The following is a 57,671-nucleotide window of genomic DNA, read 5'->3' as shown; positions in this document are numbered from 1 at the left end:
GTTATTTACAGAATGCCTTACATTTAAAAGATCCTGATGAAGTTAAAGCTTCTGAACATCTTTCATTCGAACTGAGTCTGGAAGATGCGCTGCTGTACCTATCAACGCTAAAACACGTAAAATATTCTTCCATACTTAAAGTTCACGAAATTCTTTTCGGTGACTTCTATCACTGGGCAGGAAAAGACCGAAACGAGTTAGTTCCTCACCTATCGATCTTTAAAGGCGCGCGTGAAGACGAACACTTTACGGTATTTGAATATCCACATCTTATTCAGCGTGCAGTGGAGTATGCGCTTAAGCTTGCCAGTGACAGGGACAAATTTCGACAAAAGCCAGGAGAAGTGATGGGGCAGCTGGCTTTTGCTCACCCTTTTCTTGATGGTAACGGACGTACAATTTTGCTAACTTTCATGGAATTAAGTTTTCGTGCAGGTTTTTCTGTCGACTGGTCTAAAACAAATAAAGACGATTACCTTCGCACATTGAGTAGAGAAATTCGTGAACCTGGAAAAGGACATCTGGATCGTTATCTCCAACCGTTCATTATCGAGATTCATAGCAGGGACGAATGGCCTTTAACCATCGGTAGTATTAAAGGCCTGGATGGATTGGATAAAGGGCAAATAATTATAGCGACATTGACGATCCGTTAGTCAGGAAACATTATAAAAGCTACCAGTCACAACATTTAGATAATAAATCTTAATGGCTGTTATTCATCCCCCAAACCAGTGCCTGTCTTGCATGGGCAATACGCGGTTGGCGCAGAGCGCTGGGTAACCAGATAAGGTGATAACGAATTTCCGTATCCCCCACCGGCGCGTCCAGCATCACCAACTCCCCTTGCGCGATTTGCGCCTGACATAAAAATGCCGGTATCACCGACCAGCCAAATCCGCCGCAGAGTAAACTTCGCAAACCACGTAAATCCTGCCCAACTACCGCAGGTAACAGCGTCTGGTATTTAATACGATTTTTATCCAGCCAGTGATCAATCAAAGAGAGTTTCAGGTCATAAGCCAGCAGAGGTTCTTTAATCAAATCCGCGGAAAAATCTGCACTGTTGTGTAAGCGAGCCGCCACGGCCGGTGCAGCCACTGCAACCACACGGTCCTGAAAAATCACTTCCCCCTTTAAACGTGGATCGGTCACCGGATGTGCCGTCACGCCGAGATCACAGTGCCCTTCAATCACCATCTGCGCAACGAGCGGACCATCACCGCTGTGCATATGCACGCGAATGCCGCTTTCAAGCAGTGGCAGCAATTCAGCCGATAATTTCTCCGCCATAAAATCAGCATGTCCAATGATCTGCAACGTTCCACTCACATCCATCGATCGGGCACGCGCCGATGATAAAGCGGACTCTGCGGTATCCAGAGAGTTGCCTATATCAGCGGCCAAATCGTCGGCAGCGGCCGTTGGCATCACGCCATGGGCCTGACGCTCAAACAGCGGTCGACCCACTGCGACTTCCAGGCCGCTAATGTGTTGCGAAACTGCAGGCTGCGTCAGATTCAGTGCGCGCGCTGCACCGGAAATTGAGCGCTGGCGATACACTTCCATAAACGTTCGTAAGCGAACCAGTGACATATTGATCCATAAATTATTTTATACCCCTGCCAAAATAGCCTTGTTAGCCGCCAAACACCAGCGCGAGTAAGCTGCCCACATCTTGAAACGCACGGGAAAAAAATCATGTCACTTCAGCAAGAATTACTGCATGTGCTGCACACAATGAAACAGGCTCATCTGCAGAACCAACCTGCTAGCGCCGAACTTCGCCGCAATCGCTTATTACGCAGCGTGGCATTAATTCGCGAGAATCATGCCGCGTTTACTGCGGCTATCAGCGCCGATTTCGGTCATCGCAGTGCCTATCAAACCCAGGCGGCCGACCTGATGACCACCATCAATATGTTGCAGCACTCCGCCGAGCATCTGGAGCAGTGGATGCAGCCGGAGATTGCCGAAGTCCCGGTTGCGGGTATGCAGGCGCGTATCGAACCGCAACCTTTAGGTGTCGTTGGCATTATAAGCCCGTGGAATTTCCCGATTAACCTGGCATTTGGCCCATTGGCCGGTGTGTTTGCGGCGGGCAACACTGCGATGCTGAAACCCTCTGAGCTGACACCCCACACCTCAGCATTACTGGCGGAATTAGTGCCGCGTTACTTCGCCGCTGATGAGCTCAGCGTGGTTTTGGGTGACGCCAGCGTGGGACAAGCGTTTAGCGCTCTGCCATTCGACCATCTGGTCTTCACCGGCAGCACCGCCGTCGGAAAGCATGTGATGCGTGCAGCGGCAGAGAATCTGGTGCCTGTTACGCTGGAACTGGGTGGAAAGTCGCCGGTGGTGATCGACGCAGATGCGGATGTGGTAATGGCGGCAGCCCGAACCTTGACTATAAAAACCTTTAATGCCGGGCAAATTTGTATCTCACCGGACTACCTGTTACTTCCGTATGCCGCTGAAGCGGAATTTATCACCGCGTCACAGCAGTTCATACAGCAGACGTACCCAACGCTACAAAGCAACGTGGATTACACCGCCATAATCAGTGCTCGTCATTATCAGCGATTGATCGGTCTGATCGAAGATGCCCGAGCTAAAGGAGCCCGGATCGTTAGCCTGGCCCCTGCGGGTGAGCCGGACTTTGATGCGCAAAGCCGCAAAATCGCGCCGCATTTGATCCTCAATGTCACCGAAGAGATGACGGTCATGCAGGAAGAGATTTTTGGCCCGCTGCTGCCAGTCAAAAGCTATAGCGGAGAGGTAGAGGAAGCGATTCGTTATATCAATGCGCATCCACGTCCACTGGCCGCCTACTATTTTGGCCACGATGAACAGCGTCAAAAGCTGATGGCTCAGCACACCACTTCTGGCGCACTGGTGATAAATGATGTCATGACCCATGCTTCTCTCGACAGCCTGCCATTTGGTGGCGTGGGCGCATCCGGTATCGGCGCGTATCACGGGGTTCATGGATTCCGTCGTTTCAGCCACGCCAAGCCGATTGTGATCCAGGATGAGGCGGGCACCACAAATTTACGGCTGCGTGCGCCCTATCAGGACAAAAGCGCAGCATTGACTGCATTACTGAATAACCAACATTAATCGAGGACAGACAATGAAAATTTTGATGGTTCTGACATCACATGACGCGTTGGGCAACACCGGCAAAAAAACCGGGTTCTGGCTGGAAGAGTTCGCCGCACCCTACTTCGTGTTTAAAGATGCGGGCGCTGAGGTAGTGTTGGCTTCCCCGGCGGGTGGACAACCGCCGCTGGATCCAAAAAGTGATTTACCTGAATTTCAGACTGCTATGACCGAACGTTTCAAATCTGATGCGGCGGCACAGCAGGTGCTGGCCAATACCGTGAAGTTGGCAAGCATTGATCAGCAGGATTTCGATACGGTCTTTTATCCTGGCGGCCACGGTCCACTGTGGGATCTGGCGGAGTCAGCAGACTCCATCCAGTTGATCGAATCTTTCGATCGTGCGGGTAAGCCGATGGGTTTTGTCTGCCATGCACCTGGCGCGTTGCGCCATGTGAAAGCTGCGAGCGGCGCCCCGTTAATTCAGGGTAAGCAGGTCACCGGCTTTACCAATAGCGAAGAAGCAGCCGTTGAGCTGACCAACGTGGTGCCTTTCCTGATTGAGGATGAGTTCATCAAACTGGGCGCGCATTATCAAAAAGGCGCTGACTGGGCACCGTTTGTCGTACAAGATGGTCGTTTGATTACCGGGCAAAATCCGGCCAGCTCAGAAGATGTGGCGAAAGCGCTGCTGCTGCAACTGGCAGCACAACAGCCTTAATCGCGTTAAAGCGCATCACTGCTCTGGCGGTGATGTGCCCTCGTCTTATTAACCCTCTCATTAATGAATATTGCTCATAGGTGCTAGTAGACTGGCGCACCTAATCAATCCCTTCTGCCTTTGTTAAGCTACTCCACAACCCCTTTTCCATCACTGTAATTAAGCCCTGGCACCGCACAGGTCCTTTCCTTTGCTCATAAAAAGACACTATGGATATCAAAACTGCAACGCATCCTCCGGATATGAAAACCGGCATCGCTTTTATTGTCATTCTCAGCGCGTTGATGGCATTTACCTCGCTCTCAACCGACGTCTATCTACCGGCGATGCCCGCGATGTCAGCCGCGTTACACGGCGATTCGGAACTGACGGTCACCGGATTCCTGATTGGCTTTGCCATCGCACAGCTAATCTGGGGCCCGATTAGCGATCAACTCGGCCGCAAAACACCGCTATATATCGGGATGATTATCTTTGCTGTCGGCTCAGCGGGATGCGCACTCTCCAGCGACATGCCTCAGATTGTCTTCTGGCGTGTCATTCAGGCCGCTGGCGCCTGCACCGGCCCGATGCTGGCGCGTGCCATGATCCGGGACCTTTTCAGCCGCACGCGTGCTGCGCAAATGCTGTCGACGCTGATCATTGTCATGGCGATTGCCCCTATCGCGGGGCCATTAATGGGTGGGCAAATCATTCGTTACTCGCAATGGCCGGTGATTTTCTGGTTTCTGGCGGTAGTCGGCGCATTGATGTTCATATCACTGCTCTGGCTTCCTGAAACACTGCCGGCAGAAAAACGGGTACCGGCGTCACCTCGGCAAATAATGGGTAATTATCGCGCATTGTTGCAAAATAAAAACTTTATGCGTTTTACCTTGTGCGTGACTTTTTACTACGTTGCCGCTTACGCCTTTATTGTCGGATCGCCTGCGGTGTATATCAGCTATTTCGGTATCGATCCGCAACATTATGGTTGGCTGTTCGCCATTAATATCCTGGGCCTGGTGACGGTGAGCACCGTCAATAAACGTTTAGTGCAAAAGGTACGGCTTGAGACGCTGCTGAAATCCGCCTCTTTTATCGCCGCACTGATGACTTTCGTGATGTGTTTTGTACTGAAAACGCATCCGGCAGCGTTGGCGGGATTGGTCATCTGCATCTTCATTTTCTTCTCAATGAACGGAATTATTGCCGCCTCCGCTAACGCAGCCGCGCTGGATGCCGTGCCGAATGCCACCGGTTCAGCCTCTGCGCTAATAGGTTCATTGCAATACGGCAGTGGCATTGTCTCCTCACTGCTGCTGGCAGGGCTTAACAACGGTACGCCATGGATTATGGTGAGCATTATGACGGTATTCACCCTGCTCAGTTTTCTCAGCACGCTTGGCGGTGGAAAATCTCAGCCAAAAATGGCAGAAATTTAATGCTACGGTGAAACATTAAATATGACATTAAACATTTGGTGCGGTGCGTTCAGCATGCAATTGCTAAATCTAAAATAGTCGGTAACGTCGTGGCTTCATCTGCTAATAAAAATAAGCGAGCTTAATTAATGAGCAACATCCAGTCTTCATTCCTTTCTTACACCGTGGACAACGAGACATTTGAAGGTTATTTAGTTTATCAGGCTGATAATAACCCTGCTAAACCAGGCATTGTTATTGCGCCCAACTGGATGGGGGCTACCGCGGATGCTGCTGAACAAGCCAAAGCCATTGCTGCCCACGGCTATGTGGTGCTGGTGGCTGACCTGTACGGTCAGGGTCAACGCCCCACTAACGGCGAAGAAGCGGGTGCGATGATGATGGCAGTGAAAGACACCCCCGCCGAAGTGGCGCGCATGCAGGCGGCGCTCAGCGCATTGCGCACGCAAACTACGGCTCCCGTTAATGCGGATAAGGTAGCGGCTATCGGTTTCTGCTTCGGCGGCCACTGCGTGCTGGAGCTGGCACGCAGCGGCGCGGATATCAAAGCGGCCGCCTCTTTCCACGGTACGCTGGATACCCAGGGCGCTTATGACAGTCATACTATTCAGGCTTCACTGCTGGTACTGGACGGCGCGGCCGATCCCCTGGTGCCGCGCGAGCAGTTAGCCGCCTTCGCGAATGAGATGAACAGCAAGGGCGTTGACTGGCAGCTGGTGAGCTTTGCCGGTGCGGTGCACTCCTTCACCGATCCGAAAGCCGATAATGCTGGCGTATCGCAGTATCATCCGGAAGTGACGCAGCGTGCCTTCAAACGCCTGTATCAATTGCTGGATGAAGTGTTTTAATGACGCGGCGGGAGGATGACTAGCCTCCCGCTATTTCCCCCGTCTTTCAGCGCACGCGTAAAATCCCGCCATCAATATCCGCTACACCGGTTTTGCCGCAAAACGCCATCGACAGATCAAACTCGTTACGGATGATGCTTAGCGCTGTGGTCACCCCTTCTTCACCTAGCGCCCCCAATCCATACAGCATACTGCGCCCGATATAAGTGCCTTTGGCGCCTAACGCTATGGCTTTTAATACATCCTGCCCGGAACCAATGCCGCCATCAAAATGCACTTCTATTCGATCGCCGACCGCCGCCACAATTTCCGGCAGCAGTGTAATTGATGAAGACACGCCGTCCAGCTGACGCCCACCATGGTTGGAAACAATCAACGCATCGGCACCCGCTTCGATCGCCAGTTGCGCGTCAGTGGCATCCATTATGCCCTTCACAATCAACTTGCCGCCCCAGTGCCGTTTAATCCATTCGATATCTTTCCAGGAGAGTCGCGGGTCATACTGCTGTGCCGTCCACTCCACCATCGAGTCAATGTTATCCACACCGCTTACATGCCCGATGATATTGCCAAAATTACGATGTCTGGTATTCAACATCTGCCAGCACCAGCGCGGTTTAGTGGCAATATTGAGCACATTGCGCAGGGTCATTTTGGGCGGCGTGGAAAGGCCATTCTTAATATCTTTATGGCGCTGACCAAAGACCTGCAAGTCCATGGTCACCACCAACGCACTGCAGTTAGCCGCTTTAGCGCGATCGATCAGATTTGCCACAAACTGCCGGTCACGTAATACATACAGCTGAAACCAAAATGGATGTCCCTGCGTGGCCTGCGACACAGCTTCCAGCGAACAGATGCTCATGGAAGAGAGCGTGAAAGGAATGCCGAATTTTTTGGCTGCGCGTGCCGCATGAATTTCACCATCGGGATGGATCATGCCGGTCAGCCCGGTGGGGGCAATCGCCACCGGCATCGCGACCTCGTGCCCCATCATTCGGCTTGCCGTGCTGCGTTCCGCAATATCCACCGCGACACGCTGACGAAATTCGATGCGGCGTAGATCAGCTTCGTTGGCGCGATAGCTATATTCCGTCCAGGAACCTGCATCGACATAGTCGTAAAACATTTTTGGTACGCGTTTACGCGCCAGTTGCCGTAATTCTTCAATACAGGTAATGGTCACTTTTCCACCTGATAAAAAAGCGGCTAAACAAAATAACATTTAGCCGCCTGCGATCACGCAAATACACACACAGATAACTTACGATTTCTCGTAGTCGGTATAGGCATTCTGTAGCACGATATGATCGGCAATATATTTTGCATCATGCCACACGCCATAAATAAAGGAGGAGGCGCGATTCACCAGATTCGGTAAACCAAGGAAATAAATACCCCGCTCCGCAGAAATACCACGCTTATGGAAAGGCACGCCTTTCTCATCAAATGCATCCGCCTGCAACCAGCTAAAATCAAATTTAAACCCTGTCGCCCAGATAATAGAGGTGATACCGGCCTCGGCCAGGTTTAATTGTGTTAAAGGATTAATCAGGCATTCTGGATCGGATAATAACGCCCAGGCCTGTGGCTCCAGCGGCAGATCCAGACCATTACGCTCGATATAAGCATCGGCATCACGTAGTACGTCGAAATAAGCTTTATCACCTTCTGCAATATTCTCAGCCAGGCCATCAGCAAAGCTCAACACGCCGTTATCCCATTGCTGAGTAATACCCACCAGGGTAATGCCCATATGAGCCAGACGACGAAAATCAACCGTTTTACCGCCTTCATAGCCGCTCACGGCAAAGGCAACGTGCTGTTTTTTCGGCTTGATTTTCACTTCATCCCACAAGCCTAAAGCACCCAGCCACCAGCAGTAATCTCGGTCACGATAAGAGCGTGGTGGTCGATAATGTTCGCCGACCGACAGATAGACTTTGCGGCCCGTTTTACCCAGCTCTTCCGCGATTTGTGATCCTGACGCCCCCGCGCCCACCACCAGCACGCCGCCTTCTGGCAACTGCTGCGGGTTCTTATAGGAAGAGGAATGAATCTGATGCAGGTTGGCACTGTCCGGCACGATTTGCGGGAATGAAGGCTTCTGGAACGGCCCTGTTGCCGCCACCACATTATCTGCTTCAAATTCTCCAATAGAGGTCAGCACTTTGAAGCCGCTACGTCCCGGCAGACGTTCAACCTGATGCACTTCAACGCCAGTGCGCACCGGCGCATTGAGCATTTTGGCATAATCTTCGAAGTATTGAGCCATGCGCTCTTTAGGAGGAAAAGCTTCCTGAGAAATATTATCGAATTTCATTGAAGGAAAACGATCGTGCCAGGCGGGGCCATTGGCGACCAGTGAATCCCAACGCTCTGAACGCCAGCGCTCTGCAATGCGGTTACGCTCAAATACAATATGCGGGACACCCATCAATGAAAGATGTTCACTCATTGCAATGCCCGCCTGACCTGCACCGACAATTACGGTATTAATTTTTTCTACTGACATGTGGAATCCCTAAATAGATTTTAACGCGATGGGTTATTCATCATCGTAATCATTGTTCGTGTTAACGCTAAGCAAGCATTTTTAATTCAGCGCTTCGGTAAAACCAAAGCGCACAGGTTCATGATTAGTGGCGGGCTTCAACGTTTAATATCTTGCCAAGGCCCAAAAACTTATTCGCAATAATCAGCATGGCTGCCGTTACCGCAATATAAATCACTGACAGCGCGGCCAGCGTTGGGTCGGCAAATTCACGCACATAGTTGTACATGGCGACCGGCAAGGTCTGTGTTGCCTGGGTGGTAATAAACAGCGACGCGGTAAATTCATTAAAAGAGAGAATCGCAGCAAACATCCAGCCACCAAACAGGCCCGGTAAAATCAACGGCACCGTAATGGTCCACACCACCCGCAGTGGCGAAGCACCCAGACTGGCTGCCGCCATTTCAATACGCTGTTCGAGGTTCTTGAGCGAAACGTAGACGCTGCGCAATACAAATGGCAGCACCAGCACAATATGGCAGAAAATCACCAGCGGATAGCCGCGGCCAAGGCCCAGCTGTGAGACCAGCATCAGCAGTCCTAAACCGATAGTGAAATGCGGGATAAACAGTGGCGACAGTAAAATGCCTTCCAGCACGCGCTTACACGGAAAGGAATAGCGCTCAATGGCAATCGCCAGCGTTGCACCAATGATCACTGCCAGCGAAGATGCCCACGCGGTGACGATCAGTCCGGAATAAAAGCCGTGACGAAAATCATCGTAATTCACCGCACGCTCGAACCAGCGCAGCGACCAGCCTTTGGGCGGGAAAAACAGGACCGCAGTGCTGCTGAACGAAGAGATAAACACCACAATGGTGGGCAGCATGACAAAAATGAGGATGGCGGCCACCAGCAAACGTCCGGCCAGCGTCACCAGTTTATCGTTCATCGAACGGGTCATATTAATGTTCTCCCATAGCGTGCAGGAAGCGGGTCAGGCGTTTCAATGCCATCAGCAGCAGGATGGTCAGAATCAAGCCGGCAATACTCAGCGCGGCGGCAAACGGGAAGTTCATTGACGAGAAACCAAGCTGATACACCATGGTTGCCACGGTGCTTACGCGTCCGCCACCAATCAACTGCGGCGTGGCAAAAGCACTAAAGGTCCAGGCAAATGCCGTGGTCAGACTGGCCACGATACCGGGGATCGATAGTGGAATCGTCACCGTCAATAAGGTACGAACGGGTCCGGCACCGAGACTGGTTGCCGCTTTTTCATAGTCAGGGTTGATATGCGACAGCGCCGTGGCCAGCATCAGCACCATGATCGGCATGGTGACGTGCACCAGTGCTACCACCACGCCGCTCTGGGTGAACATAAACTGAATCGGTTTTGAGATGATGCCGAGTGCCAGCAGCAGGCTGTTCAGGAAGCCACTGTTTCCCAACACGATAATCCACGAGTAGGTGCGCACCACTTCACCGAGAAACAGCGGCGTAATCGCGATAATCAGAATCGTCGATTTGATCCAGGTGGTGCGCGTGCGCACCAGCGCATAGGCCAGTGGGTAACTCATCAGGAGGCCAAAGATGGCGGTTTTGGCACTTAACATCACCGTGTTAATAAAAGCATCGGCATAAATGCTTTTCAGCAGTCCGTTAAAGTTAGCCAGGGTAAATCCGCCCACGTCGAGCGAACCGGGAATATAAGCCCGCACGCTAAACTGCATCACCGCGAACATGGCCACAACCAGTCCGAGTGCTGTCAGTGTGGCGGGAATAATGAACCAGGGTAAGAATGTCGGTTTTCTCGTCATAGACGTTGCTGCCTGAATAAAGTGTTGCTTGTGGGCGGCCTGGTGGCCGCCCGTGATGAACCAATCAGTGAGACATGATGTTTTCAGAGAACCACTGGCGCCATTCGGCTGTTTTCTCGGCACGCAGTTGTGGATCGGTGTTGATGGTGGCATTCCACTGCGCTGGCGTGGTCAACATGCCAGGCAATTTCGCCAGTTCTGGATCGATATGCGCGTTGGTCACCGTTGGGCTGCCACGATAGATCTTCGCCACCTGCTCCTGAATTTCCGGTTTCAGCGCGATATTCATAAACTTGTAGGCCAGATCGGCGTGTTTGGTCCCTTTGTTGATGCCCACGGTGTCCACACCCAAAATGGCACCCTCTTTCGGTATCGCCAGTTTGATGTTCACCCCTTCGGCCATCATGCTGTAGGCATTCATCGACAGCATGACCTGCACAGGTGTTTCACCGGTGGAGATCAACTGCTGGCTGTTGGCGTCATCGGTATAGAAGGATTTGATGTTCGGGATCAGCGCTTTCATCTTCGCTTCGCCCTGCTGCCAGTGTGCGGCATCAGCCCCGGAGAGTTTGGCGGAAACGGCAATGATATGGCTTGGGTCCCAATCTGGCAGGGCCAGCGTGCCCTTCAGCTCTGGTTTCCACAGGTCATTCCAGCTGGTGAAGGTTTCACCTTTCGGTACCAGATCCGGGCGATAGCCGATGGTATAGACATAGCCCCACACGCCAAGGTGATACGGGCTAACCTTCGCCTGCTCAACCAGATTCACCGCGTTAGGAATTTTGCTCATATCGAGCTTTTCAAACAGGCCGCTGTTGGCATACAGATAGCCGACGTGCGCGGTGGTAAAGGTCACATCCGTCTCCGGAGTGCCACCCGCCAGCTTGGCTTTGTTCAAACGATCAATGGTGCCGCCGGTGACAAACTGCACCTCGACGCCGGTTTCTTTGGTGAACTCTTTGGCGATAGTTTCATCAATCAGGTCTTTAAAGCTGCCGCCCCAGGTGCTGACAATCAGCTTGTCGGCGGCCATTGCATTACCTGCAGTTAATACACTCGTCGTCAGCAACGTTAAGGCAAAAATCTTACGCAACATATTCTCGTCCCCAATGAATGAAATGGCTGTAACAGCAATGTGAAACGCGATGCACCAAAACAGTGCTATCGGACTCTTCTGGTGTTGCTGGGATAATGCCGTCGCGAGGTGATTCGGTAAAACAGCCTTTTCCTCGCCCTTGCATCAGAATTTCTGAGGCTAAAAAGGACGCTGCTTTACAACGGATTTTCTTAACCAGTGATGAGGCAGAAGCGAATGGGCGTGACAGAGCGGTCAGGCGATTATGCTGTTAACCGGCCTCTGGCATGATTAATGCAGGGTCATCGGGACTATTAGAATGACTGGCGCGACATGATCGCGTCGGCGATCCCAGGAGAATCTGCATGCTCAGTCGCATCACCCAGCGCCAGCTGGAATACTTTGTCGCGTCAGGTGAGGCCGGAAGCATTATTGGTGCCTCGGAACGTATTCACGTTTCATCACCGTCGATTTCCGCAGCTATTACACATATTGAATCTGAGCTGGGGGTGCAGCTGTTTGTCCGCCACCATGCTCAGGGCGTCTCCCTGACGGCTATTGGTCATCAAGTGTTAAAAGAGGCCAAGCTGATTCTGGATCAGATGAACAATCTCTATACCATCGCCTCTGAGTCACTCAACAACGTGCGTGGTCCTCTGCGTGTGGGCTGTCTGGATACGCTGGCACCGATGCTGACGCCGGAACTGGTGTTTGGCTTTGGTCGCGCATTTCCTGGCGTACGTATCACCCTCGTCGAAGGCAACCACGAGCAATTGCTGAAGCAATTACGCGCGGCAGATATCGACATCGCCCTCACTTATGATTTAGTGCCGGCCAATGACGTGGCGTTTAAATCCCTGGCGCAGTTGCCGCCGTATGTGATGGTGGGCGAACATCATCCATTGGCGACACAATCGGCGGTAACCATTCAGGACCTGGCAACGATGCCGATGGTGTTGCTGGATATGCCATGGAGCCGCGAATACTTCCTCGGCTTATTCAGTGAAGCGGGTGTGGCGCCAAATGTGGTGATGCGCTCGAGCAATATGGAAGTGGTACGCGCCATGGTGGCCAACGGCGTCGGATTTGGCATTGCCAACGTGCGCCCGAAAGCGCACCTGTCACAGGATGGCAAACGACTGATCCGGGTGCGCCTTGCGGGGGTGAACAAGCCGATGCAACTCGGCTATGCCACCATGGCTAACACCCAGCAATCCATGGTGGTGAACGCCTTTGCCGAACGTTGCCAGATGTTTATCTCCGATCAATACATTCCGGGCATGGCAGCCCCGAGCTATTTCGACCCGCAAGTGGTGCGCGTGGCCTGAACCCGCTTAGTATCCGCGTTCCGGGAACACCTGATTGGATACCGCTTCCCCGCGCGCGGCGCGCTGAATATTTTCAGCAACCTGTAACGCTGCGCTGGCGGGAATGGCGACCGAGGCCAGATGGGGGGTGATTAACACATTCTCCATACGCCACAGCGGATCTTCCGGCGGCAACGGTTCGCGGTCAAACACATCCAGCGTAGCTTCGGCAATATCTCCCAATTGTAGCGCGCAGGTCAGCGCAGCCTGATCTACAATCGCGCCGCGTGACACATTGATAAAGGCCGCCCCCTTTGGCAGTTGCGCCAGCCGTTGTTGGCTGAGCAAACCGGTGGTACTCGGCGTTAATGGCAACATCACGACCAAAATGTCGCTCTGACTGAGGAAATCATCCAGCGATGCCAGCCCGCTGCTGCATTCAATACCGGCAATGGTTTTTTGTGAGCGTGACCAGCCGCGCACAGCAAACCCCTGCCGTGCTAATTCCTGCGCCGCAAAAGCCCCCAACTCTCCCAAACCCATCACGCCAACCCGTACGCTTGATGGCACCCGAGGATGAAGATAGTGCCAGCGCCGCTCGCGTTGCGCCCGTTCAAATGCCGGGATGTCGCGCGCATAGCGCAGCACCGCGAATAACACGTAGCCAGCCATCATCCTGGCCATATCAGGATCGGACAGGCGGATAATCGGGATATCCGGCAGGTCATCGCGACCTACCAGCGAATCAACACCCGCACCGAGATTCACCAACAGCTTAAGATTGCGGTACGGGGCAAAAAAACCGTGCGGCGGTTTCCACGCCAGCGCGAAGTGCACATCGTTTGCGTCCGGAACCTCCTCTGCGCGGCAAATTGTGACACCGGGCAGATGTGGGGCCAGCAGGGCTGACCACTCGGAGAAACTGTCAAACTCGCTGTAAAACACCAGGGTTGTCATGCCACATCCGCCTTGATGAGGGTGACCACCGCATCAATGGCCAGTTCGTAGCCCAACACGCCGAGTCCAGCTATCACACCGGTTGCCGCTTTGGATACCATGGAGTGATGGCGGAACGGCTCACGCTTCCAGATGTTACTCATGTGCGCTTCGATGATCGGGCCATCAAACATCAGCAATGCATCCAGAATTGGCACTGAGCTGTAGGTCAAACCGGCGGCATTGATGATCAGCCCAGCGGCGTTTTGTCGCGCTTCCTGAATCCAGTCGACCAGGACGCCCTCATGGTTACTTTGACGAAAGTGCAATACCACGCCATGTGATGCTGCGCGGCGCTGGCAACGTTCGCCGATGCTGACAAAACTCTCGCTTCCGTAGGTGCCGTTTTTATCCAGGCCGTACAAATTGGCATTGGGTCCATTCAGAAAATAGATTTGCTGTGACATGAAAACTCCTGATTAAACGTGCGGACGCGTTGCGGCCATTGCCGGATGAGCATCAAAACGGGCGAACCATGCGGCAGTCAGCGGATAGCTATCACGCCAGTTAAGCGTTGCGAAACGAAAATCGAGATAGCCCAGTGCACAGCCAATTGCAATCAAACCAATATCATCAGGCTGCTGGCTGAATTGCGAAACCTGTCGTTCGATTTCTGCCAGAGCGGCGGTGACTTTTTTTAACTGCGCGTCGGCCCAGTTTTGCCACTGTTTCTCTTCCGGACGCGCGCTAAATTCATAGCGTGCCAATAAAGCGGCATCGATTAAGCCATCGCCTAATGCCTGTCGTGTCAGGCTTTGCCAGCGTGCATCCCCGGTTGCGGGGAACAGCGTGCCTTGTGACAGCGTGTTCAGATATTCACAAATGACGCGGCTGTCATAGAGACACAGCCCATGATGGGTTCGCAATGCGGGCACTTTCGCCAGAGGATTAAACGCCGCGATCCGTTCATCCCGTTCGACAGGATGTGCCGCCGAATCCAGCCACGCGATCGCGTCAGCTAACCCCAGCACCTGCGCACAGACCATGACTTTACGTACATACGCCGAGGTGCTGGCGTAGAAGAGTTGCATCATGACGCCACCTGCAGCAGAACTTTGCCAATGTTGGCGTTGGCTTCAAGAATGCGATGGGCGTCGGCGGCCTGTGCCAGCGGTAGTGTCGTATGAATGATCGGGGAAATCTTTCCGCTCGCCATCAGTGGCAACAGGTGTTTGCTGATGTTCTGCGCCAGCCGTGCTTTCTCTGCGGCGCTTTTGGGACGCAAGGTGGATGACGTCAGGCTTAACCCTTTGCGCATCACCAGTTGTAAATCGAGTTCAATTTTCGCCCCCTGCATAAACGACAAACTCACGTGGCGTCCGCCGGGTGCCAGAGCGCTGAGGTTGCGCGCCACGTAGTCGCCGCCCACGTTATCCAGTACCACATCCACACCGCGGCCCTGGGTTTCATCCTCAATAACGGAAACAAAGTCTTCGTGATGTCGGTCAATGGCACGACAAACACCGAGTTGCTGTAGCGCGGCGATTTTATCGGCACCGCCTGCGGTGGCGAATACCTTTGCTCCGCACGCCTGAGCGCATTGAATCGCAAAGGTCCCGACGCCGCTGGCAGCACCATGGATTAATACGGTTTCACCCGGCTGCAGACGGCCCAGCTCGAACAGGTTGTGCCAGACGGTAAACGCGGCTTCCGGCACGCCAGCGGCATGATCCAGCGGCAAGGTATGCGGGACGATCAGGCAGAGTTCGGCTCGCGCGACACAATAGTCGGCATATCCGCCACCGTTGAGTAACGCCATCACGGCGCACCCGATCGCCGGGTATTCGACCCCCGCGCCGAGTGCGACCACGGTGCCTGAGACTTCCAGCCCGAGAATATCGGTGGTGCCTGGCGGTAGCGGCATACCGTTACGCTGCATAATATCCGGGCGATTAATGCCGGCACAGCTGACGCGAATCAACACTTCTCCAGCCGCCGGTTGTGGCACAGGACGGCTGACTGATGCCAGTACTTCAGGACCGCCGGGCTGGCGTGCTATTACGGCATTCATCATTTCAGGTAACATCGATTATCCTTGCTTCGCCGCGCTAAACGCACAAACACCTTCATCATCAACGCTCACGCCCACCACACTGCCTACCGGCCAGCGCGTCAGGGAATCGAGTCCCGATTGGCGCGCAAATAACGCCGCGCTGCCCAATGCTGGTGCATCAAGATGCACATCCACATGATCGCCCTGGAATACATGGGTAATCACTGTGGCACTGAACAGGGAGTGTGGGCTTAGGGGGGCCAGTTGCAGGTTTTCTGGGCGCATGTAGACATCAAGGCGTTCACCCACATGGGCATTTACTCGCTCTGCCGGAAGACGCAGTTTATTGCCACCTAGCTCAATAACGGCGGTGCTGTCGCGGCCAGCGTAATGGCCTGGCAAGATATTCACATCGCCGACAAATCCCGCGACAAAAGGATCCTGCGGACGGCGATAGATGTCATCAGGGGTACCAATCTGGCGAACGTGTCCAGCAGACATCACCACTACCCGGTCACTCATGCTCAGCGCTTCGCCCTGATCGTGGGTGACAAATACCGTGGTGACGCCGAGTTTGCGCTGAATAGCTTTTAACTCGACCTGCATCGATAAACGCAGATTTTTATCGAGTGCGGAAAACGGCTCATCCAGCAGCAGCACTTTCGGGCGAATCACCAGAGCGCGCGCCAGGGCAACACGCTGCTGCTGCCCACCAGAAAGTTCACGCGGCTTACGCTGACCGTAGCCCGCCAGTTTAACCAGCGCTAATGCCTGTTCTACACGCTCAGCGATTTCCGCCTTGGGCACACCGCGCATACGCAAACCATAGCCAACATTCTTCTCCACGGTCATATGCGGGAACAGTGCGTAGTTCTGGAAGACGATACCGATTTCACGCTGGTAAGGAGGGATCTCGGTGACCAGATCGCCATCAATAAAGATCTCGCCGCCATCTGCTTCGGCAAAGCCTGCCATCAGGTTTAGCAGTGTGGTTTTGCCACAGCCTGATGGGCCGAGCAGCGTAATAAACTCACCCTCTTCGATGGTTAATGAAATTTTGTGTAGCGCTATGGCATCGCCAAAGCGTTTAAGTACGCCATCCAGTTGCACGGCAACGTTGGCTTTGTGGGCTACAGGATGCAGCACGTCGGGCTGCGGGAACGGGGTGACTTCTGCACTGACCATGGACTCTCCAGAAACGGGCTATCTTTGCTTACCACCAGCATACGGTGAATGCGTGCATCATGCGGTTAGTGCTTCCTGAAGCTGGTGTTTGGAAAAGTTAAAGCAGGCAAATTGGCTGGGCGCGGCCTGATAACCGCGCCCTTCAGCCTGATGTGTGATTGATGAAAACAGGGACGAGATAACTGAAGGGTGCGGCTCAATAAGCTTGCGCAATGAGTGACAGTGTCACTTTATAGACACATCCACTCCGCTAACCGCCGCAACATGGCATCGCAGGCGGTCAGCTGTTCCAGGCTGATAAACTCATCGGGTTTGTGCCCTTGCGCCATACTGCCAGGGCCGCAGATCACACTTGGGATACCAGCCTGATGGAACAAGCCGCCCTCGGTGCCAAAGGCCACCGTGCTAAAGCTGTCGGTACCGGTCAGGTGCGCAATCAAACGCGCTGCGGGACTCTCCGCGTCAGTATATAAACCGGGATAACCACTGATAGATGTGAAACGAATCGACGTGTCGCGATTGACGGCCTGCATAAGGGGCAACAGGTCGCGATGTGCGTAACGCTCCAGTTCGTCGGCAACCTGTTGCGCATCATCTTTGGGTAAGGTGCGAACTTCAAAATCAAAACTACATTCTGCAGGCACAATATTCAGCGCCCGCCCGCCCTGAATCACGCCGGTTTGCACGGTGGTATAAGGCGGATCAAAACGCGCATCCTGATTTTCCGCAGCAGCCAGTCGCTCACCCATCTCGGTTAGACGATGAATCAATTTCGCCGCGTACTCGATAGCATTCACGCCTTGTGGCGCATAAGCAGAGTGGCACGCCGCGCCCTGCACTTCACATCGCATGCCCAGTTTGCCTTTGTGGCCTAAAACCGGTTGCAGCTCGGTGGGTTCGCCGATGAGGCAAATGTCCGGCTTTTCCGGGCGCTGCGCTAACGCATCCAGCAAGGTTCTGACGCCGAGGCAACCTACTTCTTCGTCATAAGAGATCGCCAGATGCAGCGGCTGAGTGAGAGGTTGTGCCAGAAAATGCGGTACGGCCGACAGCATACAGGCGATAAATCCCTTCATATCCGCGGTGCCGCGCCCGTAGAGTTTGCCGTCACGCTCGGTCAGCGCAAAAGGCGGAACGCTCCACGCTTGCCCATCCACAGGTACCACATCGCTGTGCCCTGAGAGCATCACACCGCCCTTGCCAGCAGGACCGAGCCTGGCATAAAGATTGGCTTTACTGCGCTCAGCGTTATGAATCAGTTCGCAGTTCACACCCAGATCAGTCAGATAGCGCCAGACAAAATCGATCAGCGCCAGATTGGATTCGCGGCTGGTGGTATCAAAGGCTACCAACTGAGCCAGTAACGTACGGCTGGTCACCATAGAAGTTCCTTGCATCACTCGTCGCCCGGCACGCCATAGCTGGGGGCTTTTGTCGGATCCAACGCGCGGACCACGTAATCCTGCATTTGTGGCTGATATGCCTGCCACAGTGTGCTGAGTTCATCGATAGGATTGGCCTCCGTCCAGTCAATGCGCAGGTCAACGATTGGCCAGACAGGTTCAGCCACAATCGACAGTGCTGCTGAATGCACCGGCCCAGCTTCGCCTCCCGCCGTCATACCGGCCTGCATGGCACACAGAAGGCGATCGGCGAGGTGCCCCTCGCTCCGCTCAAAGGCGTTAACCATCGCGACAATCACCTCGGTATTGGCGAGTAAATTTCCTGCCGCCACACATTCCACGCCACTCAACGCATGGTTCACTCCCAAGGTTTTTTCTCCGCTGAAGCAGGCACTTTGCCCATCAGCCGCCAGCACGGTGACCTGGCGATATTGATGATATTCGTCAGACGCCAGCCCGGCGGCTAAGGCGGCCTGAGCAGATTTTCCCTGCTGCAACTGGTCAAGAATGCGCGGGCCCAGCGCCGGTAAGGTGATGTTCTGTGTGGAAACGGCGCCCACCTGGGTGCGTAACCAAGGGCAGCGCGCGCCGACGGCAATACTGGATGAGCTAATGGCGATACCCATCTGCCCGGTCTCAGCACAGCGTCCTACAATCGATAACGTCATGATCAGGCTCCTGCTTGTGGCTGCCAGTCGTCCGGGATAACCGCGATTACATCAATTTCCATCAGCCACTGCGGCTGACCCAGCCCTGAAATCACCAGTCCGGTTGAGATCGGATACACACCCTTCAGCCATTTACCCACGACCTGATAAACCGGCTCACGATAACGCGGGTCAATAATATAGGTGGTGGTTTTGACGATGTGTGACAGGTCGCTGCCCGCCTCTTCCAGCAGCTGCTTGACGTTTTTCATCGCCTGATCGGCCTGGGCAGCCGGATCGCCAAGCCCAATCAGATTGCCCTCGAAGTCAGTGCCAATCTGACCGCGAACGTAAACGGTATTGCCGGCACGCACAGCCTGGCAAAGATCGTTGTCGAGGTTTTGGTTAGGGTACGTTTCTTTGGTGTTGAATTTGCGGATGCGTGTATGTGTGCTCATGTCTGCCTGCGGAGATGAATGGATGTCCCGCAAGGTATACCGCGCGACGCGCAGCAGACAAAACAGCATTAACCGAGGTGTTGGTTTTGAAAATCCTAATCCAGTGAATCAATTGCTATCTGCCATGGATGGCAGATAGTTTTCGTTAGCTTTGCCACTTATTCATCAACAATGACACCAGCTCACCCGCAGGCATTTCACGTGCCAGCGCCGCTCCCTGCCCAGCCCACTGCGCGCCAAAGCCGTGGTGCTGTTTCGCCGTAGCGGCTGCGGCTAGCGCTTTGCCCAGCGAATAGGTCAACGGATAATCCGGTACATCACTGGTGGCGAAGTCACGACTAAAATCGCAGAAATCATTGCGTAAACAGCGCGCCTGACGTCCGGAAATCGCAGCGGTAAGTTCGGTGCCGGTTGCGCTGGCCTGTTTCATTGCCGCGCGATAAGCCGTGTTCGCTGCTGATTCCGGGCATAACACAAAGGCGGAGCCCAACTGCACACCGGTTGCGCCCAGTTGCAACATGGCAGCGATACCTGAACCCTCCATGATGCCCCCCGCCGCAATCACCGGATGCGAAGTTTGCTGACGGATCGCCTGCACCAGGGTGAAGGTCGACATTTGATGGTCGAAAGCCTGAGGATCAAAATGCCCGCGATGCCCGCCTGCTTCAATCCCCTGCGCCACGATGAAATCAATGCCGCTGCGCGCGATGGTCAATGCTTCTGCCACACTGGTCGCGGTGGCCAGCAACACGATCCCACGTTCCTTGAGTCGTTGAATCACTGCCGAAGAAGGGATGCCAAAATGAAAGCTCACTGCTGCCGGCGCCGCCTGCTCAATCACGTTGAGCATCGCGTCATTATTCAGGAAGGTTTGATAGATCTCCGAGAGAGTCGAAGGTAACTCGGCTTCATAACGCGCAAACAACGGCGCAAAGCGATTAATCCACGCCTGCTCGCGTTCAACGTCGCGTACCGCTGGCGCATGGCAAAAGAGGTTGACGTTGATGGGGCCTCGGGTGAGCGCCTGCGTTTGCGCGATCATCACCGCTGCCTGTTCGGGAGTGGAGGCCCCCACACCGATAGAACCTAGCGCACCGGCATTGGTGACGGCGGCGGCCATTTCAGGGGTGGAGACGCCCGCCATCGGTGCCTGAATAAGCGGGTATTCCAGCTGAAGCGCCTGACACAGGGCGTTCGTCATGTTGCTATTCCTTTGATTCTGCAGTTGGGCAAACCTAAACTCCCCTTCTGTGTCAGAGAAATCAACCCAAAATTTGGACCAGGAACCTCAACAGCACAGCGTGCAACGTAGAACGGTAAACCAAACGAAGGAAAGAGACTAAATCGCAGGAGGGAAAACAGAGAGGGCAAGTTGCGCCCTCTGGAGAGTTAATAATTGAATTTACGTTTCTCTTCATCTTTTGCATTGGGCGCGGCAATTAAATTCCACAGCGCTTTGCCGAGACGCAACAGGCTTTTACCCGGTTTGATGTAGGAATTTTCAATGATGCCATTACTTACCGCGCAGAATATCACATCAATTTTCTTCACACTTCCTTTGGCGCGATGCCTTCCATATGCCTTATGCGGGAGTGCCGTGCGCGCTATCAGATTACAGGTTGACCCTTTCATTTCAGCCTCACAGTATATCCGTGAATTCGTAAGGGAATAATTGCATCAGCACGCAATGTTGGTCAACCTGACAGCAGAGTGGAAACAATATAAAAATTCACATCAATATAATATTTATCACCCACCACCAGACAAACACCAATATTATCAACGATATAATTAATTAACAATTCATTCATATCCTTTTCTTATTTTTGTGAAATGGGACATGATTGATGTTTTTCTTTATACCGAATCTCACGCTTTGAAATTCAGATAAGCGGTGAAAATAATAAAGCCCACCCCGCATTGATAGCGTGTGGGCTTTACATCAAAAAAGTGAGGGTTATTGAATTAATCTCTCAACATCCCGCCGTCGTTTGCGATAATCGGCGGGCGTTTCACCATACTGTTTTCGGAACCAGGAAATAAGATGTGAAGCATCAGAAAAACCACATGATTTCGCGACACTGTTAATACTCACATTACTGCTGGTCATTAATTTTCGCGCATGCTCCAGCCGCATTTTGCGCCAGTGAACGGCTGCGGTATCACCGGTGCTGTGCAAAAATGCCTGGTTCAGCTGACGAAGGTTAATCTGCATGGCATGCGTCAGGGTTTGCAACGGTTCAGGCGAAGACAGATGCTGCTGCATGTACGCAACGGTGCGCTTCACCAGCTCATCATCATAGTTTTTTAGCTCCCCGCCCATGCTGGAGCGTGCTGTGGAGACTTGCCGCTTTTTACTCTCTTCCATCAACAGGTACTTCTGCACTTTCTTCGCCCGCAACTCACCACAATGCTGCAGGATGATATCCATGGCCAAATCGCGCGCGGTGCCAACCGGACAGGAAATGACCCCGCCGTCACTCAGGTAGGTTTGATCGATCACCGGCGTCACCGAAGGGAAGCGCTGACGAAATTCATCGCGCGTCGTAAAGTGAATCGCACACTTCTTGCCTTCCAGCAAGCCAGCCTGGGCCGCCATAAAGGTGGCACTGCAAAGGGTAATAATGGGGATACGTCGCGCCTGCAGTGACCGCATCGTCTCCAGCAGCCACGCAGGCGAATCGCGCGTCTCATCAAGCAGGCCACCGGCAAACACCACGTAATCCCACTGATCGTCCAGGTTAAAAGGCGCAGTTGGCGTAATCTGCAAGCCACAGCTGGACGTCACGGGCTGATTATCGCTGCTCATCCACTCCCACTGACAGAAAATCTGACGACTGAGGAAAGACACATCCGCCGCAAAGCGGATGGGTTCGATCAGTTCTGACACGCAGTGCAGCGTGAACTTGTTGATCAGCACAAAGCCGATGCGAATGTCAGGCCGCAGCGGCAATGCCGGTTCGTCAGTGGCTGGATTCGGATAATTGTCCATCTCCACTGCACCTTACCGTGAAAACACCACGGTGCGATTTTCATACAGGAACACTCTGCGCTCGGCATAACACGAGACCGCATGTGCCAGCGTTAAGCGCTCGATGTCGCGCCCTTTATCCACCAGATCGTCGGCGTAATCGGCGTGACTCACCACCTCGACTTTTTGGCTGATAATTGGCCCTTCATCGAGATCTTCATTGATGAAGTGCGCGGTGGCCCCCACCAGTTTTACCCCTTTGTCGTAGGCCTGGTGATAAGGCTTAGCGCCTTTGAATCCGGGTAACAAGGAGTGATGGATGTTGATGGCACGACCCGAGAGCTTCTGACACATCTCCGCCGACATCACCTGCATGTAACGCGCCAGCACCACCAGTTCCGCCCCCGTCTCCTGCACCACCTGCCAGATTTGTTGCTCCTGTTCCGCACGATTCGCCGCAGAGACCGGGAAATAGTGGTAAGGCAAACCATGCCAGGCCACGATGGGCTCCAGCAGGGGATGGTTAGAGATCACCGCTTTAATATCAATGGCAAGCTTACCGGCGCGATGGCGATATAACAGATCGTTGAGACAGTGATCGGTTTTCGACACCATGATCACCACCGGCACTTTATAGCCGGGTTCGGTGAGTTCGAATGACATGTCAAACTCAGCCGCGCGCGTGCTGAATTCATCACGAAATGCCGCCGCATCAAAGCTTTCGGTCTGCGGTTCAAATACGGTTCGGATGAAAAATCGCTGCGCGCATTTGTCATCAAAACTATGCTGCTCATTGATGTAACAACGCTGTTCTTTCAGAAAGCGCGTTACCACGTCCACGCTGCCCAGTTTACTCGGGCATTGGGCGGTCAAAATCCAGTTGGCATTACTACGACTCATAAAAGACCCTCACATCATTGGCAACTGAGCCGAATGGCGGTGACCTGCAGGCCACCGCGTAAATTGACGACGATGTCCTATCAGGACAGCACGCTAATGCCATATTCCGCGCCGGCATCCAGCAGCCAGCGATAGCTGTAGTCCGCAAAACTGCGGCGCACCACCAGTTCCCAACGATCTTCTGTTGGGCGACGCAGGATCACCGTGATGGTGGCAAAGCAGGTCATCACACCTTTACCTACCGGGAAATTCTGCGGATGAACGTCATACACCACCGATTTTTTCAGCAGATTGATTGCCTGTTCACCGCGCAACTCCAGCAAGGTTTGCCCGCCGCCAATGTTCACAATCGCGTAGTGCGCATCGCCGAGCGCAGCACGTAACTGCTGCTCAATCGCATACTCTTCACCCTGCGGCACAATCAGCAGCCACTCGTCCGGTGACATCCACTGCGCGCTGTATGCGCCAGCTTGCGTCAGGGATAAAGGCTGCGCGGGCAGAGAGAGCTGCAATACGGCGCGCAGCGCCTTATCCAGCTCGATAGCCGATCCGCGCAGCGTCAGATGACCGAGGTCAGCGCGCTCGCGCAGTGTGATATCAGAAGCGCCCGTTACTGTGGGAACACCCGTTTTGATATAGCTCCACACCAGCGGAGATTCGCCCACCAGCGGCGTCGCGGGATGTGCATTAAAGAGGTTGGCAGTGAGGGTCTCAGACATTCTGGCGCTCTCCTTTTGGATCGATAAACACGGAGCTAACAATTTTGGCTTCAGTGAATTGACCGTCTGAACTGGCGAGCCAGACGGTTTCGCCCATGCGGTGATGTCCGCGTGTCACCACGGCCATGGCAAAGCCGCTGTTCAGCGTCGGGCTGTAGTAACTGGAGGTGACGTGGCCATACATCGGCACAGGCACCGCGTGCTGCGGATCGAACACCACCTGCGCCCCCTCTTCCAGCACTACTTTAGGATCTTTCGGTAACAGCCCCACCAGCTGTTTACGATCCTCGCGCAGTACATCGGATCGGGTGTGCGATCGTTTGCCGATCCACGAGAACGGTTTGTCGTTACCCACGCACCACTCCATCCCGAGATCGTGCGGTGTCATTGATCCGTCGGTGTCCTGACCGCCAATGATGAACCCCTTCTCCGCACGCAATACGTGCATGGTTTCCGTCCCATAAGGGGTGAGGTTGTATTTCTTGCCGTGCGCGAACAGTACTTGCCAGACATGCAACGCATAGTTGGCTTGCACGTTGATTTCATACGCCAGTTCGCCGGTGAACGAGATGCGGAACACGCGGGCCGGAACATCCGCCACCTTGCCTTCACGCCAGTCCATAAATTTAAAACTGTCACGCGCCAAATCGATATCGCTGAACTCCGCCAGCAGATCGCGGGCTTTAGGCCCGGTGACAGTGATGGTGGCCCAGTGATCGGTGACCGAGTTGAAGTAAACCTGCAGTTCCGGCCACTCGGTTTGATGCCAGAGTTCCAGCCACTCCAGCACGGTGGCGGCATTGCCGGTGCTGGTGGTCATCAGGAAGTGATTCTGGCCAAGGCAGCTGGTGGTGCCGTCATCAAACACCATGCCATCGTCGCGACACATCAGGCCATAGCGCACACGGCCCACCGGCAGTTTGGCCCACTTGTTGGTGTAGACGCGTTCGAGGAATTCACGCGCATCCGGCCCCTGAATATCGATTTTGCCGAGGGTTGAGGCATCGAGCACGCCAACGCTTTCCCGCACTGCGCGACATTCACGTACCACCGCCTGATGCATCGTCTCCAGTTGCCCGTTGACGCGCTGCGGGAAATACCAGGGGCGCTTCCACTGCCCGACATCTTCAAACATCGCACCCTTTTCCACGTGCCACTGATGCAGCGCGGTATAGCGCTCCGGCTGGAACAGCTCGTTGCAGTGGCGTCCGGTCACTGCGCCAAAGGCCACAGGCGTATAGTTGGGGCGGAACATGGTGGTGCCAACGTCAGGAATGCTGCGGTTCAATACCCGCGCCGCAATCGCCAGGCCATTGATGTTGCCCAGTTTGCCCTGATCGGTACCGAAACCCATGACAGTGTAACGTTTGATATGTTCAATCGATTCAAAGCCTTCACGCGTAGCCAGCTCAATGGAAGCGGCCGTTACGTCGTTCTGCAAATCGACAAATTGTTTCGGTGCGCGCATGGTAGTTTTCATGTGCGGCACCTGATACAGCGCCAGCGCCGGACCATCGCGACGCGCCCGCGTTTGCGGCAGCGCCATTGGCTGAGGTGCGCCGCCAGTTTCTTCAGCGGCACGTTTTCCCGCCTCGAAACCGCTGCTGAGTACGTCAGGCAAGCTGTAGATACCTTGCGCGCCTCCTATAACCATCATCCCTTTTACCTGCGGCGCCACAAAACCGAGGATATCGTCACGCCACTGCGGGCGCCCACCAGTATGTGATGCGAGATGGATGACCGGACTGTAGCCCCCCGAGCTGGCGACGGTGTCGCACACCAGACGCGTGGCGCTACCCACCACCACAAAGCTCTCACTGTTGATGCGGGCGATATCGACACTGCGCACGCGCGTTGCGCCCTGCGCTTCAATCACCGCGCTGCCGGTCATGATGGTGATGCCTTTGAGACGCGCCTGTTTCACCAACTCGCCGTCCGGACTCGGACGCGCATCGGCAATTGCCACCACTTCACGCCCGCTATCCAGCCAGTCCAGCGCTGCACGGTAGCCGTCATCATTGCTGGTGGAGACCACCAGATTGTTGCCTGGCACGACGCCATAGCGATGGATATAGGTGGAAACGGCACCCGCCAGATAGTTACCGGGAATGTCGTTACCGCTGTACACCAATGGACGCTCATGCGCGCCGGTGGCCAGCACCACCCGTCCGGCACGTACCCGGTGCATACGTTGACGCGCCTGTTTGTGGCCCTTGATAACTGGCGCAGTGATCGACAGGTGATCGGTGCGACGCTCAAGTAGCGTGACAAAGTTGTGGTCGTGATAGCCGTTGGCGGTGGTTTTTGCCAGCAGCTGCACGTTGTCCAGCGCCTGCAAGGTTTGCAGCACATCGCGGGCCCACAGCGCAGCGCCTTTCTCATCAATGATTTCACGTCTGTCGAGCAGGCTGCCGCCCATCTCTTCCTGCTCATCCACCAGGATCACGCGCACCCCACTGCGCCCTGCGGCCAGCGCCGCAGCGAGCCCAGCTGGACCAGCGCCAATCACCAGCACATCGCAGTGCTGATTGAAGTGATCATAAATATCGGGATCGGCGACGGTTGGGCTACGGCCCAGACCGGCACCTTTACGAATATATTTTTCGTAGGTTTTCCACATCGACGCCGGCTGTTTGAAAGTTTTGTAGTAGAAACCTGGCGGCATAAAACGCCCACCGATTTTGCCTACCACGCCCATCAAATCGCGATCGACATTCGGCCAGCCGTTGGTGCTGGCGGCTTCCAGCCCCTGATAAAGCGCTTGCTGAGTGGCACGCACGTTGGGGATCTGTTCCTGCTCTGCGCCACCGAGTTGTACCACTGCATTAGGCTCTTCCGCGCCAGCCGCAACGATGCCGCGTGGTCGGGAGTATTTAAAGCTGCGATTGACCACATCAATGCCATTGGCGATCAGTGCTGATGCCAGGGTGTCACCAACGAAACCTTCCAGCGTTTTGCCATTGAAAGTGAAAGTGATTTTGCGGCTGCGATCGATGCGACCGCCCTGTTTGAGGCGATTGACCTGGCTCATGATGCGCCTCCGGCCTGCACTTTTACGTTCTCATTGGCCGCTTCTCGTGCTTCCTGGCGCACCGGTAAGGTCACCACCTCCGCCTGCACGTTTTTGCCTGGCTGCTCACCGATTTTGTAGGTTTCCAGGATCTCGTAGGTCACGGTATTGCGCGTGATATTAAAAAATTTTCGGCAACCCACCGCGTGCACCCAGAGTTCGTGATGCACGCCGCGTGGATTATCACGGAAGAACAAATAGTCGCCCCACTCTTCGTCACTGCAAGCTTCCGGATCCTTAGGGCGCGCCAGATGTGCCGGGCCTTTGGCATGAAACTCTTCTTCTTCGCGATGCTCCTGGCACCACGGACAATAAATATGAAACATGTTGTCTTTCTCCCGAACAATAATCAGTGCGCAACGGCTGCAGCGCCGTGCTCATCCACCAGAGCGCCGGTGTGGAAACGGTCAATAGAGAACGGTGCTGCCAGAGGGTGCATCTCACGTTTAGCCAGACTAGCGGCAAACACGTGCGCCGATCCCGGTGTCGCTTTAAAGCCGCCGGTGCCCCAGCCACAGTTGAAATAGAGGCCGTTCACCTTGGTTTTCGAGATGATCGGACTGGCATCTGGCGTGGTATCCACAATGCCGCCCCATTGGCGGTTCATGCGCACGCGCGAGAAGGCCGGGAACATCTCAACAATCGCCTGCAGGGTGTGTTCGATAATCGGATAGCTGCCGCGCTGGCCGTAACCGGTGTAACCATCAATGCCCGCACCAATCACCAGATCGCCTTTATCGGACTGGCTGATGTAACCGTGTACGTGGTTCGACATCACCACCGTGTTGACCACCGGTTTGAGCGGTTCGGAGACCAGCGCCTGCAAAGGATGTGATTCCAGAGGCAGTTTGATACCGGCCATATTGGCCAGCACGCCCGAGTTACCCGCCACCACGCAGCCCACCGTCTTCGCTTCGATATCACCGCGATTGGTGTGCACGCCGTAAATCTGGCCGTCACGGATCATCAGGCCGGTGACTTCGGTCTGTTGCAGGATATCCACGCCATGCGCATCTGCGCCGCGAGCAAAGCCCCACGCCACCGCATCATGACGCGCCACACCGCCGCGCGGTTGCCAGGAAGCGCCCATGATTGGGAAACGTGCGCGAGCAGAGCAATCCAGCAGCGGTTCAAGATCCTGTACGCCGCGAGTATCCAGGACTTCACCGTCAATGCCATTCAGGCGGTTGGCGTTGACACGTCGCTGGATATCACGCATGTCCTGCAGGGTGTGCCCCAGATTCAACACGCCACGTTGCGAGAACATCACGTTGTAGTTCAGCTCCTGAGTCAGCCCTTCCCACAATTTCACGGAGTGTTCGAACAGCGCGGCGGCTTCATCCCACAGATAGTTCGAGCGCACGATGGTGGTATTACGCGCGGTGTTACCGCCGCCCAGCCAACCTTTCTCGATCACCGCCACATTGCGGATACCAAACTCTTTCGCCAGGTAATAAGCCGTCCCTAAGCCATGTCCGCCCCCGCCGATGATGATCACGTCGTAGGACTTTTTCGGCGTGGGGTTGCGCCACATGCGCTGCCAGTTTTCGTGATAACTCAGTCCGTGGCTAATCAGCCCGAAACCAGAAAAACGTTGCATACTCGTCTCCTAAAACTCCCGGCCTGAGCCGGGAAAAATGGTCAGGCAATGGCTTTTTTGGCGATAGCCTGTGGTGAATGCTCGCCATACACCGGATGTCTGGCACACAGCTCTGATACGTTGAAACGCACCCAGGCTTCGATGTTGTCGCTGTTCTGTTTCAGCGCCAGCACATCAAGGATGTCGCAAATCCAGCCCGCCAGGGTCTCGCACTCCTTCTCGCCAAAGCCGCGCGTGGTCACCGCAGCCGTGCCGATGCGTAAACCGGAGGTCACAAACGGGCTTTGTGGATCGTTGGGCACGGAATTTTTATTCACGGTGATATGCGCGCGGCCCAGGGCAGCATCGGCTTCTTTGCCGGTGATCTCCTGACCAATCAGCGAGACCAGGAACAGATGGTTATCGGTACCACCTGACACCACGTCGTAACCGCGTTTGATGAACACTTTCGCCATGGTTTTGGCGTTATCGATCACCTTGGCCTGGTAGTGAATGAAGTCCTGCTCCATCGCTTCACGGAAGGCCATCGCTTTGGCAGCAATCACGTGCATCAACGGGCCGCCCTGCTGGCCAGGGAACACCGCAGAGTTGAGTTTTTTGTACAGCGCTTCATCACCGTTCGCTGAAAGAATCAGACCACCGCGCGGGCCGCGCAGGGTTTTGTGCGTGGTGGTGGTCACCACATGTGCATGCGGTAACGGGTTGGGATAACAGCGAGCAGCGACCAGACCCGCCACGTGCGCCATATCCACCATCAGCCAGGCGCCTACGCTATCGGCGATTTCGCGGAAGCGTTGCCAGTCAACGATGCGCGAATAAGCGGAGAAACCGGCCACAATCAGTTTCGGCTGGTGCTCCTTTGCCAGGCGCTCCACTTCCTGATAATCAATCTCACCGGTTTCGGCATTCAAACCGTATTGCACGGCGTTGTAGTGCTTACCGGAGACATTCGGTGCGGCGCCATGGGTTAAGTGACCGCCGTGCGCCAGGCTCATGCCGAGAATGGTGTCGCCGGGTTTGATCAACGCCATAAACACCGCGGCGTTCGCCTGAGCACCGGAATGGGGCTGCACGTTGGCGTAATCCGCACCAAACAGCAGGCAGGCGCGTTCAATGGCTAAACGTTCGATGGTGTCGACATGTTCGCAGCCGCCGTAGTAGCGTTTCCCCGGATAGCCTTCAGCATATTTGTTGGTGAGCTGGCTGCCCTGCAACGACATGACCTGGGAGCTGGCATAATTTTCCGAGGCGATTAATTCGATGTGTGTTTCCTGTCGCACCAGCTCACCCACTACGGCGGCAAACAGTTGTGGATCGGCACTGTTCAAATCATTTGCATTCATTGCTACACCCTCATCATCAGGATTAGTGGCCAAATTCAGTACGTTTTCACACTACTGAATATCGCCGGGTGCAAGCTTGAACGTTTGCGACATTTAATATGACAAAATCGCGACAACCCTTATTTATCAATGGTTTAATTTTTGAAGGTGATTTGTATTGTTTGAGGTGCATCACGATTGGATAAGAAAATGTGATGTCTGATTGGAAAGGCTTAAATCGGGTGGGAGGAAAAAATTAAGTAAATCAGTGGGTAATCATTTTGTGCAGCAACAATGAAATAACGAGAGCACTGAAATCAACGCCCTTCAATTGCACTATCAATATGAATAAAGAATGGATCGACATGCTGCTGATCGCGCAATGCGGCCTGCTTGCGTGCCAGGCTGGGAGGATAACCAAAGGCATCGCGGAAATGGCGGGAAAAATGCGCGGTATCGGAGAAGCCACAGCGCTCGCCAATTTCTGTCACTGTTTTCGCGCTGTACAGCAGTAGCCAGAGACCATAACGCAGTCGTAAGTCACGTGCGAAGCGTTGCGGACTGACACCCAGCTCATCTTTGAATTTACGCTCAATATTGCGTCGCGAGGTATTGAGGCGTTGCGCGAGTTGCTCAACCGAAATCACCTCGCCCATATGTTGGGAGATCACATCAACGGCACTGCGCACCATGCGATCTTTTATTTTTTCGAAGATCACCGGTTGCGGCTGCGGATGATGCGTGGTGCGCGCTTCATCAATCAGCATGATATGCAGACTTTTTATCGCCCATGCGCGCCCCAGATGGCGTTCAATCAGATGCGCGGCAACATCCGCCGCCGCCACGCCACCGGCACAGGTAATCAGCTTGCCTTCATCGACAAAGATGCGATCGGCTACCGGGGTGATATCGGGAAAACGCCGCTGTAAATCCCCATGGTGATACCAGCTGACACAACACTCTTTTCCCTTCATGACGCCAGCCTGAATCAATGCAAAGACACCGGTACATAAACCCACCAATGGCGTGCCAAACTGCGCGGCAAGGCGAATATAATCCAGCGCGCGATGATCGGTTTTGTCCTTCTCATCCTGCACCCCGCCAATCACCACGATGTAGTCAAAATGTTCCGGGTTCTTGAGGGCTTCACAGGGCGAGATCACCGCGCCACAGCTTGAAGTCGCTTCACTGCCAGAGCTGGACATGAACGTCCAGCTACAGCGCAGCTGACGGCTGCGATCGCCTTCATCGGCGGCGAGACGCAGGCAATCCACAAAAGCCGCAAACGGCAGCAGCGTAAAGCGGTTCAGCAGGACGAAACCGACCGACAGCGGCGTCGCCTGTTCATTGGGTTTGTTACGGGAAGTCATGGCAAGATCCTCGCTCCATCATTGCGATGCCGCCGCAAATGCACCCGGTGTAATGCCAAAATGGGCGCGGAATTTCTTGATGAAGTGGCTTTGGTCGAAAAAGCCCACTTCACTGGCGGTGTGCGCGGCATCGAAGCCCTGCGACAGCAGTCGTTTTGCCCGCATCAGGCGAATCTGCGTGAGGTATTGATGTACCGATAAGCCGGTCAGCTTCTGGAAGGTGCGCATAAAATGGTATTCGCTTAACCCGGCGACGGCGGCGATTTCACTGACCGCCAGCGGCTGATGGTAATCGCTATGCAGAAAATCGATCGCCTGCCGAATATCGGCGCGTAAAGCATGACGCTCACCGCCTTTTAACGTGCGTTCGCCGTGTTGACGGATTAACGCGCTCAGCACCTGAAACAGCGCACACTCTTTTTCCACTGCGTCCGGACTTTCTTGCATCACGGCGGAAGCCTGCAACATCTGCTGCGCCAGCAACGGATCATACCGCATCCCTTCCGCACCAAAATTGAGTTCACCTTTGCCGCCGATTTGTGACTCCGCGATTTCATTAATCAGTGCGGCGGAAGGATAAAACGCGCAGTAATCCCAGCCTTCCTCACGCTGGACCGCTTCACCGGTGTGCACTTCTCCCGGCAGAATCACCATCACCGTGCCAGCGGCGGCAATCCCCTGTTGACGGCAAATACGGGTACGTTGTGCCCCTCGGGCAAACGCCGCGATCACGAACTCGTCGTGGAAGTGTGGCGGATAACTGTGCTCGTAGCAGCGTGCGCGCAGGATTTCCATGCCGCCGTGCATACCACGGTCACGCCACAATTTGATGTCATCACGTTTTTCCTGCATCACAAATCCTTCGCTGATGTACTCCGGGAGCAGGATTTTACTATAGCCTTGCGCATCGTGGCTTAAAATTGGTGCATCTGTTGAGAAGGTTTTGGAAAATTGTCATGTCGTTGAATAGTCACACCCTGCCGAAACACAGCGATCCACTGAGTTTTCGCGCGGGTTTTATCGCCTGTTTACCTACCGTGCCCGGTTACCTGAGCATCGGTTTTGCTGCGGGTGCCATTGGCACGCTGGCCGGTTTCTCCGTATTGCAAACCGCGCTGCTGGCGACGCTGCTCTACACCGGTTCGGCGCAGTTCTTATTTTATTCGCTATGGGCAGCAGGCGCGGAAATGACCTCGGTGGTGCTTAGCGTGATGCTGGTTAATCTGCGCTATTTGCTGATGAGTTCAGCGATTAGCGTGTTCTTCCGTGGTCAAAGTGGCTGGCAGAAAGTCGTCAGCGGCCTGCTGCTCACCGATGAGACCTTCGGCGTCGCGGTACAGCACGGCAGCCAGCACGGCAAAATCGCCTTTGCCTGGATGTTTGGTCTTAACCTGCCCGCCTGGCTGAACTGGATTATTGCCTGTGTGATTGGCGCTTATGCCGCATCTGCCGTCCCTGAATCGCTGATGGCCGGATTGAGTTTTAGTCTGGTATCGATGTTTATCGGGCTGATTCTAATGACGTGGTTTGCCAGCCGCCGCAAATGGCTGGAGACGCTGGCGATTGTGGTTGCGGTGCTGGTGACCTATTTTTCTGCGGGACATCTGGATCTCAGCGTAGTGGTGATCATCGCCGCCTCGATGGCCGCCAGTCTGGCCACGCTGCTGTTACGCATGAAATACAAGGAGGGGAAATAACATGGAGCGTAATGTCCTGATGACCATTGTGGTTGCCGCGCTGATCACAGCGGTGATGCGCGTTGGCCCGATTCTGCTGCTTTCCCGATTCCGACTCGCCCCGCTGGCGCAACAGTGGCTGAGCTTTATCCCGGCGGGCATTATGGCGGCCATTGTCACGGCCGAGTTGATCGAAAAGCCGGCGTTGACCGCTTCAGGTTTGAGTTTATCGTTACTGGCAGCGCTGATTGCGGCGATCACCGGCATCGTCACGCGCGGTTTGTTTGCCACCGTGCTGGCTGGCATGGTGGCGTATACCGCGCTGCGCTATGGGTTTGGTTTGTAACCTGAAACATCGGGTGCGGGATTAACACCGCACCCCTTTCATCACCCCACTTCTGGTGCCGGTGTCCGTTTTCCCTTCAACATATTTCTCAACGCTGGTTCGAGATATTTGGTGATAAACCAGGCCAAATAATAGAGCCCTGCGGCGACCACAATCGGCATGAGCAGCATGACTGTTTCACTTTTGATCTGCACATTCATTTTTATCAGTATGGCAATCATGAGGTTTTCATGTATCAGATAGTAGGCGTAACTGGCAAAACCTATCGCAGTGAAAAATCGAACGGATAACAAACGTTCCAGTTGTTTTGAATAAAAACTGGCAATAAAGAAAAGCATGACCAGCAGTAAGGGAATGACCGTTAGGGCACCCGCATTTTTAACGTAGTAGCTGAAGTTAATGAGCATCGCGACAACCACAACCGCATAATGAAAGCCTTTGTCACGGCCATGCATTCTTTCATACACCAGGCAGCCGATCATAAACCACGCGTAGTGAATAAAACCAAACTTAGCAATAATATCAATGAAAATGGGATGACCTAAAGATTTTAATACCGAGGAGGCGGACAGCATTAACATCGGCACCAGCAAGCCCGGCAAGCAATATTTCCGTCCCAGGGTAAAATAGATGGCACCAATAATCAGATAGAATACCGCTTCAACGTACAGCGACCAAAATGAGCCCGCCATCGATTTAAATTCAATACCGGTTATTTGTGTCAACGTTTCAGGATTAGTGAAGATCAGCCCAGGTAGCAAATTCCTGACATAGGGTGTCATAGCCGACCATTCCGGGAAAAACCCACCCACAGCATAGAGTAACAAACTGGCAATCAGCATTGCCGGAAACAGTCGCAGCCAGCGTTTTTTCAGGAAACTGATGTAGCTATCAGACTTATCCAGCGTCATAAATATGACAAAGCCGGAGATCATGAAAAACAACTCAACACCAAGCCAGCCGAAAGAAAAAACTGGAATATGTTGTGTGAGGTTTACATAGGGCAAGAGTTCTGGCCAACGTGCATACGCGTGGTAACCAATCACCATTAAGATGGCAAGACCGCGCATTCCGTCAAGATGCTTGATGCGTGCGTGCATAATTCTCTCAGGAAAGATGTCCGGATGTGTAAATTCAACTTAGCACTGACAATTATTTACTCACAATAAGACTTATTCTGATTAAAACTTTTCTTAATGCACGTTTTTTAATGCTTGAAGGCATCAAGCATTAATTTCCACTGGACTTACCAATCCAGTATGGAGCAAATCCTAATCCTTTTATTACCCGGCACTTAAGACCATTCACCTTCTTAAAAAACCTTTGACTGGATATTGAACAAACCCTTTATAAGTAAAGCTTAAACGGGTTTGTTCATGATTCTCCAACAGTGGAGCTAATGAATTTAAAATGACATATTTAAAAAAGCACGATTTATTCCGGTGGCAACGCCTGTAAAATTCGCTGCGCGTCATTCGCCGTCAGCGAGTAGTCATAAAATTCAAGGTAGCGGTTATAAGCTTCTGCTCGCTTCGCCGCCTCGGGCGTACCCAGCACTTGCGCCGTCGTGATCAGTGAACGCTTCATCGAAGCAAAATCATCGAAGTTCATTGCCAGTACCGGAATACCCGCAAGTCGATACGATTCCGCATCAGGATCATTCGCTGGCACAAAGATAGCGTCAACATGGCGCACCACCAGTGCTTCACTGGCAAAGGTTTTCCCCTTCGCCTGCAGTGCCTGATTGAGGGATGGCTGAACCTTAAACATCCACGGACGATCGGCGGGATGATTCACCGTCGCCACGATGCGATCCCCCGCGCCCAACGTCATCAACAACGAGTGATGCGCAAACCAGGCGTCAGCAATATGCATCGCCGGTTGGCTGATTTCGACATGATGGCCAGTGTCATCGATCACCGTTTGGGCTGAAGCCAGTGTACTCACCATCAACATCGGTAATAACCGACGCCACATTTTGCTCATCATTCACTCCCTTAGAAGTTAAGTTGCATGGAGACCTGCACCATACGCGGCGCGCCGAGAGAAGCACTGGCATAGCCTGCACCGCTGTAACCGTTCAGACCACCGGGCACGATATTGGTCCAGTAATGGCGGTTGGTCAGGTTCGTGACATCAAGTCGGAAGGTGGTGGCGGTATCAAACAGCCGGGTCTTATAGGCTGCACCGGCATCCAGCGTGGTATAGCTGCCCACCCAACCGTCATTTTGATTGTCGGTAGTGCGACGACCAACATAGTGAATGCCGCCGTGAATATCGGTACCGCTGAACATCGGTAAATCGTAAGCGGCAAACAGGCTGGCGGTATAACGCGGCAAGCCAACAATCTGCTTGTCATCGGTTTGTGTGCTGGCGGTGTCCAGCAGACGCGGATCTAACCAGGTCATGCCGCCAAACAGATGCAGACGATCGGTGAGGTGACCATCCGCCATCAATTCCAGCCCACTGTTACGCTGTTCGCCATCGATAGCGTAATCGCCGCTGGCGTTGGTGTAGGCAAACGGGCGTTTTATCTGGAACAGCGCGGCGGTCAGCAGCAGTTTATTAACCGCCAGCTTGCTGCCCACTTCCACCTGACGGCTACGATACGGCGCCAATATCGCACCGGCATTGTTGGCCGTGGCCGGTGCGGTGTCCCCTTGTTGCAGACTATCAGCGTAAGTGACATAAAGCGTCAGGGGATCAATCGGCTTGTACACCAGGCTGGCGGAACCGCTGAATCCACTATTAGCAGAATCACTGCTGCGACTGCCCGTTTTGCTGTAGTTGGACGAACTCAGCAGGCTCTCACTGCCCGCCAGTAACAGGCTCCATTGCGGGGAAAACTGCAGATTATCGCTGAGCAGAAATGCATGCTGGCTGGCAGTGGCGGAATGATAGCGGTCGGTAAAATCAGGGTAGTCCGGTTCAGCGAAAGCCTGGGGATTATCCAGCGAAGCACTGCCCAGGGTCGAGGAAGCCCCGTTGCGGGGGTTGTAATTCTTCCAGACAAAACCGCGCAGCCCGGTTGAAATTTGATGATGAATCCAGCCGGTATCCACTTCCCCATTCACATTCGCCATGTAGCTATTAATCGTAAAGCAGCTGGCGGTGGCAGATGAAGTGGTGGTGGTGTAGTCGCCGTGGCTGTCGGTGAAGGTGTTGGTTACCGCCGTGGATTCGCGATCGGCAATCTGACGTAAAACGCCGATTTCACCCTGCCAGTTTCCGTCGAAGTCATGTTTGAGATGCAGGCCAGCAGTCAGCGTGTGATTATCATCACCCGCATAAGATTGTCCCAGGTGCGCCGTTTTCGGATCGGGCGCAGAGGGGAATGACAACCCCTTGCCAAGCGCAAATTTGCCCGGCAGGCCTTTGTCGTAGAAATGGTAATAGCTGAAGTTGGTTTCCAGCACCGTTTGATCGGTCAGATTCGCATCGAGCGCCAGGCTGAACAGCTGACGGCGAACTTTGCTGCCTTTCACATAGCCATCGCCTTCATCATCGAGGAAATTAAGGCGATAACGCAGACGGTCGTTGCTATCCAGCGGCCCACTAAAATCACCGGCCAGCTGATGGCTTAATCCGGTACCCGCGCCCACAGTAATGGAGTGCACAGGCGTGTCACTGGCGCGTTTGCTCACGAAATTGAACAGACCTGCCGGATTGGCCGGACCATACAAGGATCCGGCGAGACCATTCAGCACCTCAATGTGATCAAACTGTTCAGCGGCGTAGTCGGTGGTCGATACCACATTCAGCCCATCGATCATGCTGTTCTGCACCACACTGCCCTGCATACCCCGCGTTTGCGGGCGTGCCCCATCCCCCTGTACCGATGGCATGTAACGATACAAATCGCTGACGCTTTTCAACTGCTGGCGCTTCATCAACTCAGGTGACAGGGTTTGCACCGACCACGGCGTGTTGCGCACTTCCTGTTTGCCGAGATTGCCCAGCGTGGCTTTTTTATCGGTTTCTGCAGGAGGTTGATTCGGCGAGGCAGTCACTGCAATGGTCGGTTGCTCGGATGTGGCATACAGCGGAACGGCGGACAACAACATGGCACTGGTGAAACCTGTTTTCACCAGGGTGATACGCTTGATAAACATGACATTTCCAGGATGACTGACGAAAGGGGGTGAGCGCGTTAAGCTAGCGCTATATTTTCGATTATATATCGATAAGATTCGTCAACCTATTGTTTATAAGCGTTATATTACTGATCCGTCACTGTTTTTTATCAGGCGAAAGGTCCTGGGCCGACGGATTCTCGCATCATCACTTCACCCGAGAAGCGCTGGCGATTGCGCATTTCGCCCCCGTCGAGCATCGAAATCAGCCTTGCGAGCGTTTCCTGAATCATCTCCGTCACCGGCATTTTCACGCTAGAGAGCGATGGAACGGTGAAGGGGGCCAGCGGAATATCATCAAATCCCAGCACGGAGACCTGAGCCGGAACCGCAATGTTGTGCGATGCCAACGCTTTTAACGCTCCTACCGCCATATCATCATTACTGGCCACCAGTGCGCTAAACGGACTGCCCTGGTTTAACAAGGTTTCTACCGCCGCTACGCCGTTTTGCGCCTGCCACTTCCCTTCAATAATCAACGCTTGCTGAACCGGAATCTGGTGTTTTGCCAGCGCCGATTGGTAGCCCGCCAGGCGCTCACGGCCGGTGGGCGAATCGAGCGACCCGGTAATAAAGGCAATGTCACGATGCCCCAGTTTGATTAACGCTTCAACGGCGTCGGCGCTGGTGCGTTGTTGATCGGCGTAAATACAGTAGCTGTCGTGTTGCCGCAGACGACGGTTGATCACCAGAATCGGATGCGAGTGCTGATCGATGATAGCGTCCATTTCTTCAATGGTGAGAAAGCGCGGATAGATAATGATGCCGTCACAGCGCAAATCGAGCAAAAATTGAATCGCAGCACGCTCCTCTTCCGCGCTGTGTTTGCCATCCACCAATAGCAGTTGTCGCCCCTGCTGCTCCATCAGTCGGGCGGAATGCTGCATGAGCTCAGTAAAATAGCTGCCGGAATAGAGGGTGTTGGTGATCACCAGGCCAATAGTCTGGCTCGACTTGGTTGCCAGATTTCGCGCCAGTAAATTGGGGCGAAAGCCGGTTGCCGCGATGGCTTTAAATACCAATTCCCGCTTCTCTTCGCTGACATAACCGTTGCCGGACAGCACACGTGACACCGTGGCTTTCGATACGCCTGCGACCTTCGCCACCTCAACTATGGTTGCCATATTTCACTCTGATTTACGCTCGTATCGCTGAAGTGTACCTAAGTCACGAATAATGCGGAGAATTTTTTCACCGTAATGTTTGCCCGCTCCTCATCTCGTTATCGATCACTATCACACTTTTAAACATAAAATTTTAAACTCCTTGCCTGGTAATGATTTCATATTCATGATTTTGTGAAACCGGTTTCTCATGACTCGCAATAGATATGCGGGCAAACGTACCCCTACTCAAAAAAATCAGAGACCTACAATCCATGGCTAAAAATTATGCTGACGTTTCACGCGCCATCGTGGCTTCGCTCGGCGGCTTAACCAATATTGAAGCCGTCACGCACTGCATGACGCGCCTGCGTTTCGTGCTTCGCGACACTGCCCTGATCGATAACGCCACGCTAAAAGCGATTCCAGGCGTGATGGGCGTGGTGCATACCGATACGCAATGCCAGGTGATCATTGGCAATAACGTCAATCTCGCGTATCAGGAAGTGCTTAAACTCGGTACACCGAATAGCGATAATAGCGCCCCAGTGAAACGCAAAATCACCCTACGCAGCATTGGCGCGGGCATTCTTGATGCGCTGGTGGGCACCATGTCGCCGCTGATCCCGGCGATCATCGGGGGATCGATGGTGAAGCTGCTGGCAATGGTGCTGGAGATGAGCGGCGTACTGGAGAAAGGTTCGTCTACGCTGGTGATCCTGAATGTGATCGGTGACGGCGCCTTTTTCTTCCTGCCGGTAATGGTGGCGGCCTCGGCGGCACTGAAATTCAAAACCAATATGTCGTTGGCGATTGCGATTGCTGGCGTACTGGTGCATCCCAACTTTATTGATTTGATGGCCAAAGCGGCACAAGGCCAGGCCGTGGAGTTCGCCTATATCCCGGTGACGGCGGTGAAATACACCTACACCGTCATCCCGGCGCTGGTGATGACGTGGATCCTGTCGCACATCGAATACTGGGTGGATCGCTTTACCCCTGCGGTCACCAAAAACTTCCTTAAACCGATGTTGATTGTGTTGATCGCCGCACCGATTGCCATTGTGCTGATTGGTCCGCTAGGCATCTGGATTGGTAGCGGTATTTCAGCGCTGGTTTATACCATTCATGGCTATCTGGGATGGCTGTCCGTGGCGATCATGGGCGCGCTGTGGCCGCTGCTGGTGATGACGGGCATGCACCGCGTCTTCACCCCGACCATCATTCAGACCATCGCGGAAACGGGCAAAGAAGGCATGGTGATGCCCTCTGAAATCGGCGCCAATCTGTCACTCGGCGGCTCATCGCTGGCCGTAGCCTTCAAAACCAAGAATCCGGAATTGCGTCAGACCGCGTTTGCAGCAGCAGCTTCAGCGATTGTGGCTGGGATCTCGGAACCCGCTCTCTATGGTGTTGCGGTGCGACTCAAACGACCACTGATCGCCAGCCTGATCAGCGGATTTATCTGTGGCGCGGTAGCCGGCATCGGCGGGCTCGCCAGCCACTCCATGGCCTCACCCGGCTTGTTTACCAGCGTACAGTTTTTTGATCCGGCCAACCCGATGAGCATTGTGTGGGTGGGTGGCGTGATGGTGTTGTCGGTGGTGCTTTCATTTGTTCTGACCCTGATTCTTGGCTTTGAAGATATTCCGGTGAGTGAAACAGCGCAGCCTAAACCGGTTGTGGATCCTGCTAAAGCCGTCAATGTGAATTGATTAACTGAGGTTTTTTATGTCTGAAGTGACATTTCCAGAGGGATTTTTATGGGGCGGCGCGTTAGCCGCTAATCAGTCGGAGGGGAGCTATCTGGCGGGCGGTAAAGGCTTAACCACGGTGGATATGATCCCGCATGGCGAACACCGAATGCCGGTCAAACTCGGGCTGGAACCGCGCTTCACCTTGCGTGATGATGAATACTATCCGAGCCATGATGCCATCGATTTTTATCGTCGCTATAAAGATGACATCGCGTTGATGGCGGAAATGGGCTTCACGGTGTTTCGCACGTCCATCGCCTGGAGCCGCATCTACCCGAAAGGTGATGAGTTAACGCCAAATCCTGAAGGTATCGCTTTCTATCGCAGCCTGTTCGAAGAGTGCCAAAAATATGGCATCACGCCGCTGGTGACGTTATGCCATTTTGACGTACCGATGCATTTGGTTACCGAGTACGGTTCATGGCGCAACCGCAAGATGATTGAATTCTTCGCCCGCTATGCCCGCACCTGCTTTGACGCTTTCAACGGGCTGGTGAAATACTGGCTGACGTTTAACGAGATCAACATTCTGCTGCACAGCCCGTTCTCTGGCGCTGGCCTGGTCTTCGGACCAGAGGATAATCGAGATCAGGTTAAATACCAGGCGGCGCATCATGAACTGGTCGCCAGTGCGCTGGTGACGAAAATTGCACACGAGATTGACCCCGAAAATCAGGTCGGCTGCATGCTGGCGGGCGGCAATTTCTATCCGTGGTCATGTAACCCTGAAGATGTCTGGGCGGCGCTGGAAAAAGATCGCGAGAACCTGTTCTTTATCGATGTGCAGGCGCGCGGTGCTTATCCTTCCTACGCAGCACGCGTGTTCCGCGAGAAAGGCATTGAGATTGAGTGGCAGGACGGTGATGCAGAACTTCTGCGTCATACCGTGGATTTTGTCTCCTTCAGCTACTACGCGTCGCGCTGTGCCTCAGCCGATATGAACGAGAAAAACAGCAGTGCGGCGAACGTGGTGAAATCGCTGACCAACCCCCACATTCCCCGGAGCGCATGGGGCTGGGGCATCGATCCCTTAGGCCTGCGCATCACCATGAACATGATGTATGACCGCTATCAAAAGCCGCTATTTTTGGTGGAAAACGGCCTGGGGGCGCGCGATGAAATCGATGCCAACGGCGAGATTCATGACGATTACCGTATCAGCTACCTGAAGCAGCACATTCAGGCAATGGGCGAAGCGATAGCCGATGGCATCCCGGTGATAGGTTACACCACCTGGGGATGCATTGATCTGGTCGCAGCCTCAACGGGCGAGATGAGTAAACGCTACGGCTTTGTTTACGTCGATCGTGATGATCAAGGCAATGGCTCACTGGCGCGCACCCGCAAAAAATCTTTCTGGTGGTATAAAAAAGTGATTGCCAGCAATGGCCGCGATTTAAGTGAATAATCTTTGCGATTCACTGCCGGGCGATGTCAGTTCGCCCGGCATGTTTATATAAATACTGCATCAATTTCTCTATTAATGATTGGATCTGATTATCCTGCCAGAGTAAATAGTCCGCGTTTTCCGCTATTGAACACCTGTACTCTTTTATAAATGCCGATGGTACTATTTGCGGGTTGAACCCAGCGGAATAGCGTCATGTTACGTTTTGAACCTCGTCTTCACCCTCGTGAAGTTTTATTTCTGCTTTTGGCTCAGCTTAAAGCCGCACTGATCTGCATCGGTTCGCTGGCACTGTTGATATTGCCGCTATCCCTGCCTGCCGCTGCGGCGCAAAACCCCGCGACGAAAGATGACAAAGCCAACCGTATTGTCAGCGGCATCATTAGCTTCACCCGCTGGCCAGCGTTGCACGACGCCCCACAGTTGTGTGTGTTCAATTCTGCGCGCCACATCAATTTTCCTGCCAGTGCCACAGCGACATCGCTGCCCTTTAGCGTGGTCTATCTCAACAGTGAAACCGAGTTAGCCAGCAATCGCTGTGATGCCCTCTATTTCGGTGATCAGTCGCCGCAGCAACAGACCGAATTGCTCAGCCTGGAGAAAGGCCACGCCGTTCTCTCTCTGGCTGAAAATAATACCGATTGCGCCATTGGAGCCGCTTTCTGTCTTATTTTTAATGCCGATCATCCGATGTTTGCAGTAAACCTTGATTCACTGGCTCGCAGTGGCGTTCGCGTGAGTCCGGATGTGTTATTGCTGTCGCGCAAAGGAAGCCAATAAGATGAAATTTGAAAAAATTAAAAATGAAAAATCATCTATCCGCATCAGGCTGCGCAAGATCAGCATCATCAACTCCGCCGTTATCTTGTTGCTGTGCTGGTTGCTGCTGACCTCCACTTCGTTACTTTTCATCAAGCGTTATGAGAAGCGCAACCTGGAGCTGATTGCCGCAACGCTGAGCAACAGCCTGACCGCTGCCACCGTCTTTGAAGACAGTTATGACGCCCACAAAAAAATTGCCATGTTGGGCAACGAAGGCATGTTTGCTACGGCGAAACTGGTAACGGACGATCAAACCGTATTGGTTAACTGGCAAGATCAACAGCAGCAGGATGGCTGGTATGAGAACTTCTTACGCGAATGGATCTACGCGCGCCCGCTGAGCGTCAATATTAATCATGCGGAAAATGTCGTCGGGACGTTGACGCTGGCGGGTACGGTCAAAGGGGCGACGGATTTTATCCGTTACTCAGTGATGATTTTATCCAGCGGTATGCTGTGTGTGCTGATCGTCGCCTTTATGCTGAGCGCATTCTTGCATCGGGGCATTTTGCAGACACTGCGCAATATCACCAGCTCGATTCATTACGTCATCAGCTCGGGTGATTTTTCGCTGCGTATTCCCGAAAGCCCGACCAAAGAGTTTCAGCTGTTTTCGGACGATCTCAACTCGTTGCTCGCAGAGATGCAATCATTACAGGCTTCGTTACTGCGTGATAACCGGTCGTTAGCGGCGAAAGCGTTGGAAGATCCGCTCACCGGACTGGCCAACCGCGCCGCCTTTGTCACGCAGTTAACCCGATTGCTTGATGGCCAATTCGCTCATGAGCGCTTTGTGTTGCTGTTCCTGGATGGCGATCGATTCAAGAGCATCAATGATAACTGGGGACATGCGGCGGGCGATGAGGTGCTGAAAGCCATCGGTTCCCGCCTGCTTGCACTGGCCTACAAACAGGATATGGTCGCGCGCCTCGGCGGTGATGAGTTTGCGATGTTAATAACCAGCCGCGCGACTGAGAAACAGCTGCTGCAGCTGACAGAGGAGATCAGGGAAGCCATTGCACAGAAGATTATGATCGCGGAAGGCACACCGATCACCACCTCGGTCACTATTGGTTACGCCTGGTCGCAGCATGGCGATACGGTGCAATCAATTCTGGAACGTGCGGATATGCATATGTACAAAAACAAAGGGATAAGTAAGGTACGGGTATGAAAATCAAACTCTTTCTGCTGCTGTGTATTCTGGTTTGCGCGGGCTGTCAGTCAAAAGGTCGTTTCACCGCCGCACAGATTGCAGCGATGCAAAGCGCGGGCTTTACTGAAAACATGGAAGGCTGGGGATTAGGTTTATCGGACAAAATCCTGTTTGGGGTAAATGAGTCTGAACTCACCGCGACCAGTAAAGCCAACATCGCCAATATGGCGAAAAATCTCTCAGCGACGGGCATTCAGCATGTCCGCATTGACGGTCATACGGATAATTACGGCAAGGCGGATTATAACCAGCAGTTGTCACTGAAACGTGCCGATGCCGTGGCAACACAATGGGCGTTGGGCGCTGATGTCCCGCGCGCCAACATCATCACCCGCGGCATGGGCATGACCGCCCCGATTGCCAGCAATAACAGTGCACAAGGCCGCGCGCAGAATCGCCGTGTGGCGATTGTAATTACCTCGCCTTAATCTCACCCTGGTCGAGCGCATAACGGTATAAGCGCTCGACCGCCAGATTTTTCATTTTCACTTCGCACATAATGTCGAAGTCAGTAAATGATAACGCCCAGTCGTTTAAATCCTGATTAAAGTAGTAGTCAGAATGTGCACGCAGTTTGGTTTTTGCCACCGTTAAATCGCGCTGATCCGGGAAGCCATGTTCTGGGATTAAACCTTCCTGAGCAATCGAATAGTGTAATACCGGACGCACATCGCGCCACGATTCGATAATTAACGCAATACGCGCATCATCCGCTTGAATAAATTGATTCTCTTTTACCCAGTGATGGTGAATATCCAGCACCACCGGACAGAGATCGCGCGCCTGTAATACATCATCCAGCGAACAAGAGATTTCATCATTTTCAACCGTCAGCATATTGCGTGCTTCAGGAGAGAGGCGCTGAAACGCCGCGCGAAACCCCTCGATGCCTTTTTTGCCGTTCATATGGATATTGATTTTGAAATCCTGGAACTGGCGACCGTACCCCATTAACACGGCACACAGCGCATGGTACTCCACATCCTCAATCGCCCTATCCACCACGCCTTCATTATCCGAAGCGAGTACCGAGTATTGTCCGGGATGGAATGAGAGGCGGATGTTGTTGGCGCGGGCGATTTCGCCACACCTGGCAAACAGCTGTTGTAAGTCGGGCATTAATTCGCTGTAGATGGCGGTGGCTTCAGGCACGGTATACAGCGGTAACAGATCGCTGCCAATCCGCATCATGCGCATCGCCTCCGGCAGTTTTGCCAGTTGCTGCAGCGTGAGGAATTGGTTATCGAGGTTGTTGGTTGCCAACTGCGCCAGTAAACGCGCTTGTTCTTCGCGATCAAGACTCAGGAAACGCGTACGCGTGGTGATTTTAAACGGAAACGGCTGCTTAGCCTGTGCATCGAAGTACTTACACGCAAAACCCAATTTCATTTCAGTCTCCCTTAGAGCAGGCTGAAAGTGTAGCTTGCTCCAGGGAAAGTGCACGGACAGCGGCAGGGCTGCCGCTGTCCGTGGGCTTACACGCTTGGGAAAGTGATATTGCTGCCCGGTGCTTCGCGATGCAGATGGATAAAGTTCAGGTGACGTTCGTACTGATCGAGAATATCGATGATCACCTGCTCCTTGTTGTAGTCCATCAAATCGTTGCCCTGGCTGCCTTCCAGCAGGAACGTCTCCAGACGGTAATAGGTCGATTTACCGCTGCGCGCCCGATAGGTAAAACCTGGAACCGAGTACTGCTGCGGCCAGATCTGATACACGAAGTCCTGCTCTTCACCCAGCAGCACGCGCAAATCCAGATAACCTAACGGATGGCCCTCTTCCGGCTCCACGCGGTCCAGTGAAACCCGACCGCCGCGCAACTCCAGTTCTTTCGCCACATCCTGCATCGCCGGGAACAAGACGTTCTCCATCATTTGCTGGGTGTAGCGTGTGCCTGGATAGTTCATCAGACGCGACAGACGTTTCTTCCAGCTCAGGCGATCGTTGCTGGCCGGAATGTACGGTGCCGTTTCACGACTGGCGCTGGCGCGGCGATGGTCTTCCACTTTGAGTGACTTATACAAACCAGCCATCACAAAGAAGATCACAAAGCTGAACGGCAGTCCCATGATCACCGTGGCATTCTGCAGCGCAGAGATACCGTTGGTCATCAACATACCCATGGTCAGAACACCAATCGCCACTGACCAGAAGATACGCAGCCAGTTCGGTGCATCACTGTTGATGTCTTTCAGCTTCGAAGTGAAGTTACCCAACACCAGTGAACCGGAATCCGCTGAGGTGACGTAGAACAGCATGCCGGTAATGGTCGCGACCGAAGCGCTGAACTTAAACGCAGGATACTGCGCCAGCAGGCTGTAGAAGCCACGTTCTGCATGCGCCATCACTTCCTGAGCAAAGCCGGCATCACCGTGGATAATTTCATACAGCGCGGCGTTACCAAAGACCGACAGCCACAACAGCGTGAAGGTGAACGGGATAATCAGCGTACCGAGCACGAACTCACGGATAGTGCGACCACGTGAAATACGCGCCAGGAACAAGCCAACAAACGGGGACCAGGCGACCCACCATGCCCAGAAGAACAACGTCCAGCTGTTCATCCACTCTCTTGGCTGATCAAACGCAAAGGTGTTCAGCGTCATGCCCATAAAGCGGTTGATGTAATCACCGACATTGAGCACCAGCGCATTCAGCAGGAAGTCGGTTTTGCCCATGAACAGCACAAACAGAATCAGCCCCAATGCCAGCGCAACGTTGAGTTCCGACAAAATACGGATGCCTTTATCCACGCCGGAGGTCACGGAAATGGTGGCGATAATCACCGACAGCACAATCAACGCCGCCTGCGCGGTAAAGCCTTCCGGAATATCGAACAACACATTCAGGCCATAATTGAGCTGAACCACGCCGATCCCTAAGGTGGTGGCGATGCCGAAGATGGTCCCCACCACCGCTGCAATATCCACGGTATGGCCAATCGGCCCGTTAATACGTTTGCCAAAGATTGGATACAGCGCAGAACGGATGGTGAGCGGCAAATTGTAGCGGTAGCTAAAGTACCCCAGCGCAATCCCCATCAGCGCGTACATTGACCAGCCAGTTACGCCGTAGTGGAACAACGTCCACACCATGGCTTGTCGGGCGGCTTCCATGGTTTGTCCGGCGCCTTCAGGCGGTTGCATGTACTGCGTGACCGGTTCGGCCACTGAGAAGAACATCAGATCGATACCGATACCGGCCGCAAACAGCATCGCTGACCAGCTTAATAAGCTGAATTCTGGTTTGGATTGCTCTGGCCCGAGCTTGATGGCGCCGTAACGTGAACAGGCCATGTAGATAACGAAAACGATATACAGCGTCGCGGCCAGCATGTAGTACCAGCCAAACGTAGCGGTAACCCAGTTAACCGCAGTCTGAATCAAGCTGGCAGCCAGCTCGCTGTAAAAAATAGTGACAAGTGAAAATGTCAGAATCAGTCCGGCTGAGGTGTAGAAGACCACAGGATTGATTCTGTCTTTTTCACTGGCAGGTGGATTAATCATCGATGACCTCTGGTTAATTTCCTGTAATGACTCAATGGATTAGCGTGACCTGTCTGCCAGGCCTTGTTGTTATCAGTACCCCTGTTGTCCCTCCCTGTAGTGCTTTCTTCTGACGATGAGCCGCATAGCCCGGTTCACCGCTGTGCTTTTGTAACAATCGAAGCACAGTATCCTAACAAAATTCTTTTTTATATTGAACGTGCAATCAAAAAAAGTTTAAATAGTCCTCTGACATTGTGGTGGAGCTGGAGTCATGCCAAAGGTGGGAATGCAGCCGATTCGTCGTCGGCAGCTGATTGATGCAACCCTCGATACGATTAACGAGGTAGGAATTAATGACGCAACTATTGCGCAGATTGCCCGCCGTGCGGGGGTTTCGACCGGCATCATCAGCCACTACTTCAAGGACAAGAACGGTTTGCTGGAAGCCACCATGCGCGATATCACTCGTCAGTTACGTGATGCCGTGGCTGCCCGCCTGAAACCGTTGGCGGGCGCGAAGACCGAAGCACGCTTGCTGGCGATTGTCGAAGGTAACTTCGATGACACACAGGTGCACAGCGCGGCGATGAAAGCCTGGCTGGATTTCTGGGCCAGCAGCATGCATCAGCCGCAGTTGGGTCGTCTGGAACGGGTCAGTAGCCGACGCCTGTTTTCAACCCTCGCCGCCGAGTTTCACCGTGAATTGCCGCGTGAACAGGCGCGACTGGCGGCTCACGGATTGGCATCGCTAATCGATGGCCTTTGGCTGCGAGCTGCGCTAAGCGGTCTGCCCTTCAATATCGATGTCGCGAAAACGCTCACCACCCAATTTATCCGTCAGCAACTTGCTGGCGCACTGAATCACTGAGGAAGGAGAAATCATGTCCCGATTCACCGAACAGCAGCTGTATATCGATGGTCAGTTCATTGCGGCGAGCGCAGGTAATACATTCAAGACCATCAACCCGGCCAATGGCGAAGTACTGGCCGAAGTACATGAGGCGGAACAGGCCGATGTTGATCGTGCTGTCGCTGCCGCGCAAAAAGGCCAGAAAGTCTGGGCCGCGATGACCGCCATGGAGCGCTCACGCATTCTGCGCCGTGCCGTCGATATTCTGCGTGAGCGCAACGACGAGTTGGCCGCGCTGGAAACCCTCGACACCGGTAAGCCGCTGAGCGAAACCCAATATGTTGACATCGTGACCGGTGCTGACGTGCTGGAATATTACGCCGGTCTGATCCCGACGCTGGAAGGCCAGCAGATCCCACTGCGCGACACGGCGTTTGTTTATACCCGTCGTGAACCGCTCGGCGTGGTCGCTGGTATTGGTGCGTGGAACTACCCGATTCAGATCGCTTTGTGGAAATCTGCCCCTGCGCTGGCAGCAGGTAACGCGATGATCTTTAAACCGAGTGAAGTCACTCCACTGACAGCACTGAAGCTGGCAGAAATTTACACCGAAGCGGGCGTGCCTGCCGGCGTATTCAATGTGCTGAACGGTCGTGGCGCGGTCACTGGTCAACTGCTGACTGACCATCCGGGCATCGATAAAGTCTCCTTTACCGGCGGCGTGGCCAGCGGCAAAAAAGTGATGGCGAATGCCGCAGGTTCCACGCTGAAAGAAGTCACTATGGAATTGGGTGGCAAGTCACCGCTGATCATTTTTGATGACGCCGATCTCGATCTGGCCGCTGACATCGCCATGATGGCCAATTTCTACAGCTCGGGCCAGGTCTGCACCAACGGTACGCGCGTGTTTATCCCGGCTAAACTCCAGGCCACGTTTGAAGCGAAAATCGCTGAGCGTGTTGCACGCATTAAAGCGGGTGATCTCAACGATCCCGACACCAATTTCGGTCCGCTGGTGAGCTTCCCGCATCGTGACAACGTGATGCGCTATATCGAATCCGGTATCAACGAAGGTGCGCGTCTGCTGTGCGGCGGCAAACGCCTGAGCGGTGCCGGGTTTGATAACGGTGCCTGGGTTGAACCTACCGTATTCACCGACTGCCGTGATGAGATGACCATCGTGCGTGAAGAAATCTTCGGGCCGGTGATGTCGATTCTGACTTACGAAAGCGAAGAAGAAGTGGTACGTCGCGCCAATGCCACCGATTTCGGTCTGGCTGCGGGCGTGGTGACGCAAGACCTGAACCGCGCACACCGCGTGATCCATCAGATCGAAGCGGGTATCTGCTGGATCAATACCTGGGGTGAATCTGCCGCCGAAATGCCGGTGGGAGGCTACAAGCACTCCGGTATTGGCCGTGAAAATGGCCTGATGACCTTGCAAAACTACACCCAGGTGAAGTCGGTGCAGGTCGAGTTATCCCGTTTTCAGTCCGTATTTTAATTGAGCTTTAACCTGAGGAGCGACTAATGGAATTTGATTACATCATTATCGGAGCCGGATCCGCAGGGAACGTTTTGGCAACAAGACTGACCGAAGACAGCAGCGTGAATGTGCTGCTTTTAGAAGCGGGTGGCCCTGACTACCGCTTCGATTTCCGCACGCAGATGCCAGCTGCGCTGGCTTATCCGTTGCAGGGCAAACGCTATAACTGGGCGTATGAAACCGAGCCAGAACCGCATATGAATAACCGCCGCATGGAGTGCGGACGCGGTAAAGGTCTGGGCGGATCATCGCTGATCAATGGTATGTGTTATATCCGCGGCAACGCGATGGATCTCGATAACTGGGCGCAGCAGCCTGGGCTGGAAAGCTGGAGCTACCTGAACTGCCTGCCCTACTATCGCAAGTCAGAAACCCGCGATATCGGCGCCAATGATTATCACGGCGGCGAAGGCCCGGTAAGCATCACCACCTGTAAACCCGATAACAATCCGCTGTTTGCTGCGATGATCGAAGCCGGTGTTGAAGCAGGCTATCCGCGCACGGAAGATTTGAACGGCTATCAGCAGGAAGGCTTCGGACCGATGGATCGCTTCGTCACGCCGAAAGGTCGTCGATCCAGCACCGCGCGTGGCTATCTCGATACCGCCAAAGTGCGTCCAAACCTGAAGATCGTCACCCATGCCACCACCGATCGCATCCTGTTTGAAGGCAAGCGCGCGGTGGGCGTGGAATATTTGCAGGGATCGGGCAACACGCCACATCAGGTGCATGCGCGACGTGAAGTGTTGCTGTGCGCCGGTGCCATCGCCTCGCCGCAGATTCTGCAACGTTCTGGCGTGGGCGCTGCTGCGCTGCTGAACAAATTCGACATTCCGGTGGTACATGATCTGCCGGGCGTCGGCGAAAACCTGCAGGATCACCTCGAAATGTACCTGCAGTACGAGTGCAAAGAGCCGGTTTCCCTTTATCCGTCGTTGAAATGGTGGAACCAGCCGAAGATCGGTGCAGAGTGGCTGTTCAACGGGACCGGCATCGGTGCCAGCAACCACTTTGAAGGCGGTGGCTTTATCCGCAGCCGCGAAGAGTTCACCTGGCCGAACATTCAGTATCACTTCCTGCCCGTAGCGATTAACTACAACGGCTCTAACGCCGTTGAAGCGCACGGTTTCCAGTGTCACGTAGGTTCAATGCGTTCACCGAGCCGTGGGCATGTGCAGATTAAATCGCGCGATCCGCGTCGTGATCCGGCCATTTTGTTCAACTACATGGCGCATGAACAAGACTGGCAGGAATTTCGTGATGCGATTCGTATTACGCGCCAGATCATCAATCAGCCCGCGCTGGATAAGTATCGCGGCAAAGAAATCAGTCCGGGCCTCGATTGCCAGACCGATGAACAGCTGGATGAGTTTGTGCGTAACCATGCGGAAACCGCCTATCACCCCTGCGGCACCTGCAAAATGGGCAGCGATAGCATGGCGGTCGTTGATGGCGAAGGTCGTGTGCATGGATTGCAGGCGTTGCGCGTGGTAGATGCGTCAATTATGCCGCTGATCATCACTGGCAACCTGAATGCCACCACCATCATGATCGGTGAAAAGATTGCGGATAACATTCGTGGTCGTCAACCGTTGCCGCGTAGCGAAGCGGATTACTTCGTCGCTGGCAATCTGCCGGTACGTGGTGAGCCGAAGCGCGCCTAACCGTATATATCAGGGTGGCTCTCGTCACCCTGCTCTTCTTTGGCTAGCTTTGCAGATAAGCCATAATCAGCCGCTGTAACTCAAGCTTAATGTCATCTGAGCCCAGTTGATCACGTCTTGCGGCATCATGCACCCCCTTTTACAACTTAAAGCAGGGAGGTTCGTCATATTCTGCAGTGACTGACGCTCCCTTCTTTCCTGTAGACTGATGACGCACAATAGCCGGCATTTAGCGTATTGATGCAGCTTTAAAGTATGTTGTAACTAGTAACGTGTTCGTTTTACGCCTTGTTGTAAAACTCATTCCCACTCAATCGCCTGTAAAAATCGTTCAAGAATGGCATTATGGCTGCGCCCTTTGCGTGTCACCACGGCGATCTTACTGGTGAAGTGGAAACGTTCCGGTGCGATGGCGTGCATCATCTTTTTCTCCACCCACTGTGCGGCATAGTGGTCAGGCAAGAAACCGATAAAGCGGCCGGTGAGAATCAAAAAGGCAATGCCTTCGCGGTCGGTTGCCGTGGCATTGCAATTGAGTTTCTGGTGCATGGCAATCGCTTCTGCCGTCATGCGAAAAGCGGGTGCGATGGCATCACATCCCTTCAGTTGCGCTTCATCTGGCTCGAGGGAAAACAACGCATGGGTGTTGCTACAGTAAAGCTGCGAACGCTCATCATATAACGGCATGTAATCCAGGCCGGAAATCGGCGAAGTGACTGGCAGCGCACCGACGTGCAAGCGACCATCCATCAGCCCTCTTTCAATCTCTGCGGCCGTCATCATGCTGATATTCAGCCGAATATCGGGACCTATCTCATGCAGTTTCTCCAGCGCATGGGTAATTTTCATGCGTGGTTGCGTGACCAGATTATTGATAATCCCGATATTCAAATCGCCGCGCAGCTGCTTGTGCATCTGATTAACCTGCAGGCGAAACTGCTCGATAGCCGCCATCATACTTTCGCTGTGTCGCAGGATCTCACGCCCTTCTTCGGTCAAGGCAAAACCCGCCCGTCCGCGTTGACACAATCGCATGCCAAGTCGCTTTTCAAGATCGCTCATGTGCAGGCTAATGGCCGATCGCGTCATGCCCAACAAACTTTCTGCTGCAGAGAAGCTGCCGCTCTCATTCACAGTTTTAAACAGGCGCAATAATTTGAGATCAAAGTCGGTGACCTGCGCGAGCGATTTGCTTTTCATATAGGTGAGTAAATCAATAACTGAAGATGAATTAATAGGGATTTAACTTAACTAACCGTTAAATGCAAACTCTTCATACACCTGTCTGGAGAAACATCATGTCTGATGCTGTCAACACTACCGATCTCAATCTGCAAGCGCACTGGATGCCGTTTACTGCCAACCGGAATTTCCAGCGCGATCCCCGTATCATTGTCGGCGCTCAAGGCCGCTGGCTGACTGATGATAAAGGACGGCAGATTTTTGATAGCCTTTCCGGTTTATGGACCTGTGGCGCGGGCCACTGCCGCAGTGAAATCCAGCAGGCGGTGGCGAAACAACTGGGTACGCTCGATTATTCCCCCGGCTTCCAGTACGGCCATCCGCTGTCATTTCAGCTGGCAGACAAGATTGCCCAGCATATGCCGGGTGATCTAAACCATGTGTTCTTCACCGGATCGGGTTCGGAATCAGCAGACACGGCGGTGAAGATGGCGCGTGCTTACTGGCGCATCAAAGGCCAGCCTGCGAAAACCAAATTTATCGGACGTGCTCGCGGTTACCACGGCGTGAATATCGCCGGAACCAGCCTGGGCGGCATTGGCGGCAACCGCAAGATGTTCGGTCAGTTTATGGACGTTGACCATATTCCACACACGCTGCAAACCGATCTGCCCTTCACTGCTGGCCAGGCCGAAACCGGCGGTGTGGCGTTGGCTAATGAGATGCTGAAACTGATTGAGCTGCATGATGCTTCTAACATCGCCGCCCTGATTGTTGAGCCTCTTTCCGGCTCTGCGGGGGCGATTATCCCACCGGTAGGCTATCTGCAACGCTTGCGTGAAATCTGCACCCAGCACGATATTTTACTGATCTTCGATGAGGTCATTACCGGTTTTGGCCGCATGGGCCGCTGGAGCGGCGCTGAGTATTTTGGCATCACGCCCGATATCCTCAATTTCGCCAAGCAGATCACCAATGGCGCGGTGCCGCTGGGTGGCGTGGTCGCCAGCAGCGAAATCTACAACACCTTTATGGCGCAAAAACTGCCAGAACACGCGGTGGAATTTGCTCACGGCTACACCTACTCTGCCCATCCGGTGGCCTGTGCGGCGGGCCTGGCGACGCTGGAGTTACTGGAACATGACGCGCTGATTGCGCAATCCGCCGAGCTGGCACCGCATTTTGCCCATGCACTGCATGCGCTGCGTGATTGCCCGAACGTCATCGATATCCGCAACTGCGGTCTGGTGGGTGCCATCCAGCTTGCGCCTCGCGGCGGCGATGCCACTATTCGGCCGTTTGATGCGGGCATGGCACTGTGGAAAGCCGGTTTTTATGTGCGCTTTGGTGCCGATACACTGCAGTTTGGACCGATGTTCAATACACAGCCTGCCGAGTTGGATCGCTTGTTTGACGCTGTAGGTGAGACGTTGCATCACATAGCGTGAGGAAAATGAGTTGATTGGTCATACTTAACAACATCTTCTTCATACTCTCTGCCGATTCTTCTGATTCAATACCTTTTTGCATTCAGTCTGGATCGGCCATGCTCCGTCGCCACTTTCTTACCGGTTTACTGCTCTCCCCCTTTGCTGCGCGCAGCGGCTTTAGCCTGGCCGCTTCCGCGGCAAAACCCGCACAGGTATTGCCCTTGTGGCCAAAACAACCGCCTGGTGGCGGTGGACCTTTAGGGGCGATGACGTTTAGTGCCAAAGGCGCGCAGCGGAATATTGCCATGCCGACGCTCACCGTCTTCAAGCCTGTTCAGCCGAAGGGACGCGCTGTACTGATTGCGGCTGGCGGCGGCTATACGCGTATCGAAATGGGCAAAGAAGCCTGGCCCGCTGCCGCGTGGCTGGCGGCTCAAGGCTACACAGCGTATGTGCTGAGTTATCGCCTGCCGCAGGAAGGCTGGAAAGATGGCGCGTTAGTGTCACTTCAGGATGCACAGCGCGCACTGCGTATCGTGCGCCACCGTGAGAACAATGTCAGCGTATTGGGCTTTTCGGCTGGCGGACACCTGCTGGGAATGGCGGCGAACCGCGCGGACTTTCACGCTTATCAGGCCAGTGATGCAATGGACAATCTCCCCGCAACGGCCGACCGTGCCGCGCTGATCTATCCCATCATTACGCTTGAGCCACCTTATGAACACACCTCCACGCATAAAGTGTTGGTCGGGAAAGACGCATCACTCAGTGCGGATACCGCCTGGTCGGTTCAATCCTACGTTAATCCGCAATCACCGCCGTTTTTCCTGGTTCAGGCCGAAGACGATCCTGTTTCCGATCCGCACAATACTTTGATCATGGCTGCCGCGTGTAAGAAACAGCATGTGCCGGTTGAGATGCATCGCTATCCCAGCGGGGGGCATGGTTTTGGATTAGGTAAGCCCGGCACACAAACGACTGAGTGGCCGGGACATTATCTGCAATGGTTAAACGCTTAACGTGGCGCAAGGTTGAGCCAGGCCCGCCAGCAACGTCTCCGAACTGGCCACCGCACCAAAAATACCGCCCTGCATGTGAATCATGCTTAGTGCCGCTTCGTGGTGTTTTAGCTCGGTCGCGGCGCAGCAATCGGACAGTACCAGACATTCGAAGCCGCGATCGTTGGCTTCGCGCAGCGTGGTATGCACACAGACATCGGTGGTAATACCCGAGATGATAAGATTACGCATCCCCCGACTGCGCAGGATCAGTTCAAGATCGGTGGCATAAAAAGAGCCTTTGCCTGGCTTATCAATGATGGTTTCACCCGCCAGTGGCGCCAGCTCCGGGATAATTTCCCAGCCCGGCTCACCGCGCACCAGAATGCGACCACAGGGACCCGGCGCACCAATTTCCGCCTGCATCCGTTTTGAGCGCCAGCGTTTATTGGCCGGCAAATCACTCAGGTCAGGACGATGGCCTTCACGCGTATGGATGATCGGGAAGCCTAACTCCCGCATGCGTGCCAGCACGCGCTGCAAAGGCGCTATCGGAGCGCGGGTCAGTGCGATGTCATACCCCATGCTATCGACGTAGCCGCCCTTGCCACAAAAATCGGTCTGCATATCGATAATGATCAGTGCGGTATCCGCAGGCGTACACCGCCCATCAAAGGGCCAGGGATAAGGTGTTGAATCAATGGTGAACTCAGGCATTTTTCTGCTCCATCAGGCTCGCTGCGTTTTCACGTTTCAGTTTGACAATCAAAGTGTAACTGGCAGCAGCCGTCACCAGGCCAATCACCGCTTCACCAAACTGCGGAAATTCAATGTGGGCAATCACCGCACACAAGCTGCCAATCGCCCAGGCGGCAAAAGCGCTACCGCGCAGACGACGGGTTTTGCGCTGCTCGCTGATTTTTGCCATGAAGATCAGGTCAACAATCATGACCGCACCAAACGGCGGTACCACGATGCCGAGCAAACTCAGCCACTCGAGGAAGTAAGACCAGACGCCCGCCAGCGCCAGTGCCCCGCCGATGGCGCCGAGGATCAACGTCCAGACTCGCATCTTGCTGCTGAACAGATGGCTAAAGCCAACGGCACCGTTGTACAAACAATGGGTACAAACCGAGCCGAGGTTAATGAAAACAAACAGGAAAGCGATAATGGAGAGTAACGTGCCATGGTTCATCAGCATTGGCAGGAAATTACCGCCATTATTGACCGGATCAACCGCCGCGCCCACCGCTACAATCACCACACCGAACAGATATGAGATGACGTTCGCCATAGGAAAGGCGGAAAACGCGGCGATAACTGCTGATTTACCGTCTTTCGACCAGCGGGTAAAATCCGCGGTCATGGTGCCCGAATCGGCGAATCCTGCCACCACCATGGTCACCGCCATTCCCATGCTCATGGCGCCGACTGCACCAGAACTGCCTTTGAACTGAGTGATGGTGCTGAAATCGTGATCCTGCCCAATCAACCACAGTGCGACCAAACCGAGCACCACAAACAACGGTGCGGCAATCATGCCCAGGATCGACAACGCACGTACGCCGAGGAAGGTGACGCCGGTATACAGCACCATGGCGATAGCGGTCACCGCGAGTGCGTTCCAGCCAAAGGTTTGGTTAATGACTGTACCGGTTAAACCCGTTTGAAACGCATACCAGCCAATCACGACAGTCGAGAGAAAACCGGAAACGAGGATATAGCCTTTAGTGCCAAAGGTACGCTTTGCCTGCAGGGCGAAGTTCATCCCGGTGTTACCTGCAAACCAACTCAATGCGCCAACATAAGCGAACAGCACCAGATTGCCGAGCAGGATGGCAATCAGCGCGGGCCAGAAACCCAAATGCCAGGTAATAATGCCACCAAACAACGCGTTGGTAAGGATCATCGGGAAACCGAACCAGACAGCTGATACCGACCGCGTCGAGTGACGGTGACTTAAAGGAACCGGCTCGTGTTCAAATTCCTGCTCCAGCGCAGGGGAGGATTTGTTACTCATGGGCAACTCCGATTAAGTCAGGATAAAGGTGATTCCACGGTAGGATGCGCTCGAAAGCGGCACTTGCCGCCAGCACCAGGCCATCGTCCAGATGACGACCCACGATTTGCAGACCAATCGGCAAGCCACTGGCGGTGAAGCCCGCAGGGATTGAGGCCGCCGGTTGGCCAGTGAAATTGAAGGGATAACAGAACGACAACCAATGATCGCTGCGCACCATGCGCCCATCGATGATTTCCGGTCCCTGCATGTTGAGCGGGAACGGCGGCACTGCCAGCGTTGGCGTCAACAGCAAGTCGTAACGCTGCATAAATCGCCACAGCTGATTGCAGATCTTCTTGCGTGCGGTATTGGCGTCGGTAAAGTGTTCAGCGCGCCATTCGCGTTGCAGCATGGCGCTCAGATGAGGTGACATGCGTGAGCCCAGTTCGCTTTGCATCTGACGCATGCCTGTGAGATCGCTTTCAAAGGCCACCAGCGCGGCAAAGGTGGCGCCTTCATCGGCAATCTCTGGATCAACCTCTTCTAATTCCGCCCCCAGTTCACTGGCGAAATGTCGAGCGGCCTTAGTGACAACGTCACGCACCTCTTTATCGACGGCGACATA

Annotated in this window: 53 protein-coding genes (2 of these 53 cut by a window edge); 18 read left to right on the top strand and 35 right to left on the bottom strand. The window is 53.9% G+C overall.

Features of this window, described 5'->3' with window-relative positions; genetic code table 11:
* On the top strand, positions 1 to 656 hold the 3' portion of the coding sequence (locus F3J37_RS17055) for a Fic/DOC family protein (protein ID WP_369410678.1). The gene continues 37 nt to the left of window position 1, outside the view; 656 of the gene's 693 nt are visible here — the last part of the coding sequence; the start codon falls outside the window, past its left edge; it ends in the stop codon at positions 654 to 656.
* 49 nt (positions 657 to 705) lie between these two features.
* Here the strand turns inward: F3J37_RS17055 and F3J37_RS17050 are convergent, their stop codons facing one another.
* Positions 706 to 1,596, bottom strand: coding sequence for a LysR family transcriptional regulator (locus F3J37_RS17050; protein ID WP_166934665.1), 891 nt, complete (start codon positions 1,594 to 1,596; stop codon positions 706 to 708).
* Between the two features lie 105 nt (positions 1,597 to 1,701).
* On the opposite strand from F3J37_RS17050, the gene F3J37_RS17045 reads away from it, so the two are divergent.
* The 4 genes from F3J37_RS17045 to F3J37_RS17030 all read left to right on the top strand — a co-directional run bounded on the left by F3J37_RS17045 (position 1,702) and on the right by F3J37_RS17030 (position 6,095).
* A complete protein-coding gene (locus F3J37_RS17045; RefSeq protein ID WP_166934663.1) occupies positions 1,702 to 3,120 on the top strand; it encodes a coniferyl aldehyde dehydrogenase in 1,419 nt (472 codons plus the stop codon).
* Between the two features lie 13 nt (positions 3,121 to 3,133).
* Positions 3,134 to 3,823: a type 1 glutamine amidotransferase domain-containing protein gene (locus F3J37_RS17040; RefSeq protein ID WP_166934661.1), complete on the top strand. Its 690-nt coding sequence runs from the start codon at positions 3,134 to 3,136 to the stop codon at positions 3,821 to 3,823.
* 209 nt (positions 3,824 to 4,032) lie between these two features.
* Positions 4,033 to 5,247, top strand: a complete 1,215-nt coding sequence (locus F3J37_RS17035) for a multidrug effflux MFS transporter (protein ID WP_166934659.1) — start codon at positions 4,033 to 4,035, stop codon at positions 5,245 to 5,247.
* Positions 5,248 to 5,375: 128 nt separating this feature from the next.
* The gene (locus F3J37_RS17030; protein ID WP_166934657.1) at positions 5,376 to 6,095 is read left to right on the top strand and encodes a dienelactone hydrolase family protein; all 720 of its coding nucleotides are present in this window, start codon (positions 5,376 to 5,378) and stop codon (positions 6,093 to 6,095) included.
* Positions 6,096 to 6,141: 46 nt separating this feature from the next.
* Here F3J37_RS17030 and F3J37_RS17025 read toward each other — a convergent pair whose 3' ends face one another.
* From F3J37_RS17025 to F3J37_RS17005, 5 genes are all read right to left on the bottom strand, one after another.
* Positions 6,142 to 7,281, bottom strand: coding sequence for an alpha-hydroxy acid oxidase (locus F3J37_RS17025; protein ID WP_369410677.1), 1,140 nt, complete (start codon positions 7,279 to 7,281; stop codon positions 6,142 to 6,144).
* A gap of 78 nt (positions 7,282 to 7,359) precedes the next feature.
* Positions 7,360 to 8,610: a flavin-containing monooxygenase gene (locus F3J37_RS17020; RefSeq protein ID WP_166934653.1), complete on the bottom strand. Its 1,251-nt coding sequence runs from the start codon at positions 8,608 to 8,610 to the stop codon at positions 7,360 to 7,362.
* Positions 8,611 to 8,734: 124 nt separating this feature from the next.
* Positions 8,735 to 9,553 carry an ABC transporter permease gene (locus F3J37_RS17015; RefSeq protein ID WP_058961378.1) on the bottom strand — a complete coding sequence of 273 codons (819 nt, stop codon included), beginning with the start codon at positions 9,551 to 9,553 and terminating at the stop codon, positions 8,735 to 8,737.
* Position 9,554: 1 nt separating this feature from the next.
* Positions 9,555 to 10,409, bottom strand: a complete 855-nt coding sequence (locus F3J37_RS17010) for an ABC transporter permease (RefSeq protein WP_097119146.1) — start codon at positions 10,407 to 10,409, stop codon at positions 9,555 to 9,557.
* Between the two features lie 64 nt (positions 10,410 to 10,473).
* Positions 10,474 to 11,505, bottom strand: coding sequence for an ABC transporter substrate-binding protein (locus F3J37_RS17005; RefSeq protein ID WP_058961376.1), 1,032 nt, complete (start codon positions 11,503 to 11,505; stop codon positions 10,474 to 10,476).
* A gap of 344 nt (positions 11,506 to 11,849) precedes the next feature.
* On the opposite strand from F3J37_RS17005, the gene F3J37_RS17000 reads away from it, so the two are divergent.
* Positions 11,850 to 12,812 (top strand): LysR family transcriptional regulator, encoded by a 963-nt coding sequence (locus tag F3J37_RS17000; RefSeq protein ID WP_166934651.1) that lies wholly within the window; start codon positions 11,850 to 11,852, stop codon positions 12,810 to 12,812.
* Between the two features lie 6 nt (positions 12,813 to 12,818).
* Here the strand turns inward: F3J37_RS17000 and F3J37_RS16995 are convergent, their stop codons facing one another.
* The 19 genes from F3J37_RS16995 to F3J37_RS16905 all read right to left on the bottom strand — a co-directional run bounded on the left by F3J37_RS16995 (position 12,819) and on the right by F3J37_RS16905 (position 32,277).
* A complete protein-coding gene (locus F3J37_RS16995; protein WP_166934649.1) occupies positions 12,819 to 13,748 on the bottom strand; it encodes a 2-hydroxyacid dehydrogenase in 930 nt (309 codons plus the stop codon).
* A complete protein-coding gene (locus tag F3J37_RS16990; protein ID WP_045815582.1) occupies positions 13,745 to 14,194 on the bottom strand; it encodes a type II 3-dehydroquinate dehydratase in 450 nt (149 codons plus the stop codon). The genes F3J37_RS16995 and F3J37_RS16990 overlap by 4 nt, the downstream gene beginning before the upstream one ends.
* A 12-nt stretch (positions 14,195 to 14,206) precedes the next feature.
* The gene (locus F3J37_RS16985; RefSeq protein WP_166934647.1) at positions 14,207 to 14,821 is read right to left on the bottom strand and encodes a glutathione S-transferase; all 615 of its coding nucleotides are present in this window, start codon (positions 14,819 to 14,821) and stop codon (positions 14,207 to 14,209) included.
* Entirely contained in the window at positions 14,818 to 15,813 is a 996-nt protein-coding gene (locus F3J37_RS16980) for an NAD(P)H-quinone oxidoreductase (protein ID WP_166934644.1), read from the bottom strand. Before F3J37_RS16980 ends, F3J37_RS16985 begins: the two co-directional genes overlap by 4 nt.
* A gap of 3 nt (positions 15,814 to 15,816) precedes the next feature.
* On the bottom strand, positions 15,817 to 16,965 hold the full coding sequence (locus F3J37_RS16975) for an ABC transporter ATP-binding protein (RefSeq protein ID WP_166934642.1): 1,149 nt from the start codon (positions 16,963 to 16,965) through the stop codon (positions 15,817 to 15,819).
* A 230-nt stretch (positions 16,966 to 17,195) separates the two neighbouring features.
* Positions 17,196 to 18,347, bottom strand: coding sequence for an acetylornithine deacetylase (gene argE, locus F3J37_RS16970; protein WP_166934713.1), 1,152 nt, complete (start codon positions 18,345 to 18,347; stop codon positions 17,196 to 17,198).
* 14 nt (positions 18,348 to 18,361) lie between these two features.
* Complete coding sequence (locus F3J37_RS16965; protein ID WP_160867571.1) at positions 18,362 to 19,036, bottom strand: DUF1028 domain-containing protein; 675 nt, start codon at positions 19,034 to 19,036, stop codon at positions 18,362 to 18,364.
* 2 nt (positions 19,037 to 19,038) lie between these two features.
* Positions 19,039 to 19,473: a RidA family protein gene (locus F3J37_RS16960; protein ID WP_045815588.1), complete on the bottom strand. Its 435-nt coding sequence runs from the start codon at positions 19,471 to 19,473 to the stop codon at positions 19,039 to 19,041.
* Between the two features lie 145 nt (positions 19,474 to 19,618).
* A complete protein-coding gene (locus tag F3J37_RS16955) occupies positions 19,619 to 20,674 on the bottom strand; it encodes an NAD(P)H-dependent flavin oxidoreductase (RefSeq protein ID WP_166934640.1) in 1,056 nt (351 codons plus the stop codon).
* 188 nt (positions 20,675 to 20,862) lie between these two features.
* Positions 20,863 to 21,024, bottom strand: coding sequence for a hypothetical protein (locus F3J37_RS16950; protein ID WP_155287984.1), 162 nt, complete (start codon positions 21,022 to 21,024; stop codon positions 20,863 to 20,865).
* 406 nt (positions 21,025 to 21,430) lie between these two features.
* The gene (locus F3J37_RS16945) at positions 21,431 to 22,465 is read right to left on the bottom strand and encodes a GlxA family transcriptional regulator (RefSeq protein ID WP_058961363.1); all 1,035 of its coding nucleotides are present in this window, start codon (positions 22,463 to 22,465) and stop codon (positions 21,431 to 21,433) included.
* 12 nt (positions 22,466 to 22,477) lie between these two features.
* Positions 22,478 to 23,344 carry a formyltetrahydrofolate deformylase gene (gene purU, locus F3J37_RS16940; protein ID WP_166934638.1) on the bottom strand — a complete coding sequence of 289 codons (867 nt, stop codon included), beginning with the start codon at positions 23,342 to 23,344 and terminating at the stop codon, positions 22,478 to 22,480.
* A gap of 80 nt (positions 23,345 to 23,424) precedes the next feature.
* Entirely contained in the window at positions 23,425 to 24,063 is a 639-nt protein-coding gene (locus tag F3J37_RS16935; protein WP_166934636.1) for a sarcosine oxidase subunit gamma, read from the bottom strand.
* Positions 24,056 to 27,094, bottom strand: coding sequence for a sarcosine oxidase subunit alpha family protein (locus F3J37_RS16930; protein ID WP_166934634.1), 3,039 nt, complete (start codon positions 27,092 to 27,094; stop codon positions 24,056 to 24,058). Before F3J37_RS16930 ends, F3J37_RS16935 begins: the two co-directional genes overlap by 8 nt.
* Positions 27,091 to 27,459, bottom strand: coding sequence for a sarcosine oxidase subunit delta (locus F3J37_RS16925; protein ID WP_034824015.1), 369 nt, complete (start codon positions 27,457 to 27,459; stop codon positions 27,091 to 27,093). The genes F3J37_RS16930 and F3J37_RS16925 overlap by 4 nt, the downstream gene beginning before the upstream one ends.
* Before the next feature lie 23 nt (positions 27,460 to 27,482).
* Positions 27,483 to 28,733 carry a sarcosine oxidase subunit beta family protein gene (locus F3J37_RS16920; protein ID WP_034824016.1) on the bottom strand — a complete coding sequence of 417 codons (1,251 nt, stop codon included), beginning with the start codon at positions 28,731 to 28,733 and terminating at the stop codon, positions 27,483 to 27,485.
* Positions 28,734 to 28,774: 41 nt separating this feature from the next.
* Positions 28,775 to 30,076 (bottom strand): serine hydroxymethyltransferase, encoded by a 1,302-nt coding sequence (glyA, locus tag F3J37_RS16915; RefSeq protein WP_166934632.1) that lies wholly within the window; start codon positions 30,074 to 30,076, stop codon positions 28,775 to 28,777.
* A gap of 296 nt (positions 30,077 to 30,372) precedes the next feature.
* Positions 30,373 to 31,425, bottom strand: a complete 1,053-nt coding sequence (locus tag F3J37_RS16910) for a GlxA family transcriptional regulator (protein WP_034824021.1) — start codon at positions 31,423 to 31,425, stop codon at positions 30,373 to 30,375.
* A gap of 18 nt (positions 31,426 to 31,443) precedes the next feature.
* Positions 31,444 to 32,277: a helix-turn-helix transcriptional regulator gene (locus F3J37_RS16905; protein ID WP_166934630.1), complete on the bottom strand. Its 834-nt coding sequence runs from the start codon at positions 32,275 to 32,277 to the stop codon at positions 31,444 to 31,446.
* A gap of 104 nt (positions 32,278 to 32,381) precedes the next feature.
* Between F3J37_RS16905 and F3J37_RS16900 the strand changes: the two genes are divergently transcribed.
* Both F3J37_RS16900 and F3J37_RS16895 read left to right on the top strand, forming a co-directional pair.
* Complete coding sequence (locus tag F3J37_RS16900) at positions 32,382 to 33,122, top strand: AzlC family ABC transporter permease (protein ID WP_097119136.1); 741 nt, start codon at positions 32,382 to 32,384, stop codon at positions 33,120 to 33,122.
* A 1-nt stretch (position 33,123) separates the two neighbouring features.
* Positions 33,124 to 33,447, top strand: coding sequence for an AzlD domain-containing protein (locus F3J37_RS16895; RefSeq protein WP_034824025.1), 324 nt, complete (start codon positions 33,124 to 33,126; stop codon positions 33,445 to 33,447).
* Positions 33,448 to 33,488: 41 nt separating this feature from the next.
* Here F3J37_RS16895 and F3J37_RS16890 read toward each other — a convergent pair whose 3' ends face one another.
* The 4 genes from F3J37_RS16890 to F3J37_RS16875 all read right to left on the bottom strand — a co-directional run bounded on the left by F3J37_RS16890 (position 33,489) and on the right by F3J37_RS16875 (position 38,704).
* The gene (locus F3J37_RS16890; RefSeq protein ID WP_166934628.1) at positions 33,489 to 34,547 is read right to left on the bottom strand and encodes an acyltransferase family protein; all 1,059 of its coding nucleotides are present in this window, start codon (positions 34,545 to 34,547) and stop codon (positions 33,489 to 33,491) included.
* A 334-nt stretch (positions 34,548 to 34,881) separates the two neighbouring features.
* Positions 34,882 to 35,433 (bottom strand): TroA family protein, encoded by a 552-nt coding sequence (locus F3J37_RS16885; RefSeq protein ID WP_240154120.1) that lies wholly within the window; start codon positions 35,431 to 35,433, stop codon positions 34,882 to 34,884.
* 11 nt (positions 35,434 to 35,444) lie between these two features.
* A complete protein-coding gene (locus tag F3J37_RS16880) occupies positions 35,445 to 37,559 on the bottom strand; it encodes a TonB-dependent receptor (protein WP_240154119.1) in 2,115 nt (704 codons plus the stop codon).
* Positions 37,560 to 37,690: 131 nt separating this feature from the next.
* On the bottom strand, positions 37,691 to 38,704 hold the full coding sequence (locus F3J37_RS16875) for a LacI family DNA-binding transcriptional regulator (protein ID WP_166934626.1): 1,014 nt from the start codon (positions 38,702 to 38,704) through the stop codon (positions 37,691 to 37,693).
* Between the two features lie 254 nt (positions 38,705 to 38,958).
* On the opposite strand from F3J37_RS16875, the gene ascF reads away from it, so the two are divergent.
* The 5 genes from ascF to yfiB all read left to right on the top strand — a co-directional run bounded on the left by ascF (position 38,959) and on the right by yfiB (position 44,314).
* Positions 38,959 to 40,398: a PTS cellobiose/arbutin/salicin transporter subunit IIBC gene (gene ascF, locus F3J37_RS16870; RefSeq protein WP_166934624.1), complete on the top strand. Its 1,440-nt coding sequence runs from the start codon at positions 38,959 to 38,961 to the stop codon at positions 40,396 to 40,398.
* A 16-nt stretch (positions 40,399 to 40,414) separates the two neighbouring features.
* Positions 40,415 to 41,848 (top strand): 6-phospho-beta-glucosidase, encoded by a 1,434-nt coding sequence (locus F3J37_RS16865; protein WP_166934622.1) that lies wholly within the window; start codon positions 40,415 to 40,417, stop codon positions 41,846 to 41,848.
* Positions 41,849 to 42,043: 195 nt separating this feature from the next.
* The gene (yfiR, locus tag F3J37_RS16860) at positions 42,044 to 42,628 is read left to right on the top strand and encodes a regulatory sequestration protein YfiR (RefSeq protein WP_166934621.1); all 585 of its coding nucleotides are present in this window, start codon (positions 42,044 to 42,046) and stop codon (positions 42,626 to 42,628) included.
* 1 nt (position 42,629) lies between these two features.
* Entirely contained in the window at positions 42,630 to 43,844 is a 1,215-nt protein-coding gene (dgcN, locus tag F3J37_RS16855; RefSeq protein ID WP_058961349.1) for a diguanylate cyclase DgcN/YfiN, read from the top strand.
* Positions 43,841 to 44,314 carry an outer membrane lipoprotein YfiB gene (yfiB, locus tag F3J37_RS16850; protein WP_166934619.1) on the top strand — a complete coding sequence of 158 codons (474 nt, stop codon included), beginning with the start codon at positions 43,841 to 43,843 and terminating at the stop codon, positions 44,312 to 44,314. The genes dgcN and yfiB overlap by 4 nt, the downstream gene beginning before the upstream one ends.
* Here the strand turns inward: yfiB and uvsE are convergent.
* The gene (gene uvsE / locus F3J37_RS16845) at positions 44,301 to 45,275 is read right to left on the bottom strand and encodes a UV DNA damage repair endonuclease UvsE (protein WP_166934617.1); all 975 of its coding nucleotides are present in this window, start codon (positions 45,273 to 45,275) and stop codon (positions 44,301 to 44,303) included. The two genes, yfiB and uvsE, sit on opposite strands and share 14 nt — an antisense overlap.
* 86 nt (positions 45,276 to 45,361) lie before the next feature.
* A complete protein-coding gene (locus F3J37_RS16840; protein WP_045815600.1) occupies positions 45,362 to 47,392 on the bottom strand; it encodes a choline transporter in 2,031 nt (676 codons plus the stop codon).
* Between the two features lie 253 nt (positions 47,393 to 47,645).
* Between F3J37_RS16840 and betI the strand changes: the two genes are divergently transcribed.
* From betI to betA, 3 genes are read left to right on the top strand one after another with little or no spacing between them, the layout of a single operon-like run.
* Positions 47,646 to 48,242 (top strand): transcriptional regulator BetI, encoded by a 597-nt coding sequence (gene betI / locus F3J37_RS16835; RefSeq protein WP_034824050.1) that lies wholly within the window; start codon positions 47,646 to 47,648, stop codon positions 48,240 to 48,242.
* Between the two features lie 13 nt (positions 48,243 to 48,255).
* Positions 48,256 to 49,728, top strand: coding sequence for a betaine-aldehyde dehydrogenase (gene betB / locus F3J37_RS16830; protein WP_166934615.1), 1,473 nt, complete (start codon positions 48,256 to 48,258; stop codon positions 49,726 to 49,728).
* A 26-nt stretch (positions 49,729 to 49,754) separates the two neighbouring features.
* Positions 49,755 to 51,434, top strand: coding sequence for a choline dehydrogenase (gene betA, locus F3J37_RS16825; protein ID WP_166934613.1), 1,680 nt, complete (start codon positions 49,755 to 49,757; stop codon positions 51,432 to 51,434).
* A 300-nt stretch (positions 51,435 to 51,734) separates the two neighbouring features.
* On the opposite strand, the gene F3J37_RS16820 is transcribed toward betA, so the two are convergent.
* The gene (locus F3J37_RS16820) at positions 51,735 to 52,634 is read right to left on the bottom strand and encodes a LysR family transcriptional regulator (RefSeq protein ID WP_166934612.1); all 900 of its coding nucleotides are present in this window, start codon (positions 52,632 to 52,634) and stop codon (positions 51,735 to 51,737) included.
* A 98-nt stretch (positions 52,635 to 52,732) separates the two neighbouring features.
* On the opposite strand from F3J37_RS16820, the gene aptA reads away from it, so the two are divergent.
* Both aptA and F3J37_RS16810 read left to right on the top strand, forming a co-directional pair.
* Positions 52,733 to 54,064 carry an omega-aminotransferase AptA gene (gene aptA, locus F3J37_RS16815; protein ID WP_166934610.1) on the top strand — a complete coding sequence of 444 codons (1,332 nt, stop codon included), beginning with the start codon at positions 52,733 to 52,735 and terminating at the stop codon, positions 54,062 to 54,064.
* Between the two features lie 98 nt (positions 54,065 to 54,162).
* Positions 54,163 to 55,065, top strand: coding sequence for an alpha/beta hydrolase (locus F3J37_RS16810; protein ID WP_166934608.1), 903 nt, complete (start codon positions 54,163 to 54,165; stop codon positions 55,063 to 55,065).
* On the opposite strand, the gene biuH is transcribed toward F3J37_RS16810, so the two are convergent.
* The 3 genes in view from biuH to F3J37_RS16795 are tightly spaced (each overlapping or abutting the next) and all read right to left on the bottom strand, a layout consistent with a single transcriptional unit that may run on beyond the window.
* Entirely contained in the window at positions 55,054 to 55,761 is a 708-nt protein-coding gene (biuH, locus tag F3J37_RS16805; protein ID WP_166934607.1) for a biuret amidohydrolase, read from the bottom strand. The two genes, F3J37_RS16810 and biuH, sit on opposite strands and share 12 nt — an antisense overlap.
* Positions 55,754 to 57,064, bottom strand: coding sequence for a purine-cytosine permease family protein (locus F3J37_RS16800; protein WP_166934605.1), 1,311 nt, complete (start codon positions 57,062 to 57,064; stop codon positions 55,754 to 55,756). The genes biuH and F3J37_RS16800 overlap by 8 nt, the downstream gene beginning before the upstream one ends.
* Positions 57,057 to 57,671: the final stretch of an amidase gene (locus F3J37_RS16795; RefSeq protein ID WP_166934603.1), read on the bottom strand. Its footprint extends 834 nt past the window's final position; only the last 615 of its 1,449 coding nucleotides appear in the window; its start codon lies beyond the right edge, outside the window — the gene reads right to left on this strand; it ends in the stop codon at positions 57,057 to 57,059. The genes F3J37_RS16800 and F3J37_RS16795 overlap by 8 nt, the downstream gene beginning before the upstream one ends.

It is taken from the genome of Candidatus Pantoea communis (assembly GCF_011752685.1).
GTDB lineage: Bacteria > Pseudomonadota > Gammaproteobacteria > Enterobacterales > Enterobacteriaceae > Pantoea > Pantoea communis.
The sequence above is the reverse complement of the archived record's forward strand: the minus strand, read 5'-3'. Positions and strand labels throughout refer to the sequence as shown.

Excerpts from the sequence above, each read along its gene's own strand:
- F3J37_RS17050 (WP_166934665.1), bottom strand. The coding sequence starts at position 1,596 with ATGTCACTGGTTCGCTTACGAACGTTTATGGAAGTGTATCGCCAGCGC.
- F3J37_RS17045 (WP_166934663.1), top strand. The coding sequence starts at position 1,702 with ATGTCACTTCAGCAAGAATTACTGCATGTGCTGCACACAATGAAACAG.
- F3J37_RS17040 (WP_166934661.1), top strand. The coding sequence starts at position 3,134 with ATGAAAATTTTGATGGTTCTGACATCACATGACGCGTTGGGCAACACC.
- F3J37_RS17035 (WP_166934659.1), top strand. The coding sequence starts at position 4,033 with ATGGATATCAAAACTGCAACGCATCCTCCGGATATGAAAACCGGCATC.
- F3J37_RS17030 (WP_166934657.1), top strand. The coding sequence starts at position 5,376 with ATGAGCAACATCCAGTCTTCATTCCTTTCTTACACCGTGGACAACGAG.
- F3J37_RS17020 (WP_166934653.1), bottom strand. The coding sequence starts at position 8,610 with ATGTCAGTAGAAAAAATTAATACCGTAATTGTCGGTGCAGGTCAGGCG.
- F3J37_RS17015 (WP_058961378.1), bottom strand. The coding sequence starts at position 9,553 with ATGACCCGTTCGATGAACGATAAACTGGTGACGCTGGCCGGACGTTTG.
- F3J37_RS17010 (WP_097119146.1), bottom strand. The coding sequence starts at position 10,409 with ATGACGAGAAAACCGACATTCTTACCCTGGTTCATTATTCCCGCCACA.
- F3J37_RS17005 (WP_058961376.1), bottom strand. The coding sequence starts at position 11,505 with ATGTTGCGTAAGATTTTTGCCTTAACGTTGCTGACGACGAGTGTATTA.
- F3J37_RS17000 (WP_166934651.1), top strand. The coding sequence starts at position 11,850 with ATGCTCAGTCGCATCACCCAGCGCCAGCTGGAATACTTTGTCGCGTCA.
- F3J37_RS16995 (WP_166934649.1), bottom strand. The coding sequence starts at position 13,748 with ATGACAACCCTGGTGTTTTACAGCGAGTTTGACAGTTTCTCCGAGTGG.
- F3J37_RS16990 (WP_045815582.1), bottom strand. The coding sequence starts at position 14,194 with ATGTCACAGCAAATCTATTTTCTGAATGGACCCAATGCCAATTTGTAC.
- F3J37_RS16985 (WP_166934647.1), bottom strand. The coding sequence starts at position 14,821 with ATGATGCAACTCTTCTACGCCAGCACCTCGGCGTATGTACGTAAAGTC.
- F3J37_RS16980 (WP_166934644.1), bottom strand. The coding sequence starts at position 15,813 with ATGTTACCTGAAATGATGAATGCCGTAATAGCACGCCAGCCCGGCGGT.
- F3J37_RS16975 (WP_166934642.1), bottom strand. The coding sequence starts at position 16,965 with ATGGTCAGTGCAGAAGTCACCCCGTTCCCGCAGCCCGACGTGCTGCAT.
- argE (WP_166934713.1), bottom strand. The coding sequence starts at position 18,347 with ATGGTGACCAGCCGTACGTTACTGGCTCAGTTGGTAGCCTTTGATACC.
- F3J37_RS16965 (WP_160867571.1), bottom strand. The coding sequence starts at position 19,036 with ATGACGTTATCGATTGTAGGACGCTGTGCTGAGACCGGGCAGATGGGT.
- F3J37_RS16960 (WP_045815588.1), bottom strand. The coding sequence starts at position 19,473 with ATGAGCACACATACACGCATCCGCAAATTCAACACCAAAGAAACGTAC.
- F3J37_RS16955 (WP_166934640.1), bottom strand. The coding sequence starts at position 20,674 with ATGACGAACGCCCTGTGTCAGGCGCTTCAGCTGGAATACCCGCTTATT.
- F3J37_RS16945 (WP_058961363.1), bottom strand. The coding sequence starts at position 22,465 with ATGGACAATTATCCGAATCCAGCCACTGACGAACCGGCATTGCCGCTG.
- purU (WP_166934638.1), bottom strand. The coding sequence starts at position 23,344 with ATGAGTCGTAGTAATGCCAACTGGATTTTGACCGCCCAATGCCCGAGT.
- F3J37_RS16935 (WP_166934636.1), bottom strand. The coding sequence starts at position 24,063 with ATGTCTGAGACCCTCACTGCCAACCTCTTTAATGCACATCCCGCGACG.
- F3J37_RS16930 (WP_166934634.1), bottom strand. The coding sequence starts at position 27,094 with ATGAGCCAGGTCAATCGCCTCAAACAGGGCGGTCGCATCGATCGCAGC.
- F3J37_RS16925 (WP_034824015.1), bottom strand. The coding sequence starts at position 27,459 with ATGTTTCATATTTATTGTCCGTGGTGCCAGGAGCATCGCGAAGAAGAA.
- F3J37_RS16920 (WP_034824016.1), bottom strand. The coding sequence starts at position 28,733 with ATGCAACGTTTTTCTGGTTTCGGGCTGATTAGCCACGGACTGAGTTAT.
- glyA (WP_166934632.1), bottom strand. The coding sequence starts at position 30,076 with ATGAATGCAAATGATTTGAACAGTGCCGATCCACAACTGTTTGCCGCC.
- F3J37_RS16910 (WP_034824021.1), bottom strand. The coding sequence starts at position 31,425 with ATGACTTCCCGTAACAAACCCAATGAACAGGCGACGCCGCTGTCGGTC.
- F3J37_RS16905 (WP_166934630.1), bottom strand. The coding sequence starts at position 32,277 with ATGCAGGAAAAACGTGATGACATCAAATTGTGGCGTGACCGTGGTATG.
- F3J37_RS16900 (WP_097119136.1), top strand. The coding sequence starts at position 32,382 with ATGTCGTTGAATAGTCACACCCTGCCGAAACACAGCGATCCACTGAGT.
- F3J37_RS16895 (WP_034824025.1), top strand. The coding sequence starts at position 33,124 with ATGGAGCGTAATGTCCTGATGACCATTGTGGTTGCCGCGCTGATCACA.
- F3J37_RS16890 (WP_166934628.1), bottom strand. The coding sequence starts at position 34,547 with ATGCACGCACGCATCAAGCATCTTGACGGAATGCGCGGTCTTGCCATC.
- F3J37_RS16885 (WP_240154120.1), bottom strand. The coding sequence starts at position 35,433 with ATGAGCAAAATGTGGCGTCGGTTATTACCGATGTTGATGGTGAGTACA.
- F3J37_RS16880 (WP_240154119.1), bottom strand. The coding sequence starts at position 37,559 with ATGTTTATCAAGCGTATCACCCTGGTGAAAACAGGTTTCACCAGTGCC.
- F3J37_RS16875 (WP_166934626.1), bottom strand. The coding sequence starts at position 38,704 with ATGGCAACCATAGTTGAGGTGGCGAAGGTCGCAGGCGTATCGAAAGCC.
- ascF (WP_166934624.1), top strand. The coding sequence starts at position 38,959 with ATGGCTAAAAATTATGCTGACGTTTCACGCGCCATCGTGGCTTCGCTC.
- F3J37_RS16865 (WP_166934622.1), top strand. The coding sequence starts at position 40,415 with ATGTCTGAAGTGACATTTCCAGAGGGATTTTTATGGGGCGGCGCGTTA.
- yfiR (WP_166934621.1), top strand. The coding sequence starts at position 42,044 with ATGTTACGTTTTGAACCTCGTCTTCACCCTCGTGAAGTTTTATTTCTG.
- dgcN (WP_058961349.1), top strand. The coding sequence starts at position 42,630 with ATGAAATTTGAAAAAATTAAAAATGAAAAATCATCTATCCGCATCAGG.
- yfiB (WP_166934619.1), top strand. The coding sequence starts at position 43,841 with ATGAAAATCAAACTCTTTCTGCTGCTGTGTATTCTGGTTTGCGCGGGC.
- uvsE (WP_166934617.1), bottom strand. The coding sequence starts at position 45,275 with ATGAAATTGGGTTTTGCGTGTAAGTACTTCGATGCACAGGCTAAGCAG.
- F3J37_RS16840 (WP_045815600.1), bottom strand. The coding sequence starts at position 47,392 with ATGATTAATCCACCTGCCAGTGAAAAAGACAGAATCAATCCTGTGGTC.
- betI (WP_034824050.1), top strand. The coding sequence starts at position 47,646 with ATGCCAAAGGTGGGAATGCAGCCGATTCGTCGTCGGCAGCTGATTGAT.
- betB (WP_166934615.1), top strand. The coding sequence starts at position 48,256 with ATGTCCCGATTCACCGAACAGCAGCTGTATATCGATGGTCAGTTCATT.
- betA (WP_166934613.1), top strand. The coding sequence starts at position 49,755 with ATGGAATTTGATTACATCATTATCGGAGCCGGATCCGCAGGGAACGTT.
- F3J37_RS16820 (WP_166934612.1), bottom strand. The coding sequence starts at position 52,634 with ATGAAAAGCAAATCGCTCGCGCAGGTCACCGACTTTGATCTCAAATTA.
- aptA (WP_166934610.1), top strand. The coding sequence starts at position 52,733 with ATGTCTGATGCTGTCAACACTACCGATCTCAATCTGCAAGCGCACTGG.
- F3J37_RS16810 (WP_166934608.1), top strand. The coding sequence starts at position 54,163 with ATGCTCCGTCGCCACTTTCTTACCGGTTTACTGCTCTCCCCCTTTGCT.
- biuH (WP_166934607.1), bottom strand. The coding sequence starts at position 55,761 with ATGCCTGAGTTCACCATTGATTCAACACCTTATCCCTGGCCCTTTGAT.
- F3J37_RS16800 (WP_166934605.1), bottom strand. The coding sequence starts at position 57,064 with ATGAGTAACAAATCCTCCCCTGCGCTGGAGCAGGAATTTGAACACGAG.